Origin of the sequence: Nostoc sp. DedQUE02 (assembly GCF_034531035.1) — a bacterium.
In the GTDB taxonomy this organism is placed as follows: Bacteria; Cyanobacteriota; Cyanobacteriia; order Cyanobacteriales; family Nostocaceae; genus Nostoc.
Map to the genome: position 1 here is coordinate 1 of NZ_JAVRBY020000004.1, position 57,671 is coordinate 57,671.

The following is a 57,671-nucleotide window of genomic DNA, read 5'->3' on the forward strand; positions in this document are numbered from 1 at the left end:
TATTAGCCACCGTTTCCAGTGGTTGTCCCAGACCTGAAGCCAGATTCTCACGCGTTACTCACCCGTCCGCCACTAAATCCGAAGATTCCGTTCGACTTGCATGTGTTAAGCATACCGCCAGCGTTCATCCTGAGCCAGGATCAAACTCTCCGTTTTGTTGTGTTTCGAGTTTGTGGCTCCGAAAAAAATATTTCCCGGAATCCTACCTGTAAATTTTGACTATACTTTTTGGGGTTTCCCAAAAACAAAATCTTTTGACGAGGATTGGTTTTTTCTTAAGCTTTCAAAGTATTATATTTTTCAGGTTCAGCGGTGGTTGGCTTCTCTCGCCTTCCCACTTAACTAGAGTAACTAGTCATTTCCTAGTTTGTCAAGGGGTAAGTTTATTTTTTTTCTCAAAAGGCAGATCGCTTGACTGCCATTACTTTCAGGTGAATAGCTGTAAGCAACAGGAGGGGGCAAAAATAAAGTGGCCAAACCTTAACTGTGTGAATGGTGCACGTTGCTCGTCCTTGAATGGGTTCTGATACAGATGCAAGTTGAGTTGTAGCTGTCGGTTCGTTTAGTTTGCGATGACATAGATTACCGACTGCCAAATAGTGGTGGAAGAGTTATGGTGGAACTAGGAAGATATCTGCCAGCAAATAGAACGGAAATTAGGACAGCATCTAAATTTGTGTATATCATTACCCACACAAGTGGCACGAACAGACACTCTTTTGTTTTTCAGGGAATCACACTAGGAAGAATCAAAACAGGAGAGTTTGTTACGACGGTATTGACATTCCAAAGATAAATGCCTTGACTTGCCGCAATACTGCCAATTGCTAGAAACTCTTGAGGATATGTAAGTTGGCGCAATAAAACCAAACTGTGTGAATAAAAGTAAATAAGGCTCAAACTCTTTCTTCCCCAGCTAAAAACCCTCTGCCCCCTGCCTTATCCCAACAATAATTATTTACACCGACCTACTTAGCTGAATATATATAGTAAGTCCAACTCTGCGGGGAATGGAGATGATGACCTATTTAACTTGTTTTTTTCTTAAATAGGTTCTTTTAAAGCAGCTTTCAGCAACTCAGGTTTGGAGATTTCCATAGACTTAAATACTATCTATTTTTTAATCTTTTAAAAGTTATATAATCATAGATGCATTATTGAGGACATCAGTTCAATTATTGAAAGTAAATTGTGAGAACTAAACTTATCACCCATAGTTTCAGGAGAGTTTAAATGCCTATCTCACAAACGTTTTTGTTACTACTCAACTTCGAAGTGCTTGAACATGAGCATCAAAAAAATATAAATAAAGTATAAATATCTCCATAGTTATATATAGATTAAGATTTAAATAATCTTAGGAGAAATAAAAATAGCTGAGATTTGCATCGGCAGTGGTACTTGCTGGATAAAGTGATGCAGATTCTTTCTAAACCTAAAAATAAGAATTTTTTAGCTGGCCCTAGCAAGCATCGTGAGTAGGTGACTGCCTAGAAACCTTGCGCTTAAATATGAAGGAAGCAACAATGAGTAGCAATCTAGCCGTAAAACTGCGCTCCGGAACTCAACAAGCCCACACATCGGCGGAAAATGTGGCATTCATGAGATGTTTTTTGCAAGGAGTTGTGGATAGAGACTGCTTCGCCAAGTTCTTAAGCAACTTGTATTATGTCTACAGCGAACTAGAAGTGGCATTAGAGGATCATAGAGAGCATCCTCTGATTAGTGCAGTTTACTTTCTGGAACTTAATCGCCGATGCTCGCTTGAAAAAGATATGGTGTTCTATTATGGGGATAATTGGAGAGAGCAAGTTACAGCCTCACCTGTTGCTCAGAACTACGTCGACCGTATTCGGGAAATTTCTGCTAGTGAACCAGCCTTATTGCTAGGTCATAGCTACACTCGCTACATGGGCGATCTTTCAGGGGGTCAAATGCTACAAAAAGTTGCTCAGTCAGCCCTGAAGCTTTCAGGCTATGAAGGCACATCCTTTTACAACTTTGAGCAAATTCCTGACAAAAAGGCATTTAAGGATAAGTATCGTCAGGCATTAAATGCATTACCCGTTGATGATATAACAGCAGAACGGATTGTTGCAGAAGCTAATAATGCTTTTGGGTTCAATTTACAAATGGCTCAGGAGTTAGAAGGAAGTTTAATTAAAGCGTTGGGTCAAGTCCTGTTTAATAGCCTCACTCGTTCTCAGAATTCAGGTAGCACTGAAGTAGCTGCGGCTAATTAATTTTGTCATTGGGTATTGGGCAAAACAGTTCTGAGTTTTGAGTGCTGAGTAAACAAGTGATGTTCCCTATTTAGGGCTGGGTACTCAGCACTCCTGAAAGGTATTGGGTATGGTTTTTTCTTTGTCTCCCTTTACTCTCCACTCCCCACTCATTCATTGGAAAGCAACTCAATGGTTTTTCTATTACCTGGTGTCAAGTTTGATATCGATCTGATCCAAAAGTACGACACTCGCGCACCTAGATACACTAGTTACCCGCCTGCTACAGAGTTAAGCGAAACATTCACCGAAATTGATTTTAAGGCCGCGATCGCAGCATCGAATCAACGCAAAACACCTCTTTCTTTGTATTTCCATATCCCCTTTTGCCAAAGTGCTTGCTACTTTTGCGGCTGTAACACAGTAATTTCTAACAATAAGAATATTGCTAAACCTTACGTGGAGTCTTTGGTTCAAGATATCAAAAACACCGCAGCTTTAATCGATTCAGATAGAAAAGTGCTGCAAATGCATTGGGGAGGTGGTACTCCTAATTACTTGGAGCGTCACCAAGTAGAATTTTTATGGAAAAACATGAATCGCTATTTCAACATCGATCCAAAAGCAGAAATCTCAATTGAGATTAATCCTCGTTATATCGATAAAAACTACATTTTATTTCTGAGACAGATTGGGTTTAACCGCATTAGTTTTGGTATTCAGGATTTTAATCGTCAAGTTCAAGTAGCTGTAAATCGTGTCCAGCCGGAAGAAATGCTTTTTGATGTCATGAGTTGGATCAAAGAAGCTAAGTTTGAAAGTGTGAATGTAGACCTAATTTATGGTTTACCTTATCAAACACGTGAGACATTTCAAGAGACGCTGAAAAAGACGATTGAATTAGATCCTGATCGAATTGTAGTTTTTAACTTTGCTTATGTGCCTTGGCTAAAACCGACGCAAAAAAATATTCTTCAAGAGGCGCTACCTCCAGCAGAGGAAAAGTTAGAGATTCTGAAAATGACCATTGAAGAATTGACGAATAACCAATATCTATTTATTGGGATGGATCATTTTGCTAAAACTAATGATGAACTAGCGATCGCTCAACGCAATGGTACTCTCAAGCGTAATTTTCAGGGCTATACTACTCACGCCGAGACAGAATTATTTGGTTTTGGTGCCACATCTATAAGTATGTTAGAAAATGCTTATGCCCAAAACCACAAGGAATTAAAGGATTATTACCAGACACTGGCTGCCGGGGCTTTACCTGTTAGTAAAGGTATCAAACTGACTCCAAATGACATCATCAGACGGGATGTGATCATGGGTATTATGTCTCACTTTCAACTTTCTAAGCAAGACATTGAAAACAAACATCATATTAGTTTTGATGAATATTTTTCTGAGGAACTAGAGGCATTAAAACCCCTAGAAGTCGATGGTCTAGTTAGTTTATCAAAAAATCAGATCCAGATTACAGATATCGGGAGATTACTAGTCAGAAATATTGCCGTTATATTTGATACTTACACAAGAACGCGAGAGACAAAATTCTCTCGCGCCATTTGATATAGCCCTTCTCGATTGAGTGAGATACTAAGAAGTGCTTGTTAACTACATATTTGACAATTCTGGTGGAGTAGTTTCCAGGTTGCGGCGATATTGTTTAATCGATGTAATCCGAACCAAGTGGTTTTAACACCAGGCTCACCATCGCTTTTTCGACCTAAAAAGTCACCTAGAGTTGCAATCATTCGCACAGCTTCTTGCAAAGAAGGTGATTTTTTGGGTGGGATAGGATTAAGAGCATTGGGCACAAGAGGCAGAGGAGCAAAGGGGCAGAGAGGAAAACTTACTGCAACTTCTCCCCTGCTCCCCTATTCCCTACTCTCCATTCCCTGTATGCAAGGTTTTCACCCATTTCAGCCGCTTTTGTCTTACCGACATCCGGGCAGTAGTACTGCTCATGACAACTAACCAGTGCAACATATATACACTGCCACGCAGGGTTTGCACCAGCATCAGAAAATATGTAGAAAGTGGGAATTTTTGATCTTGACGTACCCGCTTTAGACCTGTAAACATCCCGATCATCGACATAGTAACGGACAAGCCTGTGATGGGACTTAACATTGGTGGACGATGACGAGCGATCGCCATTAATAAATCTGGGACTGCTGCTGTGGGCAAGATATACATAATTAGCATGAAAATCAGCAAATCCCAGCTTTTGCGCCATCCCATACGGTTTTTGAGAATTAAATCCCAATAATCCAGATAGCGTTGATAACCGCCTTCTGCCCAACGGTTGCGTTGATGCCAAAGTGCGATCGCACTTGTGACTCCTTCTTCTTGCACTGCTGGATGGAAAACACACTCAATATCCCATTTGTCCAAATGTAAGCGGATTGTCAAATCCAAATCATCGGTAATGGTTTCCTCATTCCAGCCACCGCAGCTTTCCAAGGCGGAACGCCGGACAAATTGACCATTGCCTCGCAGTTCGCCAATGCCACCAAGGGCAGTCCTCTGTTGCTGAAACCAAGTATCAAGTGCCATTTCGGCCATTTGACCCTTAGTCCAAAAATTTTCTTTAGCGTTGGCGATCGCTTTTCGCACCTGCACCGCCCCCACCTTTTCTCTTTGAAATAAAGGTATTACCTGTTGCAGCAAGTCTGGTGTCACTTGGGCATCAGCGTCAAATACTGCTATAATGTCGCCTTTTGTCAACGGCAATACCTGATTCAACGCCCCCGATTTGCCACCGGTAGCTTCTGCTGAACGTCTTAGTACTTTTAGTTGGTCGTGTTTCTGTTCTAGTTCTGCTAATAAATGCGGCGTGCTATCACTGCTGTGATCGTCAATTATCCAAATTTCGTACTGCCCACCTGGATATTCCAGATTACAAAGATTTTTGACTAATTTAGCAATTACTGCTTCCTCATTTTTCGCAGCCACTAGCACGGATACACAAGGCAAATCTCCCTGTATTTCTTTTGGATAGCGACGAGATTTAGTAAACACTACCACCAAAGCATGAAATCCTAGAATGGTGGTCAGTCCTAGAATAAAAATGGAAGCCCAAGAAACTAAATGTAGAGCGATCGTGCCACTCCAGACGATAGTCAAGACTAGAGCCGCTTTGCGTCTACGACCTTGAAACCGAGATGGTAGAGACACAGGATCTGTCTCTAACACCGACTCCTCATCTACTGATAGGTCAGATAACAAGGAGTTGAGCGGATCAAGCTCTTGATAAGAATCTTCCTCGGGCCAGGAATTCGCTGGCATAGGTTAGGTTACTTGATTCAAAAACCAGTATTTGTCTACAGTTAGTAATTTTACGGACAAATATCCCTAAGCTACTTTTCCCGATATTAATCGGAATGGGCAAACTGCAATACCCGCTATCCCTAAGCCAAAAGCCGCTGGGGCTACCTTTGTTGTCACCGCCACTCTGCGTAATTACCTCACATTAACCACATTTGCTACTCTGAAACAGAGGCTTGATTCCTTTGATAGCCACTTGGGCAGGAAGCTTGTAGAGTCCGACTTTCTTCAAAGAGAACTCCGGTTTGGGCAAAGTAATAGCAAGGTAGCAGCAGCTTGTTGTTGGGAGAAACTGCAATAACGGTATCCATCACTTTACAGTGGGGATTTTTAGTGTTATCGTTCCCAGCTTCGATAACAGTTAATGCAGCATCATTGTAACCGAAATTTTAATATTTCTTAGTAGTAACTTCATTTATTGGGTATTGGGCACAAGAAGCAGAACTATCAAGGGCATAGGGGCATAGGGGAAAGGCTGACTACAACATCTCCTCTGCTCTCCACCCCCGTATGTGCTTTAGACACATCTTCTGGGAATACTACTAACAACCACTAATATCCCCAGTTGCCAACTAAATTGAGGAACATTTAACAATGTCTATTGAGCAACTTCAGCCTGCCACTCAACAACAAGCCAGCGTTTACTTACCTTACGTTCAGGGCGCTAGGCGCAATTTCTTACCTTATGCCATTAGTCTTTATCAAAAAGGGGTCTTGGAGGGACATCGGAAGATAGAAGCCAGTGAGCATGTCCCCTTTGTCGCCTCCTGGAATGTTGCTACTTTACCCTCAGACTTAACCCGTTGCCGAATTCAGTTTGATGGCAATGCTGAACTGAGTTATGAACTGATGATGGCTAGTTTCGAGTTTATTAATTTTTTGATTGAACTTATGGACAACTATAAACGTTATCGTATAACCGATTTTTCACAACCGTTTTACCGCAAGCTATTGCGTATAGACGATTGAGTGAACTCAGCCGGACTTTTGCAAGTTCGGCTTGTCTTTAAAACTGTGTAAATAGTAAACATAAAAAAATCAAATTGCTTTTATCCGCCAAAGCAATTTGATTTTTGCATTATTAGAGTACGGTGTAAATCTAGCTACCATCTCAATTAAGCAACTTGTTAAAGGTAGGCAAACTTCCGCCACAAGGTACTTTTAACAGCCATTCCAGGAAATGTTATCAGGAATACAAAGACTTAATCCATTCCCATTCCTGCGTCAAACCCTCTCTTAGGGAAACTTGCGGCTGATATCCCAGAATTTTCTGAGCTTTAGATACATCAGCAGCCGTGTGGCGGGCATCTCCCATTGCATTTTCAATATGGTTTCTTTTAATTGGTTTGCCGACAATTTCTTCAATCGTATCCAAGACTTCTGCCAAAACTACCCTGCTACCGCCACCGATATTAAAAATTTCTCCCACTGCTTCGGGTGCGGTGGCGGCGGCTAAATTGGCGGCGATGATATCACTAACAAACGTAAACTCCCGCGTTTGCTGACCATCACCATAAATAGGAATTGCCTCATCTTGCAAAATGGATTTAAAGAACTTATTAAATGCCATATCCGGGCGTTGTTTAGGGCCATAAACTGTGAAATAGCGCAATGTTACAGAGGGTACGCCAAAGTTTTTGTGATACAGCTCACATAAAAATTCTGCTGCTAGCTTGGTAATGCCGTAAGGAGAAACTGGTTGAGGACAAATTCTCTCGTGGGTAGGTAATGTTTCTGCATCACCATATACACTCGATGAAGAGGCAAACACTAGCCTTTTCAGGTGTTTAGCATCCTTAGCGGCTTCCAGCAAAACTTGTGTAGCATTAATATTTCGTTCTGTATAACCTCGAAAAGCTTTACCCCAACTTGCTCTAACCCCTGCTTGGGCCGCTTGATGGTAAACTACATCAACATCTTTTAGGAGTTTCTGCCAATCTAAAAACTGAATATCTCCTTCAATTAATGAAAAGCCTGGTGACTGATGTAAGTGTGCAACATTCTTAAACTTTAACATCGGATCGTAGTAATCATTGAATTCATCAATCCCGATTACTTCTTCTCCTTGTTGCAGCAATGTTTCTGCAAGATGAGAGCCAATAAAGCCAGCGGCTCCAGTAACAATAATTTTAGCCATGTTGCCTATTTTTTGATATTTTCATTAATCTCCATATTCACAGGTTAATACTTGTAATCAATAATCGTCATTACCTGAAGATGATTTTTTTACTCAATTATTTCAATGTTTCCAAAAATCATCATAAATACTTAAATATTATACCTAGATGGTAATAACCTCAGTATATTTATTGAATTATTGCTATTACTAACATTTATAATTGTACTAATTTTATAAGCTGGAATTTAAGGATAAATATAGCTATAGGAATCCGGTTTGACTACTAAACTCACTTGGCTTAGTAGGCAAGAGGATTTCAGAAGATTAAGGTATACCAAATTTTTTTCAAAATCAAATATGAGTCCTATATATTTCTTCTTGCAGCCTGCCATTCAGCCTTTTTAGCCATGAGGGGGCTTGCATAAGTGTAAGAATTGATGAAAAAATTGATCCGCGAGAGCTGGATACGGCATTCTCGTTTCGCAAGGAACGCACGAGGAAATCAGTGAAAGTTTTAGTTGTAGGTAATGGAGGGCGCGAACACGCTCTGGCATGGAAACTGCTGCAATCTAAGCAAATTGAGCAAGTTATCTGTGTACCAGGGAATGGGGGTACAGCAAGTATGGAAAATTGCCAGAACTTGCCCCTAGCAGTAGATGATTTTGAAGGTATGAGTCAATATGCTCTACAACATGGCATAACTCTGGTAATAGTTGGGCCAGAAGTCCCCCTTTCTAAGGGAATCACAGATTACCTCCAAGAAAAAGGATTGATGGTATTTGGCCCAGTCAGAGCCGGAGCGCAAATTGAGGCGAGTAAAGCTTGGGCAAAAGCTCTGATGCAAGAAGCAGGAATTCCGACGGCACGGGCTGCGGTATTTACGGAAGCAACAGCAGCTAAATCTTACCTCAAATCTCAGGGAGCGCCAATTGTTATCAAAGCTGATGGCTTGGCGGCTGGTAAGGGGGTAACGGTGGCTGAAACCGTTGCACAGGCAGAAAGTGCCGTTGATGCGATTTTTCAAGGGCAATTTGGCAGTGCTGGTGAATTTGTCGTCATTGAAGAATGTTTGATTGGGCAAGAAGTGTCAGTTTTAGCATTGACGGATGGGTTAACAATTCGCCCTCTGCTGCCAGCTCAAGACCATAAGCGAATTGGTGACGGCGATACAGGGGAAAATACTGGTGGGATGGGAGCATACAGCCCAGCACCCATCGCTACACCAGAGTTGATGGCACGTATTCAAACAGAAGTATTGGAAAGAGCGATCACCACCTTAAGAGCTAAAGGCATTGATTACCGAGGCGTGCTGTATGCTGGGTTAATGATTGCACCCGATGGCGATTTGAAGGTTTTGGAATTTAACTGTCGCTTTGGCGATCCCGAAACCCAGGTGATTTTACCACTGTTAGAAACACCCCTAGAAGAATTGATTCTAGCTTGCGTACAGCAGCGCTTAAATGAATTGCCGCCCATTGCTTGGAAAAGAGGAGCATCTGCTACTGTCGTTGCCGCTTCCGGTGGTTATCCAGGAGAATATCAAAAGGGCCAAGTGATTACTGGCATTGAGCAGGCAGAAGCAGCAGGAGCAACTGTATTTCATGCAGGTACGAAATTAAACCAGCAACAAGAAATAGTCACAGATGGAGGTCGAGTATTAAATGTGACCGGAATTGGAGAAACTTTTGAGCAAGCGATCGCCCAAGCCTACGCTAGTATCAAACATATTCAGTTTCAGGGAATGTATTACCGGAAAGATATCGGTCATAGAGTTAGGAGTTAGGAATTAGGAGTTTGGAGTTTGGAGTTTGGAGTTATGCCCAATGCCCAATGCCCCATTCCCAATGCCCAATGCCCCATTCCCCATTTCCCTAACATATTTGTCAAATTAACTGTTAATTTTTAAGTTGTTGGGCTTTATAACAAAGACTACTAACAACTTTATTTAAGATGCTAAGTTTGTTCAAATCAATTCGAGATGCGATCGCAAGTTGGTGGTCGGAGTTCACTCTCCAGACTAAACTGCTGGCTGTGGCCACAATGGTAGTTTCGTTAGTGATGAGCGGTTTGACCTTCTGGGCTGTAAATACAATTCAGCAGGATGCGCGGATGAATGACACCCGCTTTGGTCGTGATTTGGGGCTGCTGCTTGCTGCCAACGTTGCCCCCTTGGTCGCTGACAATAATCTCACGGAAGTTGCCCGATTTTCCCAACGTTTCTATAGCAGCACCTCTAGCGTGCGTTATATGCTTTATGCCGATGAAAACGGGGAAATCTTTTTTGGCATTCCTTTTTGGGAAGCCGAGGTAGAAAATTCCCTTACCATTAAACGGCGGATACAACTGCCAGAAGATTATCCTGGTGATGGGGAAAAGCCGATGGTGCGGCAACACACAACCCCAGATGGGACAGTCACCGATGTATTTATTCCCCTGATTGTCAATAAAAAATACTTAGGTGTATTAGCGATCGGGTTCAACCCCAATCAGACCGCTGTTATCTCCACCAATTTTACCCGCGATGTCACCATTGCCGTTTTTATCACAATTTGGGTAATGGTGATTTTGGCAGGAGTGATTAACGCCTTGACCATCACCAAGCCGATTAAAGAACTACTGGTGGGGGTAAAACAAATTGCTACCGGGAATTTTAAGCAGCGGATTAATTTACCTTTAGGCGGCGAACTAGGAGAATTAATTTTCAGCTTTAATGAGATGGCAGAGCGATTAGAGCGCTATGAAGAACAGAACATTGAAGAACTAACCGCAGAAAAAGCCAAGCTAGAAACTTTAGTTTCCACGATCGCAGATGGTGCTGTGTTGATCGATAACAACATGCAGGTGATTTTAGTCAACCCCACAGCAGAGCGAATTTTTGGCTGGGAAGCCGCTCATGTAGTCGGTTGCAATGTCTTGCATCACTTGCCAGCATCAGTACAAATCGAAATCACCCGTCCCTTGTACGAAATGGCAGCAGGCGAATGCGAAAGCGCCGAATTCCGAATTTTTATTAACCAACCCACCCCAAGGACAATCCGTATTCTCTTGACTACAGTACTCAATCTGCAAAGAGAAAGCATCAAAGGTATTGCGATTACTATTCAAGATATAACCCGTGAAGTCGAACTAAACGAGGCAAAAAGTCAATTTATCAGCAACGTTTCTCACGAACTGCGAACGCCTCTATTTAACATTAAAACTTATATTGAAACCCTGCACGACTACGGCGAAGACTTAGATTTACAAGAACGGCAAGAGTTTCTGCAAACAGTCAACCATGAAACCGATCGCCTCACCCGCCTAGTTAACGATGTTTTGGATTTATCAAAACTCGAATCTGGTCGCAACTACAGCTTTGATGGCGTAGATTTAGCCCAAGCGATCGAGCAAACCCTGCGTACTTACCAACTCAATGCCAAAGATAAAGGTGTTGAACTTGTTCAGGAAGTTGCCCCTAATTTGCCGCTAGTATTAGGTAATTACGATTTATTAGTACAAGTGTTTGGCAACCTGATTGGTAATGCGCTTAAATTCACCAAAGCCGGTGGTAAAGTAGCAATCCGCGCCTACCAACTAGATTTCAACCCCAGCCACAGCGAATCTGCACCAGTGCGGATTGAAATTTCCGATACTGGAATTGGCATCGCCACAGAAGATCAACACTCAATTTTTGAACGCTTTTTCCGCGTAGAAAACCGAGTTCACACCCTAGAAGGTACGGGTTTAGGTTTATCAATTGTTAGAAATATCATCGACAGACATCGTAGTAAAGTCTATCTAGTGAGTGAAGTCGGCATTGGCACCACTTTTTGGTTTGACTTAGCCATATTTGAAGAAAAAGCACCATTGATACAAGTTGAACCTATTGCGGAAACATCCAAAATTACCACAGTTTGAAAATTGCAGAAGCATCCAAAATCATCACAACCTGAAGATTAAGGATTGAGTATGGTTTGTTATTTTTGACCATTCCCGATAGTGGCAATTTTGGATGAAGCTTTTGAAGAAATTGCCACACTTTATTCAATTTATACATAAAAGTTGATTAGCGATCGCTCTCTAGGCAATACTACTCGCTTTGTGCGTTTTGAACTCAGAATTTGGTTTGCGGAAAAGGTTACTGGGGTTGGGTTAAAGGTTTTTTATTTCCCTTTTCCCCTTCCCCTTTTCCCATTAACCGACAAGTATTAGTTGTTGATATAACTGTCATTGACAATCTTCGTGCAAGCAGCATTGAATTTTGCCTAGTTGTGGCTCAATTAATTATGTATACAAGTTACGGAATGTTTATTCTGCCAAATTCTTGGGAAATATTAAAATTATCAACTTCTTCTCAAAATTTTAATTTGACCCTATGACGACGCTGGCAGCAATCCCCGATTCAAATCCATTGCCGTATATCCCTGGTTATGCCATTGTTAAGCAGCTATATGCAGGTTCTCAGACAATAGTTTATCGAGCAGTGCAGGAGTTAAGTCAGCGTCCGGTGGTGATTAAACTATTACGGCAAGACTACCCCAACTTTAACGAATTATTACAGTTTCGTAACGAGTATGCAATTACCAAAAATCTCAATATTCCTGGCATAATCCATCCATTAAGCCTAGAAGCATACGCTAACAGTTATGCTTTGGTGATGGAAGATTTTGGTGGCATTTCCCTACGGGATTATACCCAAAATTATTCCTTATCTTTAGGGGAATTTTTAGAAATAGCCCGACAAATTGCTGATATTCTCCATGATGTCTGCCAGCATCGAGTCATCCACAAAGATATCAAACCCGCTAACATTTTGATTCATCCAGAATCGCAACAAGTTAAGCTGATTGACTTTAGCATTGCCTCCCTCCTCCCCCGCGAAACCCAAAAAATCCAAAATCCGAATGTGTTGGAAGGAACCCTTGCCTATCTTTCCCCAGAGCAAACCGGACGAATGAATCGCGGCATTGATTACCGCAGTGATTTCTATGCTTTAGGGGTGACATTGTACGAACTTTTGACTGGACAATTACCCTTTCAATCCAACGATCCGATGGAGTTAGTACACTGTCATTTAGCCAAGCTGCCACTCGCTCCACACAGTATTAATCCAGAAATTCCCGCGATCGCCTCAGAGATAGTATTGAAGTTGATGGCGAAAAATGCTGAAGATCGGTATCAAAGCGCCTTGGGTTTGAAATATGACTTAGAATGCTGTCTCAATCAATGGAAAGCAACTGGTAGAATAGAAACCTTTGTCTTGGGAAAACGGGATGTGTGCGATCGCTTCATTATCCCCGAAAAACTCTATGGGCGAGAAACAGAAGTTGCAAACTTGCTCAAAGCTTTTGAGCGCGTCGCTAATGGCAGTTCAGAAATGATGCTAGTAGCAGGATTTTCCGGGATTGGTAAAACTGTGGCGATCAATGAAGTCCATAAACCGATTGTCAGACAACGCGGTTACTTCATCAAAGGCAAGTACGATCAGTTGCAGCGTAATATTCCGTTTAGTGGCTTTATGCAAGCCTTTCGCGATTTGATGGGGCAATTGCTGAGTGAGAGTAATGTCCAATTGGCGGCGTGGAAAGCAAAAATTTTGGCGGCTGTGGGCGAAAACGGACAAGCGATTGTTGATGTGATCCCGGAACTAGAGCGAATTATCGGTCAACAGCCGCCAGTCCCAGAACTATCTGGTAATGCGGCCCAAAATCGTTTTAATTTGCTATTTCAGAAATTTATCGAGGTTTTCACCACCCCTGAGCATCCGCTAGTGATGTTTCTGGATGACTTGCAATGGGCAGACTCGGCTTCTTTGAATTTACTGCAATTATTGATCGGTGAAGCCAATTCTGGATATTTACTTATTCTGGGCGCTTATCGAGATAATGAAGTTTTTCCGACTCATCCCTTGATACTAACGCTGGAACAGATTCAGCAAGCCCAAGCTACCGTCAATACCATTGCCCTGCAACCCTTGTCCGAAATAACGGTGAATCAATTGGTGGCAGACACCTTAAGTTGTCCCAATGAACTGGCTCAACCCCTGACGCAATTGGTATATCAGAAAACCAAAGGTAATCCCTTTTTTACAACACAGTTTCTCAAAGCACTGTACGAAGAGGGTTGCATTCAGTTCCAGCCAGAACTGGGTTACTGGCAATGCGATCTGGCTTCGGTGCGGCAATTGGCATTGACCGATGGAGTGGTAGAGTTCATAGCATTGCAGTTACAGAAACTTCCGGTGGATACACAGGAGCTTTTGAAACTGGCGGCTTGTATTGGCAACCAATTTGATTTGAAGACCTTGGCAATGGTCTGTGATAAATCACTTATTAATATAGCGACCAACCTATGGACGGCGTTACAAGAAGGTCTGATTCTCCCCATTAGCGAAACCTACAAGTTCTTCCAATCAAATAACTCAGACCATATCGATCGCGGTAGTGAGATTGTCGTTCCTTATAAATTCTTGCACGATCGCGTCCAACAAACTGCCTATGGTCTGATTCCAGAAGATCGAAAACAGTCTATCCACTTCCAAATCGGACAACAACTGTGGGCAAATACGCCGGAAGCAGAGCGAGAAGGGAAAATTTTTGAAATTGTCAATCAATTGAACTACGGTCTGAAATTGACATCTCAAAAAAGTTCTCCTGGATTGTTGAATGCACAAAATGGTGACGAAATCTCTAGGCTGCAAGAATTGGATCTAGCTCAACTGAACCTGCTTGCAGGACAAAAAGCCAAGGCAGCAACCGCCTATGAAATGGCAAATAAATACTTCACAGCAGGACTAGCAGCGCTCCCAGAAAACGGTTGGTCAGATCGCTACGACCTGACCCTTGCCCTTTATACAGAAGCGGCTGAAATTGAGTACCTGACTGCCCATTTCGAGCAGGCAGAAAGGCTTTCAGAAATTGTTCTTCAGCACGCCCAGGATTTGCTGCAAAAGGTGAAGATGTATGAAATCAAAATCTATTTCTACATTGCTCAGAATCAAATGCTGGCAGCAATCGACATCTGTCTGCAAGTGCTGGAGTTTTTGGGTGAACCGCTGTTTAAAGAACCTCCACAGGAGTTAGCGATCGAAGATTTAATTAACCTTCCAGAGATGCTCGATCCGCACAAGTTAGCAGCCATGCGAATTGCGATCGCAATGGTCACTCCCAGCCTGAATGCTAAACCAGAGTTGTTACCACTGATTGCTTACACACTAGTGAACTTATCGATTCAATTTGGCAATTCGGCATTTTCGGCATTTGGCTACACCTTTTATGGTCTGGTTCTATGTGGTACCCCTACCGGAATTGAAAAAGGCTATCGGTTTGGACAACTAGGATTAAAATTGCTGGAGCGCTTCAACGAGAGGAAATTGTATGCAAAAGTGGTTAACATTTTTGATGTGTTTGTGCGGCACTGGCAAGAACCCGCTCGGAAAACGATCGCTCCTTTACGTGAAGCTATTCAGGTTGGATTAGAAATGGGTGATGTAGAGTATGCCTGCTACAACGCCGCCTCCTACTGCAACTATCTTTTCTTCATCGGTGAAGCACTGGAGCAGGTAAATCAGCAACAGCAAAAATACATCGATCTGTTGTTGAAATTCAAACAAGAATATCAAATTTATTTCAGCCAGATTTGTCGTCAGCTGGTGTTGAATTTGATGGGAGCAGCAGAAGATCCCCTAATACTAGTTGGAGATAGTTTCGACGAGCAAAAAATGCTGCCGATTTTAATTGAAACTCAAAACGGAACTCTCCTGTTTCAGCTCCATCTGGCAAAGACCATTCTTCTGTTCATCTTTGAGGACTATCAGCAGGCACTTATCCATGCTCAAGAAGCCGAAAAATACCTGGGAAACATGGTTGGCTTCTTGCAGTTTGCCGAACATAATTTCTATTACTCCCTCGCTCTGTTGGCTACCTGTTCAAATGGCAATGAGGCAGAGCAACAATCGGCATTAGAAAAAGTTGCAGAAAACCAGAAATTGATGAGTCAATGGGCTTGTCACGCTCCCAACAATCATCAGCACAAATATGATTTAGTTGAAGCAGAGCGGGCAAAAATTTTGGGTCATTTAGACGCAATCACCTACTATAAAAAAGCCATTCAGAGGGCAAAAGAAAACGACTATATCCAAGAAGAAGCACTCAGCAATGAGCTGGCCGCCAAATTCTATCTGGCTTGCGGCAAAGAGAAGCTGGCCGCAGACTATATGCAACAAGCCTACTACTGCTACGCCCATTGGGGTGCAAAGACGAAAGTTGCCCATTTAGAAGAACAATATCCGCAACTACTAACAGCCATTCTCCAATCGCCTAATATTGGCATCACATCTACGACAACCATCCCCTTAACTTTGATGAGAAGTGTAACTAAAAGTTCTAGCAACCAAAATTTATACTTAGATTTACAAGCGGTAATGAAAGCCGCACAAGCCATCTCTCAAGAAATTGAATTAGAGAAACTGTTGGCAACTTTGATGCAGATCGCGATCGCCAATGCTGGCGCCCAAATCGGTCATTTGGTTCTTCGCCAAGAGGAACAATGGTTAGTTGTAGCTCAAGCCGAGCGAGAACTGGTAAAAACCTTAGAAATTCCCCTAGAGCAATACTCAGAAATTCCCCAAAGTTTGATTTATGCAGTAGCAAGAACTCAAGAGACGGCTGTGTTTGAAGACTTGAGTACAGCAGTGCAATTTGCCAGCGATCGCTACATTCTCACTCACCAGCCCAAATCAGTTTTATGTACTCCCATTAGTCGCCAAGGAAAACTCATCGGTATTTTGTACCTAGAGAACAACTTAACTTTAGGCGCTTTTACTAGCGATCGCATCGAGATTCTCCAACTCCTAACTAGTCAAGCCGCTATCTCTGTGGAAAATGCCCGTCTGTATCAACAAACTGAAAACTATTCTTACACCCTAGAAGCAGAGGTAGAACACAAAACCCAAGCTCTCAACCAAAAAGCCCAAGATTTAGAGCAGACCTTGAAAAAATTGCAGCAAACTCAAGGACAATTAATTCATAGCGAAAAAATGTCATCTCTGGGTCAATTGGTAGCTGGTATTGCTCACGAAATTAACAATCCAGTTAATTTTATTAAGGGTAATCTCACCCATACAGAAAATTACATTCAAGATATGATGCGTTTGCTGACACTTTATCAGCAAGAATATCCCCAACCTAATCCAGCTATTCAAGCGATGAAGGAAGAAATTGAGCTTGATTTTCTGTTTAAAGATGCTAATCAAACCTTAGAATCTATGAAGATTGGTAGCGATCGCATCAGCAAAATTGTCCAGAGTTTACGCAACTTTGCTCGCTTAGATGAAGCCGAAATCAAAGCTGTAGATTTACACAGTGGTATTGAAAGCACGCTGTTAATTTTGCAACATCGTTTACAAGCTTCTGAAAATCAACCCGAAGTGCGCGTTATTAAGGAGTATGGCAATCTACCTCTGGTGACTTGCTATCCTAGCCAGTTGAATCAAGTCTTCCTAAATCTGATTAACAATGCCATTGATGCGATTCGAGATAATCCCCAAAGCAGCCAACACCCAGAAATTCGGATTCGTACTGGAGTGATAGATCGTGAATGGTTACGAATTGCGATCGCCAATACAGATAGTAGCATTCCTGTAAATCTGCAAGAGCGGATTTTTGAACCGTTTTTCACTACAAAACCCATTGGTCGCGGTCAAGGTTTGGGCTTATTTGTCTGCTATTCCATTATCCAACAACATCGCGGTACTTTAACTGTGCGTTCTCAGCCCACTGAGGGAACTGAATTTGAGATTGTTCTCCCTATCTATTAGACATCTTGCAAAAGTTACTTTTACTTTCCGGTTGGGGAAAGGTTACTGGGTTTGAAAAAATTCCATACCTTTACAATACTGCACGCTTTGTGGATTTTTAACTCGGAATTGAATTTGGGGAAAAGGTTAAAGGGTAAAGGGTAAAGGTTAAAGGTTTTTTCTTTCCCCTTTACCCCTTACCCTTTTCCCTACAAATGCCAAGAAGTCTCTGGAGGCGGAGCCTTCCAGAATGGGTTAAGAGCCTCCAGGCTCTTAACCAGTCAGAGCCAAGGCTATATCTTACAGCTATTTTCAGGTAAATAGACCACGCGGTAGGGGCACAGCATTGCTGATATGTGTCAACTTCAGCGTAGAAACTTTTCATTGTGACTAGCCAATTTAAGTATTTTAGAATAGGTTAATAGTATCAAAGCTTACTAATTTATTGTGAAAAATTCTACTGAAAGTTTTCAACAAGACCTCAGTTTACCCAAGATAGAAGTAGATCAGCTGCTTCTGGAATGGTATGAAAATCCAGCAGCTTACGTAAGTAATATATGTATCAATCAGTTGTTTGAATATCAAGTAGAAAAAACACCTGAGCAAATTGCGGTGATTTTTGAAGACAAACAAATTTCTTATCAAGAACTTAACCAGCGAGCTAATCAACTAGCACACTATCTACAAACCCTGAATGTCAAACCAGAGGTTTTAGTTGGCATTTGCCTGGAGCGATCGCTAGAAATGATTGTTGGACTATTAGCCATCCTCAAAGCAGGCGGAGCTTATGTCCCCTTAGATCCAGCCTATCCCTCAGAGCGCCTAGCTTTAATGCTAGAGGACTCACAGTTACCAATACTACTGACACAACAACATCTACTTTCAAAACTTCCAGAGCATCAGGCCCATATAGTTTGTCTAGATAGCGATAAAGAGGCAATTACTCAACAAAGTCAGGAGAATCTAACCTGTCTAGCGACAGATAAAAACCTGTCTTATGTCATTTACACCTCTGGTTCGACTGGTAAACCGAAAGGGGTAGCTATCGAACATCACAGCACAGTCGCTCTGTTGCATTGGGCTAGAGAAGTTTTTACAACCGAGGATCTAGCTGGAGTGCTGGCCGCAACATCTATTTGCTTCGATCTCTCAGTTTTTGAAATATTTGTTCCCCTCAGTTGTGGTGGTAAGGTGATTTTGGCAGAAAATGCCTTGTATTTACCTACCTTACTTGCCGCTCAAGAAGTCACTCTAATCAATACAGTGCCATCTGCGATCGCAGAGTTACTGAGAATTCAAGGTATACCCACTTCTGTTCGTACCGTTAACTTAGCCGGCGAACCTCTGCAAAATCGTTTGGTACAGCAAATCTATCAGTTGGACAATATTCAAAAAGTCTTTAATCTATACGGCCCGACGGAAGATACGACCTATTCGACATTTGCTCTGGTAAACAAAGGTGACAGCATCGTGACAATTGGTCGTCCGATAACCAACACATACTGTCTTCTGTTGGACGAGCAAATGCAGATAGTACCCACAGGTGTTCCTGGAGAACTATACATTGGCGGCGAGGGACTAGCTAGAGGCTATCTCAACCGTCCAGAACTGACAGACCAGCGATTCATTCCCAACCCATTCATTAACGAGGCTGGTGGAGAACTAGTCAAAAGCCAACGCCTCTACAAAACAGGCGACTTAACTCGCTACTTACCAGACGGCAACATTGAGTATATTGGGCGCATTGACCAACAAGTAAAGATTCGCGGCTTCCGGATTGAGCTAGGAGAAATTGAAACTGCACTGTGGCAACATCCTGATGTGCAAGAAGTTGTAGTGATTGCTAAAGAATTTTCCCCTGGCGACCAACGCCTAGTAGCTTACGTAGTTCTCAAGCCCGAATCATCAGACATGAATGTTGGTAATTTACGCCGTTTTCTCAAACAGAAATTGCCTGACTACATGATCCCTTCTCGCTTTGTGCAATTGAGTGCTTTACCCTTAACAGCTAACGGAAAAGTCGATCGCAAGGCACTCTCAGCACCCGTTCAAACTTTGAATACGAATGAGAAGTTTATTGCTCCTCGGACTCCTATTGAGGAACGAGTAGCAGAAATTTGGTCTACTGTATTGGGTCTAAAAAACATTGGCGTTCATGACAATTTCTTAGCGTTGGGAGGACATTCCTTACTAGCCTTTCAAATCCTCTGTCGTATCCGGGATATCTTTCAAGTTGAGTTGCCAATGCGGCATTTCTTTGAAGCGCCCACCATCTCTGAAATAGCTGACAGCATCATACAAGCACAACAGGAAGACATAGGATGTTCTGTACCAATACAATCCATTAGGCGCGATGGGGATTTACCGCTTTCCTTTGGGCAAGAACGGTTGTGGTTTATTGACCAGTTAGTACCCAATCATGCTTTTTACAATGTTCCCGAAGCCTTTCGCCTCAGAGGTGTACTCAACGCCACAATATTAGAGCAGAGCTTGAATGAAATTATCAAACGTCATGAAGTCCTACGAACTACATATTCCAGTTTGAACGGACAACCCATACAGGTCATCCACTCAACTTTTCCCATCAAACTCTTAGTGGTGAATCTCCAAGGGCTGTCTCCAGACGAGCAAGAATCTCAAGTCCATCAGATCGTACTTGAAGAAGCCCAACGTCCTTTCAATTTAGTTCAAGGCCCATTGCTACAAACAACATTGCTGCAATTGAGTTCAGAGGAACATATATTCCTTCTTAACCTACACCACATTCTTTGTGATGATTGGTCTTTAAGTGTTTTGTTCAAGGAACTATCAACTCTCTATCAAGCTTTTTCCACTGGCAACCCTTCTCCTCTTCCTGACTTAGCTATTCAGTATGCAGACTTTGCAGCTTGGCAACGTCAGTGGCTACAAGGTGAAATTTTAGATAATAAGCAAGCTTATTGGCAGCAACATTTGAGTGGCAGTCTACCCATATTAAAATTGCCCACCGATTATCCACGACCATTAGAGCCAACATATCAGGGTGCGCGTCAATCAATCGTTATCCCCAAATCCCTAACAGATGCCCTTAATGTTCTCTCGCACCAAGAGAGTACTACCTTGTTTATGACCTTGTTGGCAGCGTTCCAGACACTCCTATTTCGCTACACAGGGCAAGAAGACATTTTAGTAGGCGCTCCGATAAGCGATCGCCACCGTTCTGAATTAGAAGGACTAATTGGGTTTTTGCTCAATACTTTGGTATTGCGAACCAACTTGTCTGACTCTCCAAGTTTCCGGCAGTTGTTAGGTCGAGTCCGGGAAGTAGCTTTATCGGGTTATACTCACCAAGACCTACCGTTTGAGAAGCTAGTTGATGCTCTCCAGATCGAGCGAGGCTTGAACCAGAATCCACTAATTTCAGTGATGTTTCATCTTCAGAATACCCCAAGACCTAAGCTGACTGTTCCCGGATTGACAATGAACCGTCTGGAAATTGATAACGGGACATCCAAGTTCGATCTATACCTCGAACTACGCGAGACAGCAGCAGGGATATCTGGCAACTTGGAATATAATACTGACCTATTTAAAGCTGAGACGATCGCTCTGATGGTGGAAAATTTTTCTACTTTATTACAGAGTATTGTTTCTAACCCAGATCAGACAATTTCCAACTTACCCCTGTTAACATTCCCTGGCGATCGGCAAACTAAGCAGATATCCAACGGCAATATAGATATTCGCAGTCTACCAGAGCCGGAAATGGATAGAAGCGATTTAGAAGCAGCATTTGTCGCGCCTCGTACCTTGATTGAGTCACAAATGGCTGAAATTTGGAGCCGGGTTTTGGCGATCGCAGAAGTTGGGATTCACGATAATTTCTTTGAGCTTGGCGGTAATTCCCTGCTAGCATCTCAGTTGATTTTTTATGTAAAAGAAACCTTTCAAGTAGATTTACCCCTAAAAAGCTTGTTTGAGAAATCCACTATAGAAGCGCTGGCTCAGGTAATAGAGACAGTGCGTCGAGATGGCGCTTCTGCTTTAACCAGTGCGATCGATCTAAAATCTGAGGTAGTACTCGATCCTGCGATCGATGCTCAAGGAAGGTCTGTTGCTCAGGTCGATGAATTGCGTCATGTTTTTCTCACAGGTGCTACAGGCTTTTTGGGGGCTTTTTTACTTGATGAACTATTACATCAAACTCAAGCAAAAATATACTGCCTGGTACGCTCCCAAAATGAGCATGAAGGGTTGAAAAAGATTCAACAAAACCTAGAAAAATATTCCCTTCATCACCCAAAATTTAGCTCTCATGTGATTGCGATTCCGGGAGACTTAGAACAGCCATATTTGGGTCTTCCTATTGAACAGTTTGAAAAACTGGGTTTGCAAATTGATACCATTTATCACAGTGCGGCCCAAGTCAATTTTGCTAAACCATACTCTGTAATCAAGGCATCCAATGTTCTCGGAACTCAAGAAGTTCTCAGATTAGCTTGTATGGGCAAAATTAAACCAATGCATTACATTTCTACCATTGCTGTTTTTGGTGCAATCAGCCATTTTACAGGACAAAAAGTAGTTTACGAAGATGATAACATCGAGTCTTGTAAAGACTATGTTGCTCTGGATCTTGGCTATGCTCAAACCAAATGGGTAGCTGAAAATCTTGTATGGGTTGCCAAGTCTAGGGGAATACCTGTTAGCGTCTTCAGAACCGGATTTCTTATGGGACATAGCGGTACAGGTATTGCTCATACACAAGATTCTTTTGTGCCTAGAGTTATTAAAGGATGCATACAGCTTGGTAGTTTTCCGGAACTCATAGAGCAAAAAGAAGAATTGATTCCTGTGGATTACGCCTCCAGAGCAATTGTTCATTTATCCAAAAAGCAAGAATCTCTAGGAAAAGCTTTCCATATAGTACCCCCGCCAGACTACAATCTAGGTATCACTGAGCTTTTTGAGTTTATTTGTTCTTATGGTTATCAACTCAAGAAGTTACCATATAGTCAGTGGAAAGATAAGCTAATTGCAAATTTCAGGGACTCTCAGGAAAATGTTTTACATCCGCTTTTACCGATGATGTCTGAAAAAGTCTATCAAAATGCTTTGACAATCATGGAGTTGTATCAAAATATAGTTGATTTTGACTATCAGAATACCCTCAATGGATTGGCAGATTCTGGAATTTTTTGTCCATCAATGGATGCTAAACTGCTGGATAAATACTTCTCATATTTCATTAGTAGTGGTTTCTTAAATTCACCACCTTTAAGACAGGAGTAAATGTTCGCGCTATAATTTTCAGCTTAACATTCCCTTCAACTATCTCCAGTAATTCTGGAGTGCATAGTATGATTTATCTACTATTGAATAAGACGATGTTTGGCTGGCAGATAGGAATTGTTGTACGCTCAAGTTCTTATTTGGTATTGCTGCTGAAAAACGCTACTTTATTATCCAAGAGCATCAGTCCTATGCCAAGGCATAGGACTGATGATTTCTGGTTAGTGGTTCAAAGCGATAGTGACACTGTATTTGGTGCCGATGATGGTCAACTGTTAAAGGCACATCGTATAAAAGGGGAGCATCTTACTTTTGCAAAAGTGAGATGCTCCCCTCTTTAGTTCTGTATTAGACTCAACACAGAAGCGTTATATTCTCCACTCTTTAGAAAACCCAAATCAAGACCTTAATATCACGAACAACAAACAGACCAATAATAAACCCAAAAGTAACAGCAAAGCCTGATTGCGTTTTACCCAACTTTTCACAGTTACAGCAAAACTGTTAGTGTAACGCTGCTGTTCCAACTCTAATTTTGTCTCTTCAATATTTTGGTAGAGGGTACAGTCTTTGGCGTAGGGACGTTTAGGAAAATTGCAAGTATCATCAGCGTGATAGGTGCAGGTGTCGCACAGATACCCATCCCCAGCAGCGCGGTGCAATGGAATACCGGGATGACCGTAAGCTTTGAGTGTAGTCCGGCAATAGGGACAACTAATAGCTTGACTATCAACAAGTTGATGGCAGTGGGGACAAGATACAGTAGCCAAAACCTTTAGTGCAAATAGGTAAACACTTTGATTCTAGCCATTTACAGGGATAATGGGGAAATACATACGTAGCCTGTTAATTTTGAATATGGCTAGCTCTCAGAAGTGGTTATTGTATCAGCAAAAGTACCAATTTTATCATGATTATTTATGTTTTTCTAAGTGATTTCTATCACTCAACATAATTAAGGCTATGCCATAATCTAGCAAATATCAGGTTTTGTCCCAAGTCCAATAATTATTTAGAGGTAGAAAAATATTGCTTTTTAATCCTGAGCTGTGCCGTAACGAAAGCGAAGTTGAAAGCAAACTCATAGTGCAATATTTGCTACCACAGCTAGGTTATACTCCTGACACCTGGCATCAAGAAGTTGCCATTGGTAGCATCCGCTTAGATTTCTTAGCATTTGCCGCACAAGTAATTCCCTTTGTCTTAGATGCCAACTCACCGCTGAGTGTTGTCATGGAAGCAAAGCATCCCAAACAAAACTTAAATCATCATGTTCTCCGACTCAGGCATTATTTAACCAGCTTGAATGTCAGGTATGGTTTGTTGACTAATGGCAAAGAGATTAGGATTTATCAAAAATTACAATACGATATTCAACTAGTATTTCAATGTTCTGGAAAGGAAGTTGAGACTAAATTAGAAATTATTAAAACCTTAATTGGTAGAGAAAGCCTAAAAGAAGGACAGCTGCTAGATAAAGCAGAAGTTAAAATAACTGAAAATAATTCCAATTTTGAAACAAAGAGAGAAAATTCAATGAAAATAATTGCGGTTTATCATAATAAAGGTGGCGTTGGTAAGACAACCACCGTAGTTAATTTAGCTGCTGCTATTAGGAAGAAGGGTAAAAGAGTTTTAGTTATTGATTTAGATAGCCAAGCTAATACTACATTTGCTACAGGTTTAGTTAAATTTGATGATGAAATCTCAGATAATATAAAAGATAATTATGTTTATCATATACTACGTTCAATTGAACTTGATACTATCTCAGAACTAGCTAAGAAATCTTCATTTACAAATCCAGAGATAGATGTAATTCCATCGCACATTAATTTGATGAAAACGGAAACCGAGCTAAATGGACTCAGATCAAGTCAAGCTAGTCTAGTATATAAATTGAAAGAAGTAGAAAATAAATATGATGTTGTAATTATTGATACTCCTCCTTCTTTAAACCTGTTTGCATTCATTGCGCTTGTCACGTCTGACTATTTAATTATTCCTTCAGATTTGAAACCATTTGCTAATCAAGGATTAACAAATGTAAAAGAATATATTAAGCAAGATATCAACCCATTCAGAAAAAATCTACTAAATAAGTCACCTATAAAAATCCTGGGTGTTCTTCCTTGTAAAATTGCAACTTTTCAAAAATTTGTACAACATACTTTACCCAAACAAATATTAGCAATTACTGAACGATATAACTTGCCAGTAATAGACACGGTGATTTATCAAAGAGAGGAACTTGCAAAGTGTCTTGAACAAGTTCAACAGATAGGAGATTTAGAAATTCCTGATCCCAGGTCTGTCTTTGAATACAAACCACACGGTGACTCTGCTAAGGAATTTGAGTTACTAGCTATAGAAGTGTTACAAAAAATAGGAATTTAGTAATGTTATTATCTGTTTCGTTTGTTCCTGTTAAACAAATTACATCTAGTCTTCCACGTTCAAATTTTCCAGAAAATGAACTTAATCGTGTTGCAGAGTTAATTTTAAAAGGTGAAGGAATTATCAATCCTCTTATACTTCGCATTACTAGTCTAGAATCCTATGAGGTGGTTGATGGACACTTTGAATACTATGCTGCCGCTAGAGCAAGGGAGATAGACCTACGCAAGGGTGAAATGATAGGAGCATTTATTATTGAGTCTAACAATCAAGAAAGTATTGAACAACAGATTAAATTACTAAGAATGCCAAATACTGCTACTTCTAGTAATGTATCTCCTGTTTCAGATGGTATAGAATCCCCCTTAATCAATACGGAATCACGATTTATCAACACAGAATCTCGCATGACAAATCTTGAATCACGCTTTGAAAACCGCACTATTGAATTACAGAGAGAGTTTAGGCTTGAAATTAAAAATATTAATGACAGACTGAAGGAAATTGAAAACCGAATTCCAAAACCAATGCAACCATTGGAGGCGCTTAATACTTTGGGTGTATCTGAGCTTACCTCTAAGTTGAAACGGGTTGGTATCAATATTAAAATAATTGAAAAAATAATCAGTGAGCGTGACAATGGAAAATTCAAATCCTTTAGCAATGTCGTAGATCGGATCAAAGGCTTAGGTGACAAAACAATGCTAAAGATTATCGACAGTTTTGCAGAAGGTACAATCTGACTTTATTCTATAAAGTTAAAATTGGTGGCTAATATGGATAGTCTGGAATCTAAAATTGTTGAAATATTAAAACGTGGCACTCCCCTAAGAGCGGTAAAAATTGCTGATATGCTGGGAGTTGAAAGACGGGAAGTCAACCATTACTTATATTCTTCATTGAAGAATATAGTTGTCCAAGATAGTGAGTATAAATGGTCATTGAAGACAAATGCAATAGGTAATAATCAGCGTATTCCAACTCAACCACAAACACCTCAAAACCAATCATCAAAACCTGCAACGCAAAATAACGTATACAATTTTACCAAAAAAGAAATTCGACAAGATACTCCGATTAAACCACCAATTCAGCCAAATCAATCCTCAGAACCAGTCAAGCATGAGAAACTGGATAAATTTCAGCAGCAACATTTTAAACCAAACCCTCAAACTGCATCCTCACAACCTGTAAAGCAAACTAATCCTTATGAAGTTGTCAAAAGAGAACTTGCTCAAGTATCTTCTGAGGAAAAGATAAAAATTATAGAAAATGCTTTTAGACAAGATAGATATGCAGAACTACAAGATGAACAAATAAATGCTCTGCAATCAATTTTAGAAGACGCTAGGCGGGAGGTAAATATAGCCAATAAGGCTTATACACATGGAAAACTGAGCTTTTGGAAGAATAATTCTTTAGCGATCGCACTTGTATCAATAGCCTTAACTTTTGGTACATTCTTTGTGATTAGTCAACTAAGATCCAACTCAACTTACCAACCTAGCCCAACTATCCCACAAAATAGGTAGATTTGCCAACCTCTGCACAATATGTCAATCTCTAACCCTGCATCTGTCGCAGTGCATTAAACGCTTTACCTCGCCAGCCAACTGGTAACAACGATAAACCTAAACCAGTCCAAGCTTTAGCAGTCGAAAAAGACTGTCCCGCTAAAACTAGCTCTCTGCCCTTTTGCGTTTCACCCTTTTCAATTAAACGCAAACCTAATAATAATTGCGTTTCGGTTAAACGATTTTTCCTAACTTTCTCTAATTTTTCAGACTCAAACTTATAACTTTCTAAATACTGAATTTTATCAAACAAATAAGGAATGGCTCGATTAATACCTTGCTGCTCTGCATGAGTGCGATATTCCATCAATAATTCTGGTAAGTAATAGCCCTTTTTTCCAGCCAAAGCTAGACGCACAAATAAATCATTATCCTCACAATTTTGCAGATTTGGCTGCATATATCCTAATTCTTGCAAGGTTTTTCGGCGAAATAATGTCGCCCCAACTTGAAAGCTTTGCTGAATAAATACAACTTCCAACAAATTATTTACAATACCTGCGGGTAAATTCTTCCTACCCCAGCGATGAGAATTTTCTTGAGTTTTTGCCTCATCTCGCACATTGTTAATATCAATTATCCAATGGTTTGTACCAACAAAATCAATGCTAGAGTCTTGAGCAAGAATAGCTGATGTACTTGCGAGAAAATCGGGTGTTAGTCGGTCGTCATCATCAAATTTAATAAAACATTCACCACTGGCAGCATCAAAGCCAGAGCGCATATTATTACTTTTACCAATATTTTGCTGATGACGGATATATTTAATCCGATTGTCTGTGTATTGTGACATCAACTCGGGTGTGCGATCGCGAGAACCATCATCACAAACAATTAGCTCAAAGTCTTGCTCAGACTGATTGAGTACACTGTCAATGGCATAAGGAAGAAGATGAACACGGTTAAAAGTAGGAATGCAAACAGTAATTTTAGCCATACTATATACTAATAACTGGGCAAGAAGGAAGCTATTTTGGTTATAGATGATACTAATATTACGCGCTGTTTGTCTGTATTGGCAAAACCTATGCTGTGGTATGGCTTCTTCCAAAAACTTGTGGTGAGCGAAGTAGAACCATGCTCCGTGTCTTTGAGCATTCGATTAAAACAGATGGCAGTATACCAACAATGAGAGTGTCTTGGATGCTGTCTATAATGCGATAATATTTGGCGTTGCTTAAAGCAGTAGTAGTTGTCTTTCAAGAAATTAACAATAATACATCAAGTAAAAATTTATTTTTGAACTTGCATCAGCCCAGAGTTAATCACTGATAAATAAACAGTATTTTTGATTAAAGGTATAAAAGGAGCGGCAATGTCTGACATTGAAGACAACAAAATAATTGCTCGGCGGTGGATAGAACTCATTAGCGAGCATCGGATTGAAGATATCTGCGAGATGACTGCCCCAACTTGGAGGATGCACGGTAGTTTACCTGGGCTTCCTCTAGGGCCAGATGGGGTACGTAAACTCTTTGGTTCGTTTGGGAAAATTGAGCAGAAATGGACAATTGAAGACGTAATTGCTGAAGGTGATAAAGTTGTGGTACGTGCAACCAACACCTGCGCTCAGGAAAGTTTCTTTGGAATCCCTAGTCATGGTCGAGAGCAGACGTTCACAGCTATATTCATTCATTGGATTGTTGACGGGAAGATAATTGAAACCTGGCGAAATGCTGATGATCTCGGACGAGTTCTTCAACTTGGGGCGCGGATTGAGCCAGGAACCTCTGGGTAATAACTCTACTGACTTGCTGAACAAATGGCGAGTCTTTTCAAAAATTAGCTGTTGAACAATTGTTTTCTAGAAAATAATCTCAGCAAAGCGGCGGTTCCTACACCCCAAGCACCATTAACTAGGAAACCTGTCACTATTCCTACAAGTTTCCAGCCGCCGCCGATGGGCTGACCCTTGAGAGGTGCGACCACAAACCAAGCCACTAGCGTCGGAGCAATTGCACCAAATATTAAGGCTGTTAACCAATAGCTTTTATCATGTCGAAAACGAGGCATAATTACTACCAAAATTACTCCCCAAATCCCTCCCCAGAAAGCATTTGACCAAATTTGCGGTATTCCTAATGGTTGTGTTGGTGCAGTTGAATAGGGGGCGCGAGGTGCGAAATTAACTGTATGTAGCAGCGCCAACATACCTTGGTGAAATAGCAAAACAGACATAAAGCCTGCAATAAATGCTAGGGCAAATCGAGATAAGGCAGATTTTTGAGTCATTGCTTATACAAAAAGGTACTTATTTACAGTTGCTGATATTACTTTAATAATTGACATTCTCCATTCCCTCTAGACCTTGTTTCTTAGAGTTGTCTATGATAATTTGCTAACTAGTATAAAATACAGTAATTTTATCGATTTACCGTATTTTATTGAACATGATCGCTAATATAGCCGAAGGAGTTCAGAGTTAAGAGTATCCACGTACTCTACCAAATCTATGACAAGTGGAAAAGCTAGTCTTGCCAATTGAGAAGTCGATACCTGTGTTGGGGAAAGGTTAAAGGGGAAAGGTTAAAGGGGAAATTTCAGACCTTTACCCTTTACCCCTTAACCTTTTCCCTACTTGTGCAAGAACTGACGTTAAACTTAGTTTCCTGAACTTAGTAGCGAGGATAGCACCCTACAATGAATATACGTATGCAAACTATTCACAACCGTAAAGTCAAAGGTGGAGGCTAAACATTGGCACAATTCCAAGCAGAACCTCTGGCTTTATCAAGCTCTCAAAAAAATTGGGTCTTACTCGGTGTCGGACTTGGGGTATTCATGTCTACCCTGGATGTGGGCATCATTAATGTTGCTTTGCCTACATTAGTGCAAGCCTTTGGCACTAGTTTTCCTACCACCCAATGGGCTGTATTGAGTTACCAATTGGTCAGTTCCGGTTTAGTTTTGGGAGCAACCCGCTTGGGGGATATGTGGGGTAAAAAGTCCTTATACCAAGGGGGACTGGTTCTGTTCACTTTCAGTTCGCTGTTGTGTGGTTTTGCACCTAGTATCGAGTGGTTAATCGGCTTTCGGGCGCTTCAAGGATTAGGTGCTGTGTTCATTTCTGGGCTTGGTTTAGCAATCATCACAGAAGTTTTTCCTTCTTCCGAGCGAGGTCGGGCTGTTGGCATCATCGGTAGTGTAGTGTCACTGGGAATTGCTTTTGGCCCTTCTGCTGGCGGATTACTTTTAAGCTGGTCAGGCTGGCATAGTATATTCTTCATCAATGTACCCTTGGGGATTATCGCTAGTTTCTTGATAGCTCGTGTAGTGCCACCTTCTGCACGCATTGAGGGCAAACAGAAATTTGACTTTTTGGGAGCCATATTGGCTTTATTGACTCTGGGTAGTTTTGGGCTGGGTATGACGCTAGGACAGAGCCAGGGCTTTGGCAGTACTAATGCATTAGTATTATTAGCGATCGCTACCGTAAGTTTCATTACATTTTTGGTAGTTGAAGCGATTCTAAAGCAGCCACTACTAGAGCTAAAGCTGTTTCGCAATCTTCAGTTGAGTATGGGTTTGCTAAGTGGCTGGTTAGCATTCATTGTTATTGGCGGTTCGCTACTGATCGTCCCTTTCTTTCTAGAGAGCGTCAAGCATTATCCGACGGTAAAAGTAGGGCTATTACTAGCCGTATCGCCTGTACTGAGTGGCTTAATTGCCCCACTGGCTGGAATACTTTCAGACCGCTTTGGCGCTCGACTAATCAGTTCAATTGGGCTGGGGTTGATGATTGGCGGCTGTTTGGGGATTAGCACCTTTGATGCTCAAATTACTGAATTAGGCTATGTATCGCGCTATTTTATTTACGGCATTGGTTTAGGTTTATTCCAATCGCCCAACAACAGCACTGTTATGGGATCGGTACCGAGAGAGCGGCTAGGCATTGCTTCTGGGCTGCTGTCTTTATCACGTACATCAGGTAACACCGTAGGAGTTTCTCTAATTGGGGCAATATTTGGAGCCTTAATCGGTAGCATATCTGGCGGTGCAGATGTCTCCGTTGCCCCTCCTGATGCGATCGTTACAGGGTTCCAAGGAACTTTTCGCTTTGCAGCCCTAATACTGTGTGGGGCGGCTGTTGCATCTGTTTTGAGGATCGGTAAGAGGTAGGCAGGGGAGCAGGGGGGCAGGGGAGCAGGGGAAGCAGGGGAGCAGGGAAAGAATAATTAATGCCTAATGCCCAATGCCCAATGCCCAATTATCAATTACTAAGGAGTTAAAGAAATGACAGGTAAATTAGAAGGAAAAGTGGCAATTATCACTGGTGCTTCTGCGGGAATTGGAGAAGCAACTGCGATCGCTTTGGCTTCAGTTGGAGCTACAGTAGTACTCGCTGCTAGGCGTGGCGATCGCATTCAAGCATTAGCAGAACGCATCGAAGCTAGTGGTGGCAAGGCATTGCCTATTGTCACTGATGTGACTGATGAAACTCAGGTAAATAACTTGGTGGCAAAGGCAAATGCAGAATTGGGAAGGGTCGATATCCTTGTGAATAATGCCGGGATTGCCTTACTGGGAACTATTGAAGCTGGAAATAGCTCAGACTGGCGGCGATCGTTTGACCTCAACGTACTAGGACTGCTGTATGCGACTCATGCCGTTTTGCCTCTGTTGAAAGCGCAAAAATCGGGGCATATAGTCAATATCTCCTCAGTGGCAGGCCGGACAGCACGGGCGGGTGTTGGTGTTTACAATGCTACCAAATGGGGTGTTAATGCCCTCTCGGAAGCATTGCGCCAAGAAGTCCACAAAGACAACATCCGCGTCACCATTATTGAACCTGGTTTGGTGGATACGGAAATTGACAACCAAATTACCGATCCCGTTGCCAAACAACGGATCGAAGAACGACGCAAGTCAATTCAACCTCTGCAAAGCGAAGACATTGCGGCTGCGATCGTTTACGCGCTTACGCAACCACCACGCGTTAATGTCAACGAAATCCTCATCCGACCAACGGGACAAGAACATTAAAGCTAAAGGGCAGGCTTAACAGTCATGCCCTTTTTTAGATAAGTAGTGAAAATCTTTAACCAAATTCCAAGTATAGCAAGGGACTGGGGACTGGGGACTGGGGACTGGGTGAAAAACCTTTTTGTATCTAAGTTTTATCGTCTGTTGATGTCCTAACCACCTTGCCTGTTGCTATATTTACTAAATTTTAGAAAGAATCGCTTGGGCAGCAGCTTCATCGGTAATTAGTCCTGTAATTAACTTGCCATGCAGAGCAGCCAAAATCGCCTCCGCTTTTCTCACACCACTCGCCACTCCAATAATCAGTCGATGAGCGGGTTGTTCGAGGGCTACACTGGCAACCCGGTTGTTTGTCCCTTGTTGCAGCAATATTCCACGATCGCTGTAAGCCCAACCTGCAATTTCTCCGACTGCTCCTAGTTCAATCAATTCAGCCACTTCATCGTCATTGATGAAGCCGTCTTGATGTAACGGAGCATTCCAGGCAATGTGACTAATTCCGACAAAGGTTGCTTTGGCTTGCTCGGCGAGAGTTTTGACGGTGAGAAACGATCGCTGAGTCTGCAAGAGTTCTCGTTCTTCAATGCTAGTTGCAACAACGGGAGTCGGCACTGGGTAAGCTTGGGAACCGACGCGATCGGATAAATGCATAACCACTTCGTGACGACCTGCACGCCCAGAATGAGACATATTGCCAATAATTGACACAATCTTATGCTGGGGTTGGTTCATTGAGGGTATCTGCTCCACCATTGTTCGCAATGTGCGACCTGATGACAACGCTAGTATGGTCGGGGTTTTAGCCATCAGGTAAGCCTCTAGGTGGGTGGCAGCACATACACCAATTCCGTATAATGTATCACCACTACCTGCGTCAGTTGGTACTACTTCGCAAAGTGACAGAGCAAAGCGATCGCGTAACGACTCAGCCAGAGCAATGCATTCACTCAAGGGATGATCGAGTCTAAATTTAATCAATTTTTCACTGACCGCCAATGCCACTAAGCGTTGTGCAGCTTGCCGGGACACATTGAGCTTGGCGGCAATTTCTTCTTGCGTATTGCCGGCGATGTAATAGAGCCAAGCAGCATGAGCAGCCAGGTCTAATTTGCGCGCCCTAAGAGGCAAGCCAGCCTTGCTCGCATCGCGCTGCTCTAAAAAAGGTTGTCCCATATACTACCTGCAAAAACTATGTCTCTATCAAAGGTATAATTGCATTATTTATACTATATGCCCAAAGAGATAATCTTTGCTCAATTATTTTTAAATTTCTATTACCCCCCAGTCACCTCCAAGTTAAACCCACTAATGTAGCTTGCCTCTTCACTCATCAAAAACGCTACTCCATTTGCCACCTCTGACAGGCTTCCCAAACGTCGCATTGGTACTGAATTGATCATCTGTTGCTCAACTACCTTGGGATCGGCGTCAAAGTATTGCGATCCTACTGCTGCTTGCAATTCGGTTTGTCGCGTCCACATAAAACCAGGGCCAATCAACGCAGGCGAGAGTGCATTCACCCGAATGCCATAAGGAGCCAAGTCTTTTGCTGCTGTCTGAGTCATTCCAATCACCGCAAACTTGGAAGCAGCATAAGCTAGCATATTTGGCGGCCCAACCACCCCTGCATAACTCGCCATGTTGACGATCGCACCTCCACCTACATCGCGTAATTGCTGTGCAGCCGCCTTGAGAATGTGGAAAACGCCGACAACGTTAATGTCGATCACCTTTTGAAAGTCGTCTTCAGGATATTCGTCAGTCTTGGCAAACGCTCCTTGATAACCTGCGTTGTTAAATACATAGTCAATTCGCCCAAGCTGCTCTACAGCAGCAGTAAAGGCTTTGGCAACATCATCACTAGATGTAACATCACAACGAAACGTGCCGACTGGAACGTTGTACTCTTTTAGTTCCCCAGCGACATCTGTCATCTTCGGTTCATTCAAATCTAGCAAGGCTATTCCTGCGCCATTAGCAGCAAAACGGTGTGCAGTTGCTTTGCCAATATCTCCTGCACCGCCAGTAATTAGGATCGTCTTACCTGCAAACTGATAAGTTGCTTTTGCTGTCATAGATTCAACCTCTTATTGAAGAATTGTTGCAAATGCCCACGATGAAAATCAGATTGGTATGATTTCTATTATTGAGCTTTTGCCCAAAATTAGAGCATAAAATCAAAAATTTATTTTATTCGGTTTTTTACTTTAAAGGAGTTATGCGATGCGTATTCGCCGCTTCGCTAAAGTGCTAGCTGCATTTCTCGCTGGAGTGATGCTGGCGCAATTAGTATATGCTTGCTCACCGCGCTCCCAAGCCGCAGAGAAAACTAAACTAACGATCGCCACTGTAAATAATGGCGACATGGTGGTGATGCAAGGGCTTTCTCGCAAATTTGAAGAAGCTAATCCTGATATTCAACTCCGGTGGGTTGTGCTGGAAGAAAATGTGTTACGCCAACGCACAACTACAGATGTTGCAAGCCAGGGTGGGCAGTTTGATGTCATGACCATCGGTTCCTATGAAACACCAATCTGGGCTAGACGGGATTGGTTAAGACCCTTGGATCTAGGCGCAAACTATGATGTAAACGATCTACTCAAACCTATACGAGAAGGACTTTCCAATAACGGCAAACTATATGCTGTGCCATTCTATGGGGAAAGTTCCATGTTGTACTACCGCAAAGACTTGTTTGAAAAAGCTGGAATTGCGGTTCCTCAACAGCCAACTTATCCCCAGATGAGAGAATGGGCAAGTAAAATCCACGACCCAGCAAATGGGGTTTATGGAGTTTGTTTGCGCGGAAAACCCGGTTGGGGTGAAAATGTCGCATTTGTTTCCACATTGGTTAATACCTATGGTGGACAGTGGTTTGATATGAAGTGGCAACCAACGATCAATACTCCAGCTTGGAAAGAGGCGATCGCCTTTTATATCGATTTGCTCAACAAATATGGGCCGCCAGGAGCCAGTTCCAATGGATTTAATGAGAATTTAGCATTATTCTCAACGGGTAAATGCGGTATGTGGGTAGATGCAACCGTTGCTGCGGGGTTGTTATCCAATCCGAAAGAATCCCAAGTATATAACAAAGTTGGCTTTGCTCGTGCGCCAATTGAAAAATATCCTAACGGCTCAAATTGGCTTTGGGCTTGGGCGCTAGCGGTTCCAAAAACCTCAAAATCACCCGAAGCCGCGCAAAAGTTCGTTGCCTGGGCAACATCAAAGGAATACATTCAACTGGTTGCCAAGGAAAATGGCTGGGTTGCTGTGCCACCAGGAACTCGGACTTCCACTTATGAAAATCCCAACTATCGAAAAGCTGCACCCTTTGCAGAAATCGTGTTAGCAGCAATCCAATCTGCCGATGTTACCCGTCCATCTGCACAACCAACTCCGTATAAAGGAGTTCAATACGTTGATATTCCAGAATTTCAAGCGATCGGTTCTTCAGTCGGGCAAACCTTAGCGGCGGCGTTGACCAATCGAACTTCGGTAGATCAAGCATTGCAGCGATCGCAGAAATCGACTGAACGTTTCATGAAACACACGGGTTATATCGAGTGAAATTGAGCATAGGAATTTTAAAGAGATTTTGCGTAAATGCTGCCATTTTGAATTTTGAATTTTGAATTTTGAATTGTTATTATGTCTTCTTCATTAGCAGTAAAACCTCAACACGAAACGCCACCACCCACCAAGCAACGGACTACGCGGCAAGTATCAACCTTACCTCTGGTTGCGCCTTCAGTCGTTCTCTTATTGCTGTGGATGATTGTGCCTCTGGTGATGACTATATGGTTTTCCTTTCAGCGTTATAACTTGCTGAATCCAGATGCACGTAAATTCATCGGGATTGAAAATTTCACTTTCATCCTTAGTGACTCAGCTTTATGGACATCGATCGCCATCACAATAGTTTTGGTTGTTTCTGTTTTAGCAATCACAATTGGTCTGGGCACATTACTAGCAGTACTATTTGACCAAGACTTTTATGGTCGTGGAGTAGCGCGGGTACTAGCAATCTCCCCATTTTTTGTTATGCCCACAGTTAGCGCCCTCATCTGGAAAAATATGCTGATGCATCCAGTGAATGGGTTTTTTGCTCAAATTACTAGAGGTTTGGGTTTGGGGGCGATCGATTGGTTTGCCAGCGTTCCCTTGCTTGCCATCATTATTATTGTTTCCTGGGAATGGCTGCCCTTTGCTTTGCTGATTTTATTGACTGCAATTCAATCACTCGATCGCGACCAGTTAGAAGCTGCACGGATGGATGGTGCAAATGCGATCGCTCTATTTCGTTTCGTTATGCTACCGCATCTGAGCCGTGCCATTTCGGTGGTAGCCATGATTGAGACAATTTTCTTCCTGACCATCTTTGCCGAAATCTTTGTTACCACAGGCGGCGGGCCGGGACTTGCAACTACTAATCTGGCTTATTACATCTTCTTAAAAGCCTTACTGGAATTCGATGTCGGCGGTGCTTCAGCCGGTGGATTAATTGCCGTCATCCTTGCCAACATCGTGGCAATCTTTTTAATGCGTAGTGTTGCTCGTAATTTGGATACTTAACATGGCACGTAAAACCTCGAAGATTTGGCTATGGACATTACTCGGCTGGCTTGCCGCTTGCATATTGTTTTTTCCAATTTTCTGGATGTTTCTCACCAGTTTCAAAACTGAAGTAGCGGCAGTATCAACTCCCCCTCAGTTGTTTTTCCGCCCGACATTGGAGAATTATATTGCCATCCAAGACCGAGCAAATTATTTCAATTATGCCTTTAACAGCGTAGCGATTTCCTTGGGATCGACTATAGTCGCGCTGCTGCTTGCCGTACCTGCCGCCTACGCAATGGCATTCTTCCCAACCAAACGCACCAAGGGGACTTTACTCTGGATGCTGTCCACCAAAATGCTGCCACCTGTTGGTGTACTAGTGCCAATCTACATTTTGTGCCGCAACGCCGGATTACTAGATAGTCACATCGGTTTGATTATCATTTATACCCTGATTAATTTGCCCATTGTCGTCTGGATGATTTACAGCTTCTTCAAAGAAGTTCCTAAAGAAATTCTCGAAGCCGATCGCATGGATGGAGCAACCACACAGCAAGAACTTGTGCATGTGTTGTTGCCATTGGCAGTACCCGGAATTGCATCCACTGCCTTGCTTTCGATTATTTTGTCATGGAACGAAGCATTTTGGAGCTTGAACTTGACAACGGCAGATGCCGCCCCACTCACAGCCTTTATTGCTTCCTTTTCCAGTCCTCAAGGATTATTTTGGGCAAAACTTTCGGCAGCATCAACATTGGCGATCGCACCCATCCTCATCTTCGGTTGGCTGAGTCAACGGCAATTAGTCCGGGGTCTGACCTTCGGTGCTGTGAAGTAGGAGGCAGGGGGCAGGAGGTATTAAAAGAAATTCTTGTGTTCGTCGTTGCACTTCTACGTCTGTGCGTAAGAAAAAACTTGAACTCATTAATGGAAACATTTTATGTCAACAGTTGCTTTAAGAAATATCCATAAAACCTACGCCGACACAGAGATCATCAAAGGTATCGATCTCGACGTGGGCGATCGCGAATTCGTCGTCTTCGTCGGCCCCTCCGGCTGTGGAAAATCAACCTTACTCCGTATGATTGCTGGACTAGAAGAAATTTCCTCCGGCGATTTACTCATTGATGGACAAAAAGTCAATGATGTGCCACCCGATAAACGTGGTTTAGCAATGGTGTTTCAAACTTATGCCTTATATCCCCACATGACAGTGGCAGAAAATATGGCCTTTAGCCTCCGGCTTGCGGGTATGCAGAAAGCCCAGCGTTATGAAAGGGCGCGTGAAGTCGCCCGTATCCTGCAACTAGAGCCGCTTTTGAACCGGAAGCCCAAAGAACTATCAGGAGGACAACGGCAACGCGTGGCGATCGGTCGTGCTTTGGTGCGTAATCCCAAAGTATTTTTGTTTGATGAGCCATTGTCCAACCTGGATGCTTCATTGCGGGTGCAGATGCGGATTGAGCTTGCCAGTTTACACGACAGCTTGCAAGCCACGATGATTTACGTCACCCACGATCAAGTTGAGGCAATGACCCTTGCCGATAAGATTGTGGTGTTGCAGGGCGGCATTATCGAACAAATGGGTTCTCCCCTGGAACTGTACCATCATCCCCGCAATCTATTCGTTGCTGGATTTATTGGTTCGCCAAAAATGAACTTTATTTCGGTGACAGTTTCAGCCGTCAATGACTCTGGGGCAACAGTTAGACTCCCTGGTGACGCAAGCGTAACGATTCCGGTGAAGCCCAAAACCCTCTCAGTTGGAGATAGAGCAACATTAGGGATTCGTCCCGAACATCTGCGGCTCGATCGCAATAACGCAAGCGTGAATGGTGAAGTATTAGTCGTAGAACGATTGGGTGGAGAAACCTTTCTCTACATCAAAATTGCCGGTGGCGAAACCATAGTTGTGCAAACAGACGGGGATAATCCAGCCAACATGCACGATTACGTTCCGATTTACATTAACGGTGAGCTTTGCCATTTGTTCGATCGCGACGGTGAAGCCATCCCCAAAGTTCATCGTCACCACCTAACCCAGAATGAATCCCATGAACAGCAATATCAGCACAGACTCAGCAATCAAGCTGAATGAAGCATCTCTGTCTCATTTAGGCAATAACGTTCGCGTACCCAATTACGATCGCCATCAAATTACTAACGGTATTGTCCATATCGGTGTAGGCGGGTTTCATCGCGCACATCAGGCATTATACCTGGATAATTACTTCCATCAAAATCCCGATAGTGAATGGGGAATCTGCGGAGTTGGGCTACTAGAATTCGACAAACGGATGCGGGATGCACTGAAATCACAAGATTGTTTGTATACCTTAGTTGAGAGATCCCCAGCAGGCGATCGCGCCCGTGCGATCGGAGCAATTACAAAATATTTGTTTGCCCCAGATAACCGCCAAGCTGTGATTGACACCTTAGCAGACCCCAAATGCCGCATCGTTACCCTCACCATTACCGAAGGCGGCTACTACTATATTGAAGGTAGCGGTGAATTCGATGCCAATCACCCGACAATTCAATACGATTTGCAGCATCCCGACGAGCCAATTGGAGTATATGGCTTTTTGACAGCAGCACTCGATCGCCGCCGTCAACAAGGAATAGCACCGTTCACCGTGTTGTCCTGCGACAATCTGCAAGGTAACGGCAATATTGCCCGCAAAATGTTAACCGCATTTGCCCAAATGCAAAACCCAGAATTGGGGCATTGGGTTGCCCAACAGGTGGCTTTTCCCAACTGCATGGTCGATCGCATTACCCCCGCCACCACCCCAGCAGATATCAAAATGGTGGCGGAACAGTTTAACATCGATGATGCCTTTCCAGTGGTTGCTGAACCGTTTCTTCAGTGGGTAGTCGAAGACAATTTCAGCGCAGGTAGACCTGATTGGGAATCAGTTGGCGTGCAGATGACGAGTGATGTTCATCCCTATGAGATGATGAAAATCCGGCTGCTCAACGCCAGTCACTTGTTAATTGGCTATCTTGGCTCCTTGGCAGGCTACACTTACGTTCATGAAGTTATGGCAGATCCATTAATTCGGCAAGCTGTCGATAATTTGATGGCAGAAGTTACGCCCACACTTCAACCCGTACCTGGAATTGATTTAGACGATTATAAAAAGACCTTAATTGAACGCTTTGCCAATCCTAAGATTCGAGATCAACTCCCGCGTCTTTGCTTGAACAGCTCCGCCAAAATGCCAAAATTTGTTCTCGGCTCAGTCCGTGACGCGCTACATCAAGGAGGGGCCATTGATTACATGAGCCTAACGGTTGCTGCTTGGTTCCGTTACCTCAACGGACAGGATGACCAAGGTAACACCATTCCCATTGATGACCCAATAGCAGGTACTCTGACTCAACTAGCTCATTCCAGTGGCAGCGATGCCAAACCATTGCTCAATTTAACTGAGATTTTTGGCGATTTATCGCAGTCACCGCTTTTTGTTGATGCAGTTACGAACCATTTACGCAGACTTTATGAGTTTGGAGCGAAAGAAACATTAGTTAAATTATTACAGAAAACTTAACCAGAGAGTGAAAGCTGTAACATTTGAAGGCGGAAGTTTAATTTCCGCCTTCTAACCTTGAAAATTTTGAGGGGCAATTAATATCATGTTCGCTTGATTACTTATTAAACACGAAGAACCCCACCCTTAATCCCCTCCCCTTGGAAAGGCTACTGTGTACACACAAAAATTTTAAAGTTGCTACGTAACGCCGGGTGGGTTAATTTTTGCAGGTCGATGCAATTAAGTTGCAGGTCGATGCAATTAAGTTGCAGGTCGATGCAATTAAGTTGCAGGTCGATGCAATTAAGTTGCAAGTCAATGCAATTAAGTTGCAGGTCAAAAGAATTGTGTGTACACCATAGCCTTGCTAAGGAGAGGGGAGACAAAGCGTAGCTTTGGCGGGGTGGGGTGCAATGACTGTAGGAAGCATAACACCAATTCTCCAAGATAAGGCAACAGATGTAAATCATGAAAGTCTTGCGCCCATTGCGAATTGCGAATTGGTATAACTATTATCCGAACTTGATATGACTGACATCGTAATTGGCTTAGACTTGGGTACAGGAGGAGTACGAGCGATCGCAGTTAATCTACAAGGGCAAATTATCGCTCAGTCAACCAGAAGCTATCCCCTGTTAACTCCACAACCCGGTTGGACGGAACAGAACTCATCGGATTGGGTGGAAGCCAGCTTGGATGCTCTCTTCGATGTTACTCAACAGCTAAACGGACATCGGACAATTGCCCTCGGCTTATCTGGACAAATGCATGGTATGGTTGCTCTTGATGCGGATGGCAAAGCGATTAGACCGGCAATTTTATGGAATGATCAGCGCACAGGTAAAGCTGTTGCTGAGATTGAAGCCGCTATTCCCCGACAGGAGTTGATCCAGCGCACTGGAAATCCGGCAATTACAGGGTTTCAACTGCCGAAGCTTTTATGGTTACGGACTGAAGAACCACAAGCATACACTCGGTTATGGCAGATTCTTTTGCCCAAAGATTATCTAGGATATGTGCTAACGGGCGAAGCAGTAACAGAACCGTCTGATGCCTCTGGTGTCGGCTGTCTAAATCTGGCAAATCGACAATGGGATACAAATATTCTCCATGCTCTTAATATTAATCCAGCGTTGTTTCCTCCGGTAATCGAATCTACCGCGATCGCAGGACGACTCAAACCAGAAATAGCCGCCCGTGTGGGATTACCTGTGGGATTACCAGTGGTTGCAGGTGGAGGCGATAATGCCGCAGCCGCCATCGGTTTAGGCATCTCATCAAACAACCTGAGCCGGGGTAGTTTGAGTATTGGCACATCGGGAGTGATCTTTGCACCGTGCGATCACCCAATTCCCGATGCCGAAGGTCGGGTACATTTGTTCTGCCATGTGGATGGTAGCTATCATCTGCTGGGAGTGACGCTAGCAGCAGGTGGTTCTCTGCGTTGGTATCGAGATACATTTGCACCGCATATATCTTACACCGAACTGATGGATATGGCAGAGCGATCGCAGCCTGGGGCGCGTGGTGTGCTATTTCTACCCCACCTCGCAGGAGAACGCAGTCCCCACCTCGATCCAGATACTCGCGGTGCTTTGGTAAATTTATCATTAGCTCATACGCAAGCAGATATAATTCGTGCTGTGCTGGAAGGGGTTGCATTTAGCTTGCGGTCAGCATTGGAGGTAATTAGTGCGATCGCTCCTCTCGATCAACTCTTAGCAACGGGTGGAGGCGCACGTTCTCACATCTGGTTACAAATTTTGGCAGATGTTTTGCAAACCAAACTCATTGCTCCCAAAGCTGAAGAAGGAGCTGCTTACGGAGCAGCTATTTTGGCAATGGTGGGGATTGGTATTTATCCGAATTTAGAAACTGCACTCAAGATTTTACCGCAGGATAATAATGTAGTACAGCCGCAGCCAAATCCTTTGTATGAAGCAGGATTTAAGCGCTACAACCTACTTTACGATACATTGAAAGCTGTTCGTTGAGAATTAAATTATCTTAAAGTTAGAGTAAATTACTGAAGATTTACAGAAAAAATAAGTAAGTTGGTGAGAAAAAACATAACTATGTTAATAAAGATAAACGAAGCTCAAACTCTCTTTCCTCCTGCCTTCTGCCTCCTGCCTCCTGCCTTGCCCTGACGATAAATATTCACGACGACTTACTTAATCTACATTATTATGTCACTCAGTCGTAGCGACCTCGAAGCCGGAAACATACAGACCAGACTATTAGAAGCATCACACTCTGGAATCAAGCTAACTACCCTGAGCGAAGATGAGTTACAGCGATCGCTCGATGAAACACTACAACAGCAGCCACCAAATTCTGATATCTGGATATTTGCCTACGGTTCGCTGATTTGGAATCCCTTGATCGCATACGTAGAGCGCCGTCCTGGGATCGTTTATGGTTGGCATCGGCGTTTCTGTACATGGATGATCCTCGGTCGCGGTACTCCAGAAAATCCCGGATTACTCTTAGGACTCGATCGGGGTGGTAGCTGTCGTGGCGTTATTTATCGGATTGCTGCTGCTGATGTCCCATCCGAATTACTGCTGATTTGGCGACGAGAGATGTTAGCTGGTGTCTACATTGCTCGTTGGGTGAAGGTATTTGACGGTACGCAGGAATTTCCAGCGATCGCTTTTGTTGCTAATCGCCAACATCCCAGATACGCTCATAAGATACCATTAACAACCACTGTTAATAGCATTGCTACCGCTTCGGGAAAATTGGGTTCCTGCGCTGATTATCTGATGAAAACTGTTGAGGGATTAATCAGCGAAGGCATTAAAGATAGACAATTACTTTTGTTACGCGAACAAGTTCTGGCAAAACAACAAGCGCTTTTAGTTAGTGGCGATAGCTCTACTTTATCACCTATTTCCGAGCAACAGCCATGATGTGAGCGCTCATCCCCAGTATGGACGGTTCGGTTTCTAACCAACGAATCGCTTCTAAAAGGCGATCGCGGCGACCGACATCATTCCAGTGTTCCTGAAAGTTTTGTAATAACCACCCTGGCCCTTCAATCGCTAAAATCTTTTCAGAATGTAAACCCGCTTCTTCGACCTCTGCTTTGAGTTCTTCTGGATGATGAAAGAAGGTTTTTGTAAAGTAGCGAGGATGGTTGTTTGGGTTGCGGTGTTGACCATCAATCAAATCCTGTTTAACAATCTCTACAAACTCAGGATCGTCTAAATGTCCGCCAAATAATCCATCTAAGGTTGAAGCAAAGCGAGAAACTCCCGCAGCAAAAGCAAAACCTCCAGTTTTTAAGATCCGATGCGCTTCACGCAAAGCAATAATCCGATCTGTGCGTTCAGTCAGATGATACAAAGGTCCAAGTAAGAGTACAGCATCAACGCTATTATCCGCTCGATTCAGTTGCCGAGCGTCTCCAACAGCCAAACTAGCTAAAGGATATTCCGGTTGAGCTTGAGACAAATGTTGGGCTTGCTCTATGTGCAAAGGAACCGCATCAATGAGATGAACTTCATAGCCTTGTTGAGCAAGCCAAAAAGAATAAACGCCAGCGCCACCGCCAACATCGAAAATCACTGCGGGAGGAGGCGGTAGGTAGCGGCTAATAAGTTCTTGGCTTCGCGCTAATTCCAGCAAACCTGCACCTTTTGATAACCGATCTTGCTCTCGACCACTCGCGTAATGGATTAACGCTTCATCTCCAAGCAGATTGTTTAATTCAGATAAATCAGACATCATGAATCTCAACTTCAATCAAATCATTATCTTTAAGGTTATATAGCTCCCGTAGTTTCACATCGCAAGCTATCTCAATAATTGTTTTTGGATGATCTCCATTTTCAGTATTGTTTTTGTCAGTTCTTAAGATAAAAGCATCTCTGCCAAATATTTTACAGGGAACAATACTCACAGAAACAGTCCCTCTATACTCTTCCTTTTCCAGACGCACAACATTTTTCGGGAGATGATAAGGTCGATCTAATTGAATATTTAAAGTTCCAGGAAAGAATTTCATTCCGGTTTTTCTCAAGTAATATTCCTGGAGTTTATCAATCCAGTAAGAAAAGTTTCCGAAACCACTGACAACTTTACCTTGGAATATTTTCATCTATTTTTATTTGGATAAATTAGGCTAGTATTTATATTTATTGAACATATTAGGCAGTAGCGATCGCTAAATCTATTTTCTCTGAAGTAGCTTTACTAGCGACTCGTACAGAAACAACTTATACCAATTCAAAATTCAAAATTCAAAATTCAAAATTAAGAAAGCCAGACACAACAAAGGTATGTCCGTACGTATCTGTCGCATTCTTTTTTCAAAGTGGTATTACTTTTTAGCTTTTACGAAATACTTAATATTCCCCCTGCTCCCTACCCCCTGCTCCCCTGCTCCCCTGCTCCCCTGCTCCCTATTTGTATCAACTTTCAAGGGGAGTAGTACTGATACCGCGCACAAAAATATCTACACAGGTTTCGATATAGTCCTCACAGCTATAGTTGCCTTCATTGAATTTTGCACTGCGGCATAGCATTCCAGCTAACAGCATTCCTGTGAACATATCGACAGCCGGAAATGGATCGAGGTCTGCTCTGACAGTGCCTCGTTTCTGACTCGATTGCAGGTAAGCTACTAGTTTTTCCCCTAAGGGCTTGGCAGCTTCTTGAATCACTTGTTTAGCTGCCTCTGGATGACGTTTGGCTTCTCCAATGAAGGTACGAATTAAGTCCTCCTGTGTCTCTAGCATAGTATTGTAGAGATGAGCATACTGTTTTAAATCAATTTTTAAATCCTGTGTCCACGCTTCGGGGTATGCAAGGGCTTCTGTCTGGAGTGCCAAGGCATTCTTCATTACTGCTAAGAGAAGTTGTTCTTTGCTAGCAAAGTGGCGAAATAAAGTCACCTCATTCACACCAGCAACACGAGCTATTTCACGGGTAGTTGCTCCTTGAACACCTAAACTGGCAAATACCTGCAAGGCGGCTTCTATCAAACGTGTACGGGTGAGATTTGATGAACGGGTGGTTTTATGCATTTATACTGGCAAGTACTTACTTTCATCATAGATTATGTAGAAAAAGTGGTGATAATTTAGGAAAAATAGTGTTGATGCCAACATTTTTAAAATTATTGAAAATATTTACCTTCTCAAATTGATTTGGTTGCGGTAACTAATGTTTTACTCATTTTAGTAACTGGAACAACTATCCCACTTCTTAAATAATGAGGTGCTTTTTGAATGGCAGTAAATCCTAGTCGTAAATAAAACCCTTCAGCATAAAGGCTAGCGGTTGTAATTACCTTATCTATACCTTGCTCAGTTGCTTCATCGCAAAAATGTTGAACTAAAGCACGTCCAATACCTTTACCTTGATATTTAGGGTGAACATACAACCCGATGAGTTCATCAACAATGAAACTAGCAAAACCAACAACAACATCTTTCTCGATCGCAACCCAGAAAGATTCGGTTTTCATACTCTTCAAGATATTTGAACCATCAGGTTTATCGCGGTAATTGCGCCAAGCTAAAAGTTCTTTTTGAGTGTAGAAAGTTGCAGGTAGAGCTTTGATAGCAGCAATATGAATTGCACTCAGCACCCACGCATCTGTTTCTTGGGCAGGTCGAAGAGATATTTCGTTGGCGGTCATAGGTTCAGGGCTGGCATTGGAGGTAGGGGGTAGGGAGCAGAGGAGCAGGGGAGCAGGGGGCAGGAGGGCAGGGGGAAAGCAGTATGAATGAAAACTTTAGTTCTGGGCCATTTGTCCAGTTTAAAAAGAAGAATTGTTCTATTTATACCCTTGTTCGCGAAAATCTCGATCCAATTGCTCCCCCAACTTGCCCAGTAGTATAACTCCTGAAATATAATCTACGGTAATTATATCGGTAAATAGTATAATAAGCTTTAATCAACACTAATTCTATCGGTAAACCGTATATTATGGATAAAGCAATAAAATAACCAACTTCAAAAGACAAATTTTGAAGTAATCAAGCAATATCTTGTGATATTTGGCTACTTTTGTTGTGTTTATTTTGAATATCTGCTTAAAGCTTGCTCCCTTGCAGTATTTAGCAAGCTGGCAGATATTAGAAAGTTAAAAGGAGTGAATGTGATCAACGCTATACAAATTAACGAAAACTTGACAACAACAGGACAAGTCATACCGAAACAGCTTGAACAAGCTATTCAAGAGGGTTTTAAGTCTGTTCTCAATTTGCGATCGCCTGATGAACTAGGATTTTCCAAAGATGAGCAAAAAGTAGCAGAAGCATTGGGGCTGTATTATCAAAATGTTCCACTCAAGGTGGATCTGAAAAATTTGAATGAAGAGGTGATTACCAAAATCCTCACGACACTCGAACAAATCCCAAAACCAGCAGTTGTGCATTGTGCTGCCGGGATGCGATCGACTGGAATTGCACTGTTGAGTATCGCTATCCAGGAAGGATTAACGCCAGAGGAAACCTTAGCAAAAGCAAGGAATCTCGGCTTTGGATTCTTTGAACACGCTGGTGTTAGTCCCCGATTGAAGCAATTATTTGTGGACTATGTTAACAAACACGCAAAAATAGCTATACCTGCTAGCTGTTCTTAAGTATTAGTAATTTCTAATTGTTATGTCCTAATAGACTAGAAGGCTGCTATACAAATCATTGAAGAAGAATTCAGAATTAAGATGCTCTCTACGTTCGTGCTGCGCGTAGCGAGTCGCACAGAATTCAATTCTGTTAGCGGTAACGAGGCGTTTAGCCCATTCTGGCTCACCTCGACTGCGCCCTTCTCTACGAAAGGCTACTTCGGCTTACCTCGACTTCTCTACGAGACGCTACGCGAACGCTCGGCACAAGTCGCTCAGTACAAGTGCGCCAACGGCTACGCTACCTTGACTTCGCTCGGCACAAGTCAGGACAGGCTCGGCGACCACCTGACTCTTGAATTCTTTCTTCTTAAAAATTAAAAACTGCTCTTGCTGAAATTAGACAAGAGCAGTTTTTAATAGCAAAGCCCAACATAAAAATTTAGACATCTTCAAGTTCAAATTGAGCCACCGTAACAGCATTAAAAGCGAAAGCTAAAACTAATGGCATTGGCGACTGAAACCAAAAGGTAAAAAGAACAGCTAAGATTGTGCCAGTTACTGCGGACATTGACCACAATCGTTCTTCAAGAGTCAGTCCTTTTTCGGCTTTAATCAATCTGAGAACATGAACTGGAATTGGTTCTGGCATTACCCCACCCGGAGGGAAAGCCCAGAAGTTGTTACGTCGCTCAACAAATAAATCTGTCCAGCCATTTTCTTGGCACCATGCTTCAATCCATTGAAGTGAGTAATGATTCATCATCGGGTTTGGGAGTTCGGTTTGTAGAAGTTGTGTACTTGGTGAATGTAAACTCTTGGAGATTCCTGAAAAACTAACTAATCGCTATAAAATTAACGCTAATTATCGAGCTTTAAGCTTTGTTAAGCAATTGAGAAGCATATAATTACGCTCAAACCTTGCTTTCATTAATTAAAAGACTAACAGTTCATGGGGGCTGTTGAATTTAAAAGACAACAAACTTTACTTGAATAATAGAAAGTCAAGGATTGTAAATAAGTCCATGAGTATTACTGCTTAATAAAATTCTTTAATATTTGAAATTCAAATCGAAGAATGAAGAATTGTAAATAAATTTATAAACGTAGGCTCAGTTAAAGGGGAAATAGAATTGCGTGTAAGGTCAAAAGATAAATTTTTAATTAATTTTATTTCTCAAGGAAGATGATTTAAATTTCTATACCTCTCTAAGGGTAAATAGAATCAAAGTGAAGCTAGGAGTAAAATATCTAAAGAAATAAGAACCCACTTGATTTAAATCAAATATATGTTGAGTATACTTTGGGGTATTGTTGTTGTATTGATTGCTTTTTGGGCATTAGGACTGGCATTTCATATTGCCGGAAGTTTAATTCATGCAGTGTTGCTGTTAGCGATCGCCCTGGCTATCTATAATTTTTTCAAAGCGCGTGATGTGTAAATATAGTGGTTCCCGATCTAGTAAGGTAAGTTTTCAAAGTTACTAACTAAGTAACCTTGTTTCAAAAGATTTCAGTGTACCTAAGCTGCTTAGGAAACGCTATATTGCCGCTCTCTAGCTACTAAGGGTGAGAAGCTATGTCTACCACAGGCTATGCATCCGCCCTTTTTGCGTTACAAAATATTAAGCTAGGGAAATACACGTTTCCCAAGTCCAGTAGCAAGGCTGGGAATCTCAATTAAGATGATCCAATCTTGCTAATATTCAAATGCGGTAATTAAATGCAGCGATTAGACACCAAATTAACTCTCGATATGTTATGGCGGCAAGGGTTGGCCTTCCTTTTTGGAATTATTATCTGGTGCGTGGCTGATCCCGCACAGGCAGTAGACTGGACTCATCCTCTTTCATTTAGCAATGCAGAGCTATCAAGACGTGATTTTTCTGGTGAAAGTTTGCAAGCTGCGGAGTTTTCTAACGCCAATATGGAATTGGCTAACTTTACAAATGCTGACTTACGGGGAGCAGTCATGAGCGCTTCGGTGATGACAAAAGCAAATCTCCACGGAGCGGATTTAACGAATGCAATGGTCGATCAGGTAAACTTGACTAAGGCCGATTTGAGCGATGCAGTTTTCAAAGAAGCTCTTTTGCTCCGCGCCATATTTAATGATGTAAATATAGACGGTGCAGATTTTACAGATGCAATTTTGGATAGAGCGCAAATCAAAGAACTGTGCGAAAAAGCCAGTGGTGTAAATTCCAAAACAGGCGTGCAAACTCGTGATTCTCTAGGATGTCAATGAAGCGTGTTGGTGTAATTGGTGGCGGACAACTAGCCTGGATGATGGCGGATGCAGCACAGAAGCTAGGAGTAGAATTAATAGTACAAACTCCAAGCGTTCACGACCCGGCCGTGTCAATCGCTCAGGAAACTGTTTTTGCGCCAGTTGATGATGCAAGTGCTACGGAAATATTAGCTCAAAAATGCGATATCATCACCTTTGAAAACGAATTTGTTAATCTGCAAGCTTTATCTGGTTTAGCACAGCAAGGCGTTTGTTTTCGTCCAAAGTTAGAAGCTTTAGCTCCTCTTTTAGATAAATATCATCAGCGTTGCTATTTACGCGACTTGGGCTTACCAGTTCCTCAATTTTTCGCTCTTGACGAGGTAGAAAATCTCAAATCAAAAATAGAATATCTAGGTTTTCCAGTAGTTTTGAAATCCCGCCGTCATGGTTATGATGGTCAAGGTACTTTCATAATTCATGATTTTGCTACTTTAGAGCAAAAGTTAAGTGATGAAACCACAACACAAACTTTAAATCAATCACTATTCTTGTTAGAAGAATTTGTTCCTTTTGAAAGAGAACTAGCAATAATTGCAGCTCGTTCTGTGGAGGGGGAAATTGTCACTTATCCAGTAGTGGAAACCCAACAAGAACAACAAGTGTGTCGGCGGGTGATTGCGCCAGCAGAGATTACGTCTAATCAAGTAGCAGAAATCCAAGCGATCGCACATACTCTATTAAATAGCTTAGAAGTAGTGGGAATTTTTGGAATTGAGCTATTTCTCAAGGCTGATGGCAAAGTATTGGTAAATGAAATTGCACCGCGTACCCACAATTCTGGGCATTTTTCTCTTGACGCTTGCGAAACTTCTCAGTTTGAGCAGCATCTTCGAGCCGTTTGTGGTTTACCTTTGGGAAATCCGGCTTTGCAGTGCGCTGGTGCTGTGATGGTGAACCTGCTGGGGTATGAAAATTCTCACAGCGACTACCAAAGCCAGCGTCAACAAATAGCAGAAATTCCCCAGGCGCACGTTCACTGGTACGGGAAAACAGAATCACGTCCTGGGCGAAAGTTGGGACACGTTACCGTTTTGCTGGATAATCAAAATCGAGAATCGGCAGGTGCATACGCCAATAACATCGCCCACACCATAGAATCTATCTGGTATCCCAGGTAAATAGATCGGAAAGTTTCGATATTGAACACACAACATCTTTTGAAAAGCTATAATGAGTGAGTTGCACTACGACGTTGGTGACTGCCATCAAGTTTTTTGATCTATGCCTTTAATGACAAGGGAGTCAACTGTTCTCGTGGCAGTATACCGGGCATGTACCCGGAAACTTTAAACGAGGAATTTAGGTTCCCACCTGGATAAACCCAGGTCATAAACTTAGGTAAAACGGCGTCGCGGTGAACTTAAAATTATTAGCTCCCAAAGTCAGTTAGAATTTGGGAGCTTTAATTATTTCAATCAATTTAAAATAAGCAAACTGACAGTCAAGATTGCCATATTTTTGGGAAACCTAGATACTGAGGTTTCAAGAATTAAGCCCTATGGTCAGCATTCCCGGATATCAAGTTAGCAAAGAACTCTACAACGGTTCTCGAACTTTGGTTTATCGTGCTAATCGAGAAACTGACCAAAAATCCGTGGTGATTAAGCTGATGAAAACTGCTTATCCCAGCTTTAGCGAATTGGTACAGTTTCGCAACCAGTTCACCATTGCCAAAAATTTGAATCTACCTGGAATCATCCAAACCTATAGTCTGGAACCCTATCAGAATGGCTATGTGTTAGTGATGGAAGACTTTGGGGGAATTTCTTTAAAGCAGTGGCAAGACAGAGTAGAGAATAGGAGAATAGGGGAAACACCACAAGCTCTGATTGAGTTTTTACAAGTAGCGATCGCACTGTGCAATACATTAGATATTCTAATTCGTCATCGGGTCATTCACAAAGATATTAAACCCGCCAATATTTTAATTAATCCAGAAACCAGAGAAGTTAAGTTAATTGACTTTAGTATTGCATCTTTATTACCACGAGAAACTCAAAGCCTCATAAGTCCTAATGTCTTAGAAGGGACACTTGGCTATTTGTCTCCAGAGCAAACTGGAAGGATGAATCGGGGGATTGATTACCGTACTGATTTTTATTCTTTGGGTGTAACTTTTTACGAATTACTAACAGGGCAATTACCATTTCAATCGCACGAACCAATGGAATTGGTACATTGTCATATTGCCAAACTTCCGCCTTTAGTACATGAAATTAATTCGCAAATTGCGCCTGTACTCTCATCGATTGTTAGTAAACTGATGGCGAAAAATGCCGAAGGACGTTATCAGAGCGCATTTGGGCTGAAATATGATTTAGAAAATTGTTTAGCTCAACTCAAGGAAACGGGTAAGATTGTAAGTTTCCCAATTGCCCAACGGGATGTGTGCGATCGCTTTATTATCCCAGAAAAACTCTATGGGCGCGAGCATGAAGTTGAAACTCTGCTCAAAGCCTTTGAACGCGTTAGCAACAACCAAACAGAACTAATGCTGGTGGCTGGTTTTTCTGGTATTGGTAAAACTGCTTTAGTTAACGAGGTTCACAAACCTATTGTCCGGCAACGGGGCTACTTCATCAAAGGCAAATTTGACCAATTTAATCGGAATATTCCTTTCTCCGCTTTTGTGCAGGCATTTCGAGACTTAATGGGACAATTACTGAGTGAAAGTGATGTCCATTTGTCAACATGGAAAAATAAAATTTTACAAGTGCTGGGGCATGAAGGGCAAGTCATTCTTGAGGTAATTCCCGAACTAGAACAAATTATTGGTCAACAACCACCTGCAACGGAACTTTCACAGAGTGCAGCCCAGAATCGCTTCAATTTACTCTTTCAAAAATTCATTCAGGTATTCACTACAAAAGAACATCCATTAGTAATTTTCCTCGATGATTTGCAGTGGGCTGATTCTGCATCGCTCAAATTGATGCAGTTGTTGATGAGCGAGTTAGGAAGTGGAGCTTTACTTTTAATTGGCGCTTATCGAGACAATGAAGTATCTACCGCACATCAGTTGATGTTGACTTTAGCGGAGATTCGTAAAGTCAATGCGACAATCCACAGCATTACTTTAGCTCCGTTAAGTAAAGCTAGTTTAAATAAATTGGTGGTTGATACCTTGAGTTGTTCGAGTAAAACTGCCCAACCACTAACGCAACTCGTCTATCAAAAAACTCAAGGAAATCCATTTTTTGCAACGCACTTTCTCAAAGTATTATATGAAGATGGACTGATTACTTTTAATTTTGTTCAAGGTTACTGGCAATGTGATATTGCTGCTGTGAAAGCACTTGCTCTTACCGATGATGTTGTAGAATTCGTAGCGCTACATTTGCAAAAGTTACCAGATGTAACGCAAAATGTGTTGAAATTAGCCGCGTGTATTGGCAACTCTTTTGATTTGTTAACTTTAGCACTTGTTTCGGAACAATCGGAAACCGAAACGGCAGCATCTTTATGGAAAGCTTTGCAAGAAGGGTTAGTTTTACCTACTAGTGAAGTTTATAAATTTTTTCAAGATAATGAACATAATTCTGACTCAAGTCCCTTAAATTCAAATTTCCAAATTCCCACCTATAAATTTTTACACGATCGCGTGCAGCAAGCGGCTTACTCTCTAATTCCAGATGAAGAGAAACAATTTACCCATCTTAAAATTGGTCAATTACTCTTGCAAAATACCTCTGAATCACAGCAAGAGGAGCGGATTTTTGAGATTGTCAGTCAGTTGAATCGAGGAATATTGTTAATTACCCAACCGGCTGAACGTCAACAATTAGCTCAATTAAATCTGAATGCTGGTCGAAAAGCGAAAGAATCTACCGCTTATGGTGCAGCAATTCATTACTTCTATTCTGGAATGCAGCTGCTACCGATTAATAGTTGGGAAATCGCCTACGAATTGACTCGAAGTTTATACGAGGAAGCTGCCGAAGCTGCCTTTCTCAACAATGAATTTGAGCAGATGGAATCTCTTATCCAGGTTGTCATCGAACAAACAACCACCTTACTAGATAGAGTGAAAGTTTATGAAGTTCAACTCCAAGCTTATCAGGTACGGAATCAATCATTCAAAGCGATCGCAACTGGACGCGAACTTCTGGCTCAACTTGGGGTAACATTACCTGAATCAGTAACACCTCCAGACATTCAGCAATATGTAGTTAACACGCTCTCCATCTTGGCAGCCAGAAGTATTGAGGGCTTGGTTGATTTGCCATTGATGAACGATCCCAAAGCTTTGGTTGCTTTGCGGATTATGGCTAGTATTGCTCCCGCCATCCACCAAACTGCCCCTTATCTGTTCCCAATTATTGCCTGCGAAGAGGTGAATTTATTTCTTAAATACGGCAATGCACCACTTTCTGCACCAGGATATGCAGATTTTGGAATTGTACTTAATATTTGTCACCAACTCGAGTCAGGCTACGAATTTGGTCAGCTAGCTTTAATACTTGTGGATAGATTTCAAGCAAAATCTGTTCAAAGCATGACTCTATTTAAGGTGGGTGCATTGAATCAATGTAATAAACAACATGTTCGCACCTCAATTAGTTTATTACAGGAATCCCATAGTCTTGGATTAGAAACAGGCGATTTTTTTCATGTACTGGCATCGATGATTTTCAAGTTATTCTATGTCTATTTAAGTGGCACAGAAGTTTTGGAAATTCTCTTAGCAGATATCAAAGCCTATGAGTCTAATTTTGCCCAAAATCAGCGTTTATTAAATTGGTCGAATATAATTTTTCAAAGCATTAATAATTTAATCGAATCTAGCGATCGCACAGAGCGCTTCATTGGTGAAGATGATCGAGATGAACAACTATTATCTGCGCTCATTAAAGAAAATGACGAATTAACACTCCATGTATTTTTCTTAAGTAAGTTAACACTCAGTTATTTGTTTGAGAATTTTCCGGCGGCAGTTGAAAATGGAAATCAGGGAGAGCAATACCTCAACGGTGGCGCAGGAATGCTATCTGTGCCTGTTTTCTACTACTACGATTCTCTGTCTCGTCTGGCTGTCTATCCAACGGCTGAACCATCTCAACAAGAACAATTACTCTTAAAGGTTGGCGAAAACCAGGAAAAATTGCAGTTTCGAGCCAACTTTGCACCGATGAATTTCCAGCACAAATTTGATTTGGTAGAAGCAGAACGCCATCGGGTTTTAGGCGAAAAAATAGCAGCAATAGAATTGTACGATCGCGCCATAACTCTAGCGAAAGAAAACCAATATATCCAAGAAGAAGCCTTGAGCAATGAACTAGCTGCCAAGTTCTACCTCGACTGGGGCAAAGAAAAAATCGCCCAAGTTTATATGCAAGAAGCTTATTACTGCTATGCTCGTTGGGGCGCTAAAGCCAAAACTGAGGATTTAGAAAAACGCTATCCTCGACTTCTGGCTCCCATCTTACAAGGGCAGTATCATCGCTTTCAACAGAGTTCAACCGTCGATGCATCATCATTTCTTCATCAAACCATCCACACAAATCTTTCTAGCAGCAGTATTTCGGAAGCACTCGATTTTGCCACCATCTTTAAAGCCGCACAAGTTCTCTCCAGTGAAATTCAATTAGAGCAGTTGCTCACTACTCTTTTGCAAGTAGTGATGGAAAATGCCGGGGCACAAAAAGCTGCATTACTTGTACTTCAACAGGACAACTTGATGGTTGAAGCTGTAGCCACTATCAATGAAGGAGTAACTCTGGTATCTACACCATTGTCAACCAGCGAAGGCATTCCGATTACACTGATAAACTATGTCAAACACAGCTTAAAAACTGTGGTGCTGGATGATGCAACAGTAAAAAACGATTTTATTACTGACCAATATTTGATGCAGCAACAACCCAAAAGTGTGTTGTGTACGCCGATTTTGCGTCATGGTCAATTAATCGGGTTACTATATCTGGAAAATAGGTTGACAATTGGTGCATTTACGAGCGATCGCACCGAAGTTATCCAACTGTTATGCACTCAAGCTGCCATCTCTCTAGAAAATGCCCGTCTTTATCAAGAATCTCAAAATTATGCCCAAGAGTTAGAGCGATCGCTACAAGAACTTGAGCATACGCAACTACAAATGGTGCAAAATGAAAAAATGGCAATCTTGGGTAATTTGGTTGCTGGGGTGGCACATGAAATTAATAATCCCATTGGATTTTTGAAAGGCAGCCTTAACAATGCCGAAGACTATATTCAAGACTTACTCGCCCATATCCAATGCTACCAACAACATCATCCCAATCCGGCGATCGCAGTCATTGAGCATGGCGAAGAAATTGACCTAGAATTCTTGACTGAAGACTTACCAAAGTTAGTAGACTCGATGAAGGTGGCTTCAGAAAGGATCAAAGATATTAGCATCAGTCTCCGCACCTTTTCCAGAGCCGATACAACCGAAAAAGTTGCTTGTAACCTCCATGAAGGGATTGAGAGTACCCTGTTGATTTTGAAGTATCGCCTCAAAGCTAACGAAAAACGTCCAGCAATTGAAGTCATTACTGAATACGGAAAAATACCACCAGTTAAGTGCTTTTTAGGACAGTTAAATCAAGTATTTATGAACATCCTTGCTAACGCCATTGATGCCTTAGATACTTCCTGCGAGGAGCTTTCTTTTGCTCAAGCCCAAGCGAATCATCACCAAATACTGATTAAAACCGAAGTATCCAATGAGCAAAACATGGTGGCAATTCGCATCAAAGATAACGGTCAGGGGATGCCAGAGGAGATTAGAGCAAGGATCTTCGATCGCCTATTTACAACCAAAGAGGTTGGGAAAGGAACAGGATTAGGACTCGCGATCGCTCGTCAAATTGTCGAGGAAACCCATGATGGGCGGTTGAGTTGCAATTCTGTGCTTGGCGAAGGAACAGAATTTGTCATTGAGATTCCAGTATTTTAAGGAATTTGCGATTTTCCTCGCAATGCATAACGCTTTTAATTTTTCGGTAATGTGGAGAACAGCAATAGCATAATTCTACTAAATCTGTATACCTTGATTCTAAATGAGGTAGCGTTCAGAGTTAAAATGACACAATTGCGTTAAATTGTGGTTAAAACTACAAAAAATTGTTAAAACAACTAACTAATACCGTATTTCCAGCCTCGGTCTTCCGACTAGAGAGTGGTTTAACTTTTATTCATCAAGAAATTCTCACTACTCCTGTAGTTGTGGCGGATGTTTGGGTGCGTGCTGGAGCCAGCTTAGAGCCAAAACCGTGGTTTGGTATGGCGCACTTTTTAGAACACATGATTTTTAAAGGTACGGCGACGCTACCCCCTGGAATGTTCGATTCCAAAGTTGAAAATCGGGGTGGCGTGAGTAATGCAGCGACAAGCTATGATTATGCTCATTATTCACTCACTACAGCTGCTCCTTATTTAAAAGATACTCTGCCCTACTTGGGAGAACTACTACTCAATGCGGCAATTCCAGAAGATGAATTTAGCCGCGAACGGGATGTAGTGCTAGAAGAAATTCGCTCTTGTCAAGACGATTCCGACTGGATAGGATTTCAAGCGCTGATTCAAAGCATCTATCCGCATCACCCTTACGGACGTTCGGTGTTGGGTACAGAGCAAGAACTGATGCAGCAATCGCCAGAAGCAATGCGCTGTTTTCACCGCACTCACTATCAGCCGGAAAACATGACGGTGGTAATTGCCGGGGGTATAGCCCAGCAACCAGCTTGGGAAATGGTAAATCATTCCTTTGCTGATTTTGCCGAACCCTCAAATTGTCCGCAGTTGGAGAAAGTGACAAAGCCAGCAATCGCCGGAATTCATCGTCAAGAATTGTGTTTACCACGCATAGAACAAGCGCGATTGTTGATGGCGTGGCTGGTACCCGGAGTAGAAGATATCCGTACTGGCTATGGTTTAGATTTCTTGTCAGTGTTATTGGCAGAAGGGCGGACTTCGCGTTTAGTGCGTGATTTGCGAGAAGATTTGCAATTGGTACAGGGAATTTGCAGTAGTTTTTCTCTACAACGAGAATCAAGTTTATTTACAATTACTGCTTGGTTAGAACCAGAAAATCTAGAAAAAGTTGAGTCTTTAATTTGCGCTCATTTGGATGATTTGCAGACTAAAGGAATTAGCGAACAAGAACTTGCTAGGACACGCAGGTTGCTATGTAACGAGTATGCGTTTTCTACCGAAACGCCAAATCAACTGACAGGGCTTTATGGATACTACAATACCATCGCCCAAGCTGAATTAGCTGTGACATATCCCCAGCAGATTCAGTCTTTTGATGCCAAAGAATTGCAAAAATTAGCTAAACAGTATCTCTCACTAGAAAATTACGCGGTTACTGTACTTAAACCGTGTTAGTTATTGGGCATTGGGCACTTGTACTGAGCGTAGTCGAAGTATTGGGCATTGGGCATTGGGCATAGGACATTAATTTTTGACAAAGGACAAAGGACAAAGGACAAATGACAAATGACAAATGACAAAAGACAAATGACAACCTTGCTGCAAAAATCGCCCATCCATCGCACTGTATTGAACAATGGGATTGTCGTGCTGGTGGCAGAAAATCCGGCTGCGGACATTATTGCAGCACGAATCTTTGTGCGTGCCGGTAGTTGTAACGAAAATCGGGAAAAAGCAGGGTTAGCACATTTGTTATCAGCAGTGATGACAAAGGGATGTGATGGACTTTCTAGCTTGGAAATTGCAGAAAAAGTCGAGTCTGTAGGGGCGAGTTTGAGTGCGGATGCTGGCACTGATTATTTTTTGCTATCTTTCAAAACGGTAACATCCGATTTTGGGGAAATTCTAACATTGGCAGGGCAGATTTTGCGATCGCCTACTTTTCCTGAAACTCAAGTAGAACTAGAACGGCGTTTAGCACTCCAGGATATTCGTTCTCAAAAAGAGCAACCGTTCAATGTCGCCTTTGAACAAATGCGGCAGGTAATGTACCAAAATCATCCCTACTCTATGTCAGTACTGGGGGATGAAACCACCATGAACCGCTTAACTCGTGCAGATTTAGTGG

General features: G+C 42.2%; 42 protein-coding genes, 1 rRNA gene, 1 other RNA gene and 1 pseudogene (1 of these 45 running past the window's edge). 29 read left to right on the forward strand and 16 right to left on the reverse strand.

What is annotated here, in order from left to right; translation table 11 throughout:
* Both RMX98_RS05445 and RMX98_RS05450 read right to left on the reverse strand, forming a co-directional pair.
* Positions 1 to 156, reverse strand: a 16S ribosomal RNA gene (locus tag RMX98_RS05445); the annotation flags it as partial.
* Positions 157 to 726: 570 nt separating this feature from the next.
* Positions 727 to 900 (reverse strand): hypothetical protein, encoded by a 174-nt coding sequence (locus RMX98_RS05450; protein ID WP_322678897.1) that lies wholly within the window; start codon positions 898 to 900, stop codon positions 727 to 729.
* 626 nt (positions 901 to 1,526) lie between these two features.
* Here RMX98_RS05450 and RMX98_RS05455 point away from each other — a divergent pair.
* Positions 1,527 to 2,243 carry a heme oxygenase (biliverdin-producing) gene (locus RMX98_RS05455; RefSeq protein ID WP_322678896.1) on the forward strand — a complete coding sequence of 239 codons (717 nt, stop codon included), beginning with the start codon at positions 1,527 to 1,529 and terminating at the stop codon, positions 2,241 to 2,243.
* Positions 2,244 to 2,414: 171 nt separating this feature from the next.
* Positions 2,415 to 3,797: an oxygen-independent coproporphyrinogen III oxidase gene (hemN, locus tag RMX98_RS05460; protein WP_322678895.1), complete on the forward strand. Its 1,383-nt coding sequence runs from the start codon at positions 2,415 to 2,417 to the stop codon at positions 3,795 to 3,797.
* A gap of 41 nt (positions 3,798 to 3,838) precedes the next feature.
* Here the strand turns inward: hemN and RMX98_RS05465 are convergent.
* The 3 genes and pseudogenes from RMX98_RS05465 to RMX98_RS05475 all read right to left on the reverse strand — a co-directional run.
* A pseudogene (locus tag RMX98_RS05465) lies at positions 3,839 to 4,021 on the reverse strand (IS4 family transposase); the annotation flags it as partial.
* Positions 4,022 to 4,112: 91 nt separating this feature from the next.
* Entirely contained in the window at positions 4,113 to 5,519 is a 1,407-nt protein-coding gene (locus tag RMX98_RS05470) for a glycosyltransferase family 2 protein (protein ID WP_322678894.1), read from the reverse strand.
* A 197-nt stretch (positions 5,520 to 5,716) separates the two neighbouring features.
* The gene (locus RMX98_RS05475; protein ID WP_322678893.1) at positions 5,717 to 5,869 is read right to left on the reverse strand and encodes a hypothetical protein; all 153 of its coding nucleotides are present in this window, start codon (positions 5,867 to 5,869) and stop codon (positions 5,717 to 5,719) included.
* A gap of 283 nt (positions 5,870 to 6,152) precedes the next feature.
* Between RMX98_RS05475 and ebsA the strand changes: the two genes are divergently transcribed.
* Entirely contained in the window at positions 6,153 to 6,527 is a 375-nt protein-coding gene (gene ebsA / locus RMX98_RS05480; protein WP_322678892.1) for a type IV pilus biogenesis protein EbsA, read from the forward strand.
* Positions 6,528 to 6,744: 217 nt separating this feature from the next.
* Here ebsA and RMX98_RS05485 read toward each other — a convergent pair whose 3' ends face one another.
* On the reverse strand, positions 6,745 to 7,695 hold the full coding sequence (locus RMX98_RS05485) for an NAD-dependent epimerase/dehydratase family protein (protein WP_322678891.1): 951 nt from the start codon (positions 7,693 to 7,695) through the stop codon (positions 6,745 to 6,747).
* Between the two features lie 487 nt (positions 7,696 to 8,182).
* Between RMX98_RS05485 and purD the strand changes: the two genes are divergently transcribed.
* From purD to RMX98_RS05505, 4 genes are all read left to right on the forward strand, one after another.
* Entirely contained in the window at positions 8,183 to 9,460 is a 1,278-nt protein-coding gene (gene purD, locus RMX98_RS05490; RefSeq protein WP_322678890.1) for a phosphoribosylamine--glycine ligase, read from the forward strand.
* Between the two features lie 167 nt (positions 9,461 to 9,627).
* A complete protein-coding gene (nblS, locus tag RMX98_RS05495; protein WP_322678889.1) occupies positions 9,628 to 11,574 on the forward strand; it encodes a two-component system sensor histidine kinase NblS in 1,947 nt (648 codons plus the stop codon).
* A gap of 457 nt (positions 11,575 to 12,031) precedes the next feature.
* A complete protein-coding gene (locus tag RMX98_RS05500) occupies positions 12,032 to 17,473 on the forward strand; it encodes an AAA family ATPase (RefSeq protein WP_322678888.1) in 5,442 nt (1,813 codons plus the stop codon).
* 426 nt (positions 17,474 to 17,899) lie between these two features.
* Positions 17,900 to 22,723: a non-ribosomal peptide synthetase gene (locus RMX98_RS05505; RefSeq protein ID WP_322678887.1), complete on the forward strand. Its 4,824-nt coding sequence runs from the start codon at positions 17,900 to 17,902 to the stop codon at positions 22,721 to 22,723.
* 398 nt (positions 22,724 to 23,121) lie between these two features.
* On the opposite strand, the gene RMX98_RS05510 is transcribed toward RMX98_RS05505, so the two are convergent.
* Positions 23,122 to 23,493: a zinc ribbon domain-containing protein gene (locus RMX98_RS05510; protein ID WP_322678886.1), complete on the reverse strand. Its 372-nt coding sequence runs from the start codon at positions 23,491 to 23,493 to the stop codon at positions 23,122 to 23,124.
* Positions 23,494 to 23,752: 259 nt separating this feature from the next.
* On the opposite strand from RMX98_RS05510, the gene RMX98_RS05515 reads away from it, so the two are divergent.
* From RMX98_RS05515 to RMX98_RS05525, 3 genes are read left to right on the forward strand one after another with little or no spacing between them, the layout of a single operon-like run.
* Positions 23,753 to 25,120, forward strand: coding sequence for an AAA family ATPase (locus RMX98_RS05515; protein ID WP_322678885.1), 1,368 nt, complete (start codon positions 23,753 to 23,755; stop codon positions 25,118 to 25,120).
* A 2-nt stretch (positions 25,121 to 25,122) separates the two neighbouring features.
* A complete protein-coding gene (locus RMX98_RS05520) occupies positions 25,123 to 25,863 on the forward strand; it encodes a hypothetical protein (protein WP_322678884.1) in 741 nt (246 codons plus the stop codon).
* Between the two features lie 33 nt (positions 25,864 to 25,896).
* Positions 25,897 to 26,652 (forward strand): hypothetical protein, encoded by a 756-nt coding sequence (locus tag RMX98_RS05525; RefSeq protein ID WP_322678883.1) that lies wholly within the window; start codon positions 25,897 to 25,899, stop codon positions 26,650 to 26,652.
* 31 nt (positions 26,653 to 26,683) lie between these two features.
* Here the strand turns inward: RMX98_RS05525 and RMX98_RS05530 are convergent, their stop codons facing one another.
* The gene (locus RMX98_RS05530) at positions 26,684 to 27,631 is read right to left on the reverse strand and encodes a glycosyltransferase family 2 protein (RefSeq protein WP_322678882.1); all 948 of its coding nucleotides are present in this window, start codon (positions 27,629 to 27,631) and stop codon (positions 26,684 to 26,686) included.
* A 36-nt stretch (positions 27,632 to 27,667) separates the two neighbouring features.
* On the opposite strand from RMX98_RS05530, the gene RMX98_RS05535 reads away from it, so the two are divergent.
* Together RMX98_RS05535 and RMX98_RS05540 are read left to right on the forward strand one after the other, a co-directional pair.
* On the forward strand, positions 27,668 to 27,826 hold the full coding sequence (locus tag RMX98_RS05535) for a hypothetical protein (protein ID WP_322678881.1): 159 nt from the start codon (positions 27,668 to 27,670) through the stop codon (positions 27,824 to 27,826).
* Between the two features lie 183 nt (positions 27,827 to 28,009).
* Positions 28,010 to 28,432 carry an ester cyclase gene (locus RMX98_RS05540; RefSeq protein ID WP_322678880.1) on the forward strand — a complete coding sequence of 141 codons (423 nt, stop codon included), beginning with the start codon at positions 28,010 to 28,012 and terminating at the stop codon, positions 28,430 to 28,432.
* A gap of 44 nt (positions 28,433 to 28,476) precedes the next feature.
* Here the strand turns inward: RMX98_RS05540 and RMX98_RS05545 are convergent, their stop codons facing one another.
* The gene (locus RMX98_RS05545; protein WP_322678879.1) at positions 28,477 to 28,926 is read right to left on the reverse strand and encodes a hypothetical protein; all 450 of its coding nucleotides are present in this window, start codon (positions 28,924 to 28,926) and stop codon (positions 28,477 to 28,479) included.
* A 465-nt stretch (positions 28,927 to 29,391) separates the two neighbouring features.
* Between RMX98_RS05545 and RMX98_RS05550 the strand changes: the two genes are divergently transcribed.
* Together RMX98_RS05550 and RMX98_RS05555 are read left to right on the forward strand one after the other, a co-directional pair.
* Positions 29,392 to 30,813, forward strand: a complete 1,422-nt coding sequence (locus RMX98_RS05550; protein WP_322678878.1) for a DHA2 family efflux MFS transporter permease subunit — start codon at positions 29,392 to 29,394, stop codon at positions 30,811 to 30,813.
* 114 nt (positions 30,814 to 30,927) lie between these two features.
* Positions 30,928 to 31,677, forward strand: a complete 750-nt coding sequence (locus RMX98_RS05555) for an SDR family NAD(P)-dependent oxidoreductase (protein ID WP_322678877.1) — start codon at positions 30,928 to 30,930, stop codon at positions 31,675 to 31,677.
* Between the two features lie 180 nt (positions 31,678 to 31,857).
* Here the strand turns inward: RMX98_RS05555 and RMX98_RS05560 are convergent, their stop codons facing one another.
* Positions 31,858 to 32,850, reverse strand: a complete 993-nt coding sequence (locus RMX98_RS05560) for a sugar-binding transcriptional regulator (RefSeq protein WP_322678876.1) — start codon at positions 32,848 to 32,850, stop codon at positions 31,858 to 31,860.
* A 101-nt stretch (positions 32,851 to 32,951) separates the two neighbouring features.
* Positions 32,952 to 33,752, reverse strand: coding sequence for an SDR family NAD(P)-dependent oxidoreductase (locus tag RMX98_RS05565; RefSeq protein ID WP_322678875.1), 801 nt, complete (start codon positions 33,750 to 33,752; stop codon positions 32,952 to 32,954).
* A 148-nt stretch (positions 33,753 to 33,900) separates the two neighbouring features.
* Here RMX98_RS05565 and RMX98_RS05570 point away from each other — a divergent pair, with 148 nt between their 5' ends.
* The 7 genes from RMX98_RS05570 to RMX98_RS05600 all read left to right on the forward strand — a co-directional run bounded on the left by RMX98_RS05570 (position 33,901) and on the right by RMX98_RS05600 (position 42,688).
* Positions 33,901 to 35,247 carry a sugar ABC transporter substrate-binding protein gene (locus RMX98_RS05570; RefSeq protein ID WP_322678874.1) on the forward strand — a complete coding sequence of 449 codons (1,347 nt, stop codon included), beginning with the start codon at positions 33,901 to 33,903 and terminating at the stop codon, positions 35,245 to 35,247.
* 81 nt (positions 35,248 to 35,328) lie between these two features.
* A complete protein-coding gene (locus RMX98_RS05575; protein ID WP_322678873.1) occupies positions 35,329 to 36,252 on the forward strand; it encodes a sugar ABC transporter permease in 924 nt (307 codons plus the stop codon).
* 1 nt (position 36,253) lies between these two features.
* Positions 36,254 to 37,075: a carbohydrate ABC transporter permease gene (locus RMX98_RS05580; RefSeq protein WP_322678872.1), complete on the forward strand. Its 822-nt coding sequence runs from the start codon at positions 36,254 to 36,256 to the stop codon at positions 37,073 to 37,075.
* Between the two features lie 102 nt (positions 37,076 to 37,177).
* Positions 37,178 to 38,335 (forward strand): sn-glycerol-3-phosphate ABC transporter ATP-binding protein UgpC, encoded by a 1,158-nt coding sequence (locus tag RMX98_RS05585; protein ID WP_322678871.1) that lies wholly within the window; start codon positions 37,178 to 37,180, stop codon positions 38,333 to 38,335.
* A complete protein-coding gene (locus RMX98_RS05590) occupies positions 38,292 to 39,791 on the forward strand; it encodes a mannitol dehydrogenase family protein (RefSeq protein WP_322678870.1) in 1,500 nt (499 codons plus the stop codon). Before RMX98_RS05585 ends, RMX98_RS05590 begins: the two co-directional genes overlap by 44 nt.
* Before the next feature lie 509 nt (positions 39,792 to 40,300).
* A complete protein-coding gene (gene xylB, locus RMX98_RS05595) occupies positions 40,301 to 41,767 on the forward strand; it encodes a xylulokinase (RefSeq protein ID WP_322678868.1) in 1,467 nt (488 codons plus the stop codon).
* Positions 41,768 to 41,962: 195 nt separating this feature from the next.
* Positions 41,963 to 42,688, forward strand: coding sequence for a gamma-glutamylcyclotransferase (locus RMX98_RS05600; protein WP_322678867.1), 726 nt, complete (start codon positions 41,963 to 41,965; stop codon positions 42,686 to 42,688).
* Here RMX98_RS05600 and RMX98_RS05605 read toward each other — a convergent pair.
* From RMX98_RS05605 to RMX98_RS05620, 4 genes are all read right to left on the reverse strand, one after another.
* Entirely contained in the window at positions 42,666 to 43,508 is an 843-nt protein-coding gene (locus tag RMX98_RS05605) for a class I SAM-dependent methyltransferase (RefSeq protein ID WP_322678866.1), read from the reverse strand. The two genes, RMX98_RS05600 and RMX98_RS05605, sit on opposite strands and share 23 nt — an antisense overlap.
* Positions 43,498 to 43,878, reverse strand: coding sequence for a DUF120 domain-containing protein (locus RMX98_RS05610; protein ID WP_322678865.1), 381 nt, complete (start codon positions 43,876 to 43,878; stop codon positions 43,498 to 43,500). The genes RMX98_RS05605 and RMX98_RS05610 overlap by 11 nt, the downstream gene beginning before the upstream one ends.
* A gap of 313 nt (positions 43,879 to 44,191) precedes the next feature.
* Positions 44,192 to 44,806 carry a TetR/AcrR family transcriptional regulator gene (locus RMX98_RS05615; RefSeq protein WP_322678864.1) on the reverse strand — a complete coding sequence of 205 codons (615 nt, stop codon included), beginning with the start codon at positions 44,804 to 44,806 and terminating at the stop codon, positions 44,192 to 44,194.
* Between the two features lie 113 nt (positions 44,807 to 44,919).
* A complete protein-coding gene (locus tag RMX98_RS05620) occupies positions 44,920 to 45,423 on the reverse strand; it encodes a GNAT family N-acetyltransferase (RefSeq protein WP_322678863.1) in 504 nt (167 codons plus the stop codon).
* 462 nt (positions 45,424 to 45,885) lie between these two features.
* Here RMX98_RS05620 and RMX98_RS05625 point away from each other — a divergent pair, with 462 nt between their 5' ends.
* Positions 45,886 to 46,371 (forward strand): beta-lactamase hydrolase domain-containing protein, encoded by a 486-nt coding sequence (locus RMX98_RS05625; protein WP_322678862.1) that lies wholly within the window; start codon positions 45,886 to 45,888, stop codon positions 46,369 to 46,371.
* 424 nt (positions 46,372 to 46,795) lie between these two features.
* On the opposite strand, the gene RMX98_RS05630 is transcribed toward RMX98_RS05625, so the two are convergent.
* Positions 46,796 to 47,119: a hypothetical protein gene (locus RMX98_RS05630; RefSeq protein ID WP_322678861.1), complete on the reverse strand. Its 324-nt coding sequence runs from the start codon at positions 47,117 to 47,119 to the stop codon at positions 46,796 to 46,798.
* A 523-nt stretch (positions 47,120 to 47,642) separates the two neighbouring features.
* Here RMX98_RS05630 and RMX98_RS05635 point away from each other — a divergent pair.
* The 7 genes from RMX98_RS05635 to RMX98_RS05665 all read left to right on the forward strand — a co-directional run.
* Positions 47,643 to 47,795, forward strand: coding sequence for a lmo0937 family membrane protein (locus RMX98_RS05635; RefSeq protein WP_322678860.1), 153 nt, complete (start codon positions 47,643 to 47,645; stop codon positions 47,793 to 47,795).
* A 314-nt stretch (positions 47,796 to 48,109) separates the two neighbouring features.
* Entirely contained in the window at positions 48,110 to 48,601 is a 492-nt protein-coding gene (locus RMX98_RS05640; protein ID WP_322678902.1) for a pentapeptide repeat-containing protein, read from the forward strand.
* A complete protein-coding gene (locus RMX98_RS05645) occupies positions 48,598 to 49,764 on the forward strand; it encodes a 5-(carboxyamino)imidazole ribonucleotide synthase (protein ID WP_322678901.1) in 1,167 nt (388 codons plus the stop codon). The genes RMX98_RS05640 and RMX98_RS05645 overlap by 4 nt, the downstream gene beginning before the upstream one ends.
* 60 nt (positions 49,765 to 49,824) lie before the next feature.
* A non-coding RNA gene (gene ssrS, locus RMX98_RS05650) (6S RNA) lies at positions 49,825 to 50,008 on the forward strand.
* Positions 50,009 to 50,144: 136 nt separating this feature from the next.
* On the forward strand, positions 50,145 to 55,565 hold the full coding sequence (locus RMX98_RS05655; RefSeq protein WP_322678859.1) for an AAA family ATPase: 5,421 nt from the start codon (positions 50,145 to 50,147) through the stop codon (positions 55,563 to 55,565).
* A 167-nt stretch (positions 55,566 to 55,732) separates the two neighbouring features.
* Complete coding sequence (locus tag RMX98_RS05660; protein ID WP_322678858.1) at positions 55,733 to 56,998, forward strand: pitrilysin family protein; 1,266 nt, start codon at positions 55,733 to 55,735, stop codon at positions 56,996 to 56,998.
* A gap of 111 nt (positions 56,999 to 57,109) precedes the next feature.
* On the forward strand, positions 57,110 to 57,671 hold the start of the coding sequence (locus RMX98_RS05665) for a pitrilysin family protein (RefSeq protein WP_322678857.1). It continues 734 nt past the right edge of the window; only the first 562 of its 1,296 coding nucleotides appear in the window; its start codon is at positions 57,110 to 57,112; the stop codon falls past the right edge of the window.

Bases quoted from the DNA above. Each gene is read 5' to 3' on its own strand.
- RMX98_RS05570 (WP_322678874.1), top strand. From the start codon at position 33,901: ATGCGTATTCGCCGCTTCGCTAAAGTGCTAGCTGCATTTCTCGCTGGA.
- RMX98_RS05485 (WP_322678891.1), bottom strand. From the start codon at position 7,695: ATGGCTAAAATTATTGTTACTGGAGCCGCTGGCTTTATTGGCTCTCAT.
- RMX98_RS05590 (WP_322678870.1), top strand. From the start codon at position 38,292: ATGAACAGCAATATCAGCACAGACTCAGCAATCAAGCTGAATGAAGCA.
- nblS (WP_322678889.1), top strand. From the start codon at position 9,628: ATGCTAAGTTTGTTCAAATCAATTCGAGATGCGATCGCAAGTTGGTGG.
- ebsA (WP_322678892.1), top strand. From the start codon at position 6,153: ATGTCTATTGAGCAACTTCAGCCTGCCACTCAACAACAAGCCAGCGTT.
- RMX98_RS05630 (WP_322678861.1), bottom strand. From the start codon at position 47,119: ATGATGAATCATTACTCACTTCAATGGATTGAAGCATGGTGCCAAGAA.
- RMX98_RS05575 (WP_322678873.1), top strand. From the start codon at position 35,329: ATGTCTTCTTCATTAGCAGTAAAACCTCAACACGAAACGCCACCACCC.
- RMX98_RS05605 (WP_322678866.1), bottom strand. From the start codon at position 43,508: ATGATGTCTGATTTATCTGAATTAAACAATCTGCTTGGAGATGAAGCG.
- xylB (WP_322678868.1), top strand. From the start codon at position 40,301: ATGACTGACATCGTAATTGGCTTAGACTTGGGTACAGGAGGAGTACGA.
- RMX98_RS05655 (WP_322678859.1), top strand. From the start codon at position 50,145: ATGGTCAGCATTCCCGGATATCAAGTTAGCAAAGAACTCTACAACGGT.
- RMX98_RS05580 (WP_322678872.1), top strand. From the start codon at position 36,254: ATGGCACGTAAAACCTCGAAGATTTGGCTATGGACATTACTCGGCTGG.
- RMX98_RS05560 (WP_322678876.1), bottom strand. From the start codon at position 32,850: ATGGGACAACCTTTTTTAGAGCAGCGCGATGCGAGCAAGGCTGGCTTG.
- RMX98_RS05565 (WP_322678875.1), bottom strand. From the start codon at position 33,752: ATGACAGCAAAAGCAACTTATCAGTTTGCAGGTAAGACGATCCTAATT.
- hemN (WP_322678895.1), top strand. From the start codon at position 2,415: ATGGTTTTTCTATTACCTGGTGTCAAGTTTGATATCGATCTGATCCAA.
- RMX98_RS05540 (WP_322678880.1), top strand. From the start codon at position 28,010: ATGTCTGACATTGAAGACAACAAAATAATTGCTCGGCGGTGGATAGAA.
- RMX98_RS05640 (WP_322678902.1), top strand. From the start codon at position 48,110: ATGTTATGGCGGCAAGGGTTGGCCTTCCTTTTTGGAATTATTATCTGG.
- RMX98_RS05610 (WP_322678865.1), bottom strand. From the start codon at position 43,878: ATGAAAATATTCCAAGGTAAAGTTGTCAGTGGTTTCGGAAACTTTTCT.
- RMX98_RS05475 (WP_322678893.1), bottom strand. From the start codon at position 5,869: ATGGATACCGTTATTGCAGTTTCTCCCAACAACAAGCTGCTGCTACCT.
- RMX98_RS05555 (WP_322678877.1), top strand. From the start codon at position 30,928: ATGACAGGTAAATTAGAAGGAAAAGTGGCAATTATCACTGGTGCTTCT.
- RMX98_RS05645 (WP_322678901.1), top strand. From the start codon at position 48,598: ATGAAGCGTGTTGGTGTAATTGGTGGCGGACAACTAGCCTGGATGATG.
- RMX98_RS05585 (WP_322678871.1), top strand. From the start codon at position 37,178: ATGTCAACAGTTGCTTTAAGAAATATCCATAAAACCTACGCCGACACA.
- RMX98_RS05500 (WP_322678888.1), top strand. From the start codon at position 12,032: ATGACGACGCTGGCAGCAATCCCCGATTCAAATCCATTGCCGTATATC.
- RMX98_RS05470 (WP_322678894.1), bottom strand. From the start codon at position 5,519: ATGCCAGCGAATTCCTGGCCCGAGGAAGATTCTTATCAAGAGCTTGAT.
- RMX98_RS05600 (WP_322678867.1), top strand. From the start codon at position 41,963: ATGTCACTCAGTCGTAGCGACCTCGAAGCCGGAAACATACAGACCAGA.
- RMX98_RS05455 (WP_322678896.1), top strand. From the start codon at position 1,527: ATGAGTAGCAATCTAGCCGTAAAACTGCGCTCCGGAACTCAACAAGCC.
- RMX98_RS05635 (WP_322678860.1), top strand. From the start codon at position 47,643: ATGTTGAGTATACTTTGGGGTATTGTTGTTGTATTGATTGCTTTTTGG.
- RMX98_RS05525 (WP_322678883.1), top strand. From the start codon at position 25,897: ATGGATAGTCTGGAATCTAAAATTGTTGAAATATTAAAACGTGGCACT.
- RMX98_RS05520 (WP_322678884.1), top strand. From the start codon at position 25,123: ATGTTATTATCTGTTTCGTTTGTTCCTGTTAAACAAATTACATCTAGT.
- RMX98_RS05530 (WP_322678882.1), bottom strand. From the start codon at position 27,631: ATGGCTAAAATTACTGTTTGCATTCCTACTTTTAACCGTGTTCATCTT.
- RMX98_RS05545 (WP_322678879.1), bottom strand. From the start codon at position 28,926: ATGACTCAAAAATCTGCCTTATCTCGATTTGCCCTAGCATTTATTGCA.
- RMX98_RS05615 (WP_322678864.1), bottom strand. From the start codon at position 44,806: ATGCATAAAACCACCCGTTCATCAAATCTCACCCGTACACGTTTGATA.
- RMX98_RS05620 (WP_322678863.1), bottom strand. From the start codon at position 45,423: ATGACCGCCAACGAAATATCTCTTCGACCTGCCCAAGAAACAGATGCG.